Genomic DNA, 57671 nt, shown 5'->3' on the forward strand with positions numbered 1-57671 from the left:
TGGTGGTCGACACCTTCCACGTGTGGTGGGACCCGCGGCTGTTCGAGGAGATCGCCAGGGCCGGCCGGCGGATCGCGTCGTACCAGGTGTGCGACTTCCTGCAGCCGCTTCCGGCGGACGTGCTGCTGGGGCGGGGGATGATGGGCGACGGGGTGATCGACTTCGCGCCGATCACCCGTGCCGTGACCGAGGCCGGGTACACAGGGGACGTCGAAGTGGAGATCTTCAACGCCGACATCTGGGCCGCCGACCCGGACGAGGTGGTGGCCACCATGAAGCGCCGCTACGCCGAGGTGGTCACCGGAGATTAGGCGGAGCTGATGACCGGCTCGTCCTGGGCCGCGGCTTCGTTCTCGGTGATCGTCACCGTGCCCGCGGCTCCGTTCACCGTGATCTCCTGGCCGGTGACGATGCGGTGGGTGGCGTCCGGGACGCCGACCACCGCCGGGATGCCGTACTCGCGGGCCACCACCGCGCCGTGCGACATGGCGCCGCCCATCTCCATCACCAGCCCACCCGCCGTGAGGAACAGCGGTGTCCAGCCGGGGTCGGTCGACGGGCAGACCAGGATCTCGCCCGGCTCCAGGTGCGCCCCGACCGGGTCGAGGACCACCCTGGCGCGGCCGGTGACCGTGCCCGCGGACGCGGCGCTGCCGATCAGCGCGCCCTCCGCGGCCACGCTCGACAACGCCTCGGGCTCGGTGCCGTCCGACAGGACGATCCTGGGTACGTGCCGGCGGCGTGACTCCTGCTCGTAGGCCGCCCGCCGCTCGGTCACCAGCTCACGCAGGTCGCCTCCGCACAGTGCCGATCGCGCCTCCTCGATCCGCAGGAAGAACACGTCGTCCGCCCGCTCCAGCACGCCGGTGGCCACCAGGTGCTCGCCGACGACGAGCAGGCTCCGCCGTACCGCGGCCAAGGTCTTGACCAGGTAGAACTTCGGCATCTCGCGCACCCCCGCGAACAACCTGGTGCGCCGCAGCCCGAACCGGGCGACGGCGCCCCGGAGCGCGCCCCTGCGGCGGGCCGTCGCCACGATCCGCGCGACGGCCGCCTCGGCCTCGGCCGCTCCCCTCGCGAACAGCTTGTCGGGCGCGAGGTCACCGCCGTCCTCCATGCGCAGGTAGTTGGCCAGGACGCCGAGGATGTGCGTCGGGTCCTCGGACCAGCGGGGGACGCCCAGGTCGATCTCGGCGACGCCGCGATGCCCGTACTTATCCAGAAAAGCAGTGATTCCTCGCTGGGCCTTCGGGGGCAGCTCAGCGGCTCTGAAGCGGCGGACGAGCTCGCTCACCGGCTCGTTCCTGAACGGTTCCGGCTCGATCCGCGTCGCCAGCGTCCAGAGTTCGAGGTCCATCTCGGTGGTCGGGTTGTTGGGGACGCTGCGGAGTACGTCCTGCATGTCGCTCATGGACCGGCCGGAGAGCTTCGAGGCCAGCGCGAACAGGCCGTAGCCGGTGATCACGATCGGCATGAGCGAGACGGCCACCGGGAACGTGGTGCTGAGCATCCGCTCCGCGTGGTCGAGGCGCTGGACGGGCGTGGCGGAGCCGGGCACGCGCAGTCGCCGGTCCAGCTCCTCGCCGAGCCGCCTGGTGTAGGCGAGCGCCCGATCGGGCCTGACCAGCGCCTGGAGGACGCGCGTCGGGGCGTGCACGCGGCGGGCGAAGTGCGCCACCGCGCGGAAGAACGGGCGGCGGGAGGTGTGGATCACCGAGAACCGTGGCTCCTCGAACAGGTCCGTCAGCACCGCCGCGGCCCTGGCCTCGCCCATCGTCAGCGCGCGGGGCAGGATCGCCCGCCCCATACGGCTGCGCAGGGCCGTGGTCAGGTCGATCCAGGTGCGCTGACCCGCCTCGAACATGAACGCGGCCCCATCGCGCGCCTCGGCAGGACCGTAGCCGAACACCCCGGCGGCACCCGAACTGAGCAGCCGGAACGCGGACAGGCCCATCGGGGTGAGCGGGCCCATGACGCCCTGGGCGACATTGATGGAGAAGTACGCCCGCAGGCCCTCCCTGGTGGTCTCGGGCAGCGGGTAGAGCGTGGTGATCGGCCTGGCCTGCGTGAGCCAGAGCGTGCCGTCGGCGTCGATGGCCCACTCGGTGTCCTGTGGCGCGCCGTAGTGGTCCTCGACGCGGGTGCCGAGCGCCGCGAGGTCGCGTACCTGCTCGTCGGTCAGGCAGAGGCCGTCGTGGGCCGATTCGACGCGTTCCGTGCCGCCGCCGGGCAGGGCGCGGATCACCAGCCGCTTGTCGCCCGCGTGCCGGTCGAGGATCTCGCCGCTCGCCGCGTCGACCACGAACCGGTCGGGGTTGACGGCGCCGGAGACCACGGCCTCGCCCAGGCCGGGGTTCGCGTCGATGACGGCCTCGTGCCTGCGTCCGGTGAGCGGGTTCGCGGTGAACATCACCCCCGCCGTACGCGCGTCGACCATGGCCTGGACGACCACCGCCAGCCGTACGGAGGCGTGGTCGATGCCGTTGGAGTCGCGGTAGGCGACGGCGCGGTCGGTCCAGAGCGAGGCCCAGCAGCGACGTACGGCGTCGAGCACGTCGTCGGCGCCGACGACGTTGAGGTAGGTGTCCTGCTGCCCGGCGAAACTGGCGAACGGCAGATCCTCCGCCGTGGCCGACGACCGCACCGCGACCGGCACCGCTTCGGCCTTGCCCAGCGTGGTGTACGCCGCGCGGATCGACGCCGCGATGGCCTCGGGGATCGGGGCCTCCAGCAGCCGGGTCCTGGCGGCCTCCGCGAGACCCGGGCCGCCGGTCGCGATGACGTCGTCCAGGCCCGCCGCCTGGGCCACCTCGTGGTAGGCCTCGGTGGTGAGCACCCAGCCGGGCGGGACCGGGAGCCCGGCCCGGGTCAGCTCACCGAGGTTGGCCGCCTTGCCACCGACTTCGGCCAGCATGCCGCCGTCGATGTCGGAAAAGTCCAGTGCCGTCTTCATTGGGAATACCCCCACCGTTCAGCGTCTCGTAACGAGTCTCACGCTTCGCGGCAAAGAATTCAACACTTGATGAACAGTGGCGTCGGTCACACCTCCAGGGGCACGCCGTCGAGGCCCCAGGCGGGGTCGAGCTCGATGCCGAGCCGGGCCAGCGCGGTCGGGCCGACGTCCACCAGCCGCGGGCCGCCGAGGTCGGCGCCGCCCAGGTCCTCGCCGAGAGCGCCGGCGATGACGAAGACCGTGCGCTCCTCGGTGGAGGTGCCGCCGTGGCCGCCTTCGTCGATGTGACCGTGGTCGGTGGTGACCAGCACGGTCCAGCGCTCGTCGGCGGACGTCCGCCTGCCCCGGATCGCGTCGAGGAGGCGGCCCAGGTAGGCGTCCTGGGTTCGGAGCGCCTCGGTGTATTCGGGGCAGTGCGGGCCGAGGTCGTGGGCCACCTCGTCGGTCTCGCCCAGGTAGACGAACGTGAGGTCGGCGCCCGCGCTCGCGAGGTGCCGCTCGGCGGCCTCGGCGACCTGCTTGTCGGCGACCGGCCAGTCGATCGTGTAGCCGTCGAGCACGAAACGGGTGTCGATGGCCGGGCCGAACGCGCCGTGCTCCGCCAGCGACGCCCAGGAGAAGAACGCCGCGGTGTCCAGGCCGGGGCGGGCCGCCTTGGCGCGAGTCAAGAAGTCCGGATATTTCGCGAACTGCTGGTGGGTGAATGCGTTGTCGACGACGCCGTGTTTGTCGGGCCACACGCCAGTCGCGATCGACGACCACCCGGGCCCGGAGTCGGTCCGGGACCTGATGGCACGGACGGTACTCCGCGGGTCGGGCTCGGCGGGGGCCTCGGGGACGATCTCGCCTGGGGACTCGGTGCGCGGGGCGGCGGCCTCGCCGTACGGGAGGAGGCTCGTTCCGTACGCGCCCCTGGACATCAGTCCGGTCAACTCCGGCGGCCCCACCGCGAGCAGGCGGTCGAAGCGAAGACCGTCCATGCCGACGACCAGCACCTTGTCCCTCACTGGCTACTCCCTTCGGAAACACCGCACCCATTCGGCGGCCCCAGGCAGTATCTCCTCCACCGGGGCGACCTGGGGATACCAGGTGCGCTCCCACTCCAGCGACACCCAGCCGGAGTAGCCCCACGCGCGCAGCAGTTCGCCGGACTCGTCCAGCGGCACCGTGCCGGTCCACATCGGCACCGGCGTGGTGTCCTGGGCGGAGACCGCGTCCTTGACCTGAACGTAGGCGAGGTACGGGCCGAGAAGGGCCAGGGTGTCGGCCGGGGACTCGCCGTGACGCCAAGGGTGGAGCAGGTCCCAGAGGGCTCCGGTCGTCTCGGGGCAGGCCGCCTCGTCGAGCAGCCGGGCGACGGCCGCGCCGGTGGCCATGTTGTCGTGGGTCTCGACGAGGACCCGCAGGCCGAGGTCGGCGGCCGTACCGGAGACGGCTTTGAGCCTGCGTGCTCCGACCGCAGGGTCGTCGCCGCGCGGGAACACCCGGACGCCCGGAGCGCCGAGGTCGGCGGCGAGCGTCAGGTCCGCGACGAGCGCCTCGACGAGCGGCTCGTCGGGGCCTGGCTCGCATACGCCGACATATCCGGCGAGCGCGGATATTTCCAGACCGGCCGCCTCGACCCGTTCCCGCACCGACGACCGCTCGGCCGCCGACAGGCCCCGGTGTACGCCGGTGTCGGGGTGCAAGCGCAGCTCCAGGCCCTGGCAACCCTGCCCGGTCGCCACCTCGATCGCCCTGTCGAGCCCGTCGCCCGGCATCCCGAGCGTGCTGACCGCCAGTTTCATCGCGCCCTCCCGAGCGACCGTACCGCCTGTGCGACGCCTCCCCTTCGGAGGCACCCTTGTCCCTGGAACCCCTCGAAGGGTCCCTCGCGCGAAGGCGTCAGTCTCCGCCAGCCGGGAAGCGCGAACTCATCGCACCGCCCGTACGCTCTCCCGCAGCACCACCTCGCCCGCCACGTGCTCCACCGCCGGCTCCTCCCCCGACGCCAGCGCCAGCTCAAGGGCGCGGGCGCCCATGTCCTGCAGCGGCAGCCGTACCGTGGTCAGCGCGGGCACCTGGTCCCGCAGCGTCGCGATGTCGTCGAAGCCGGCCACCGACACGTCGTCCGGCACCCGGATCCCCCGCTCCCGGTACGCGGCCAGCGCCCCCACGGCCATCACGTCGTTGACGGCGAACACGCACGTCGCGTCGCCCGTCTCCTGAGCCGCCCGATAGCCGCCGTCGCGGTCGAAGGGGCCTTGGACGACGCGCGGCTCCGGCAGGCCGAGCTCGGCCAGTGCCGAGGCGAATCCGGCGCACCGGTCGCGGGCGGTCATCAGGTGCGGCGGTCCGGCCAGGATGGCGAAGCGGGTGTGGCCGAGCTCGGCCAGCGAACGGGCCAGCGCGGCGGCGCCCTCGTAGTTGGCGGGCGCGACCGTGTCGACGCCGAGCAGGTCCTGGCCCACGCAGGCGACCCGCCCGCCGCTGGCCCGGTAGCGGTCCAGTTCGCCACGGAGCCGTTCGGTCACGCCGGGATCGGCGACCCGGGAGCCGACCAGCAGCACGGCGCGCACGCGCTGGGCGTTCAGCGTCGCGACGTAGGCGATCTCCTGGTCGGGGTCGCGGTGCGTGGTGCCCACCATGACCAGCAGGTTCTCGCCGGCCGCGGCCCGCATCGCGCCGTCGGCCAGCGCGGCGAAGTAGGGGTCGGTCAGGTCGTGCACCACGATGCCGATGACATTGCTCGCCCCGCGGGCCAGCGTCTGCGCCGCGATGTTGGCGCGGTAGCCGAGCTCGTACGCGGCCCGCTCGACTCGGGCTCGCAGGTCGGCGCCCACCTGGCGGGTGCTGCCGTTGAGCACCCGCGAGGCGGTCGCGAGCGAGACGCCCGCCTGCTTGGCGACGTCTTCCAGCGTGACCACGAGACCTCCAGGAAAGCGGTTTCCAGTGTGCCAGACCGACACCTGGGTCCGCATCCTTACACGTCTCAGGGCCGGCGCGACAGGAAGCCGCCGCCGAAAGGCATCAGGACCAGGGGAACAGGATGTCGAACAGGCCCTTACTGGTCTGCGTCGGGGCCGGCGCCGGGGCCTGCGTCTGGACCGCCTGCGTCGGCTGGCTGGTCGGCTGCTTGGCGGTCGGCTGGTCGGTCTGGGTCGCGGTGTCGGTGTCCGTGTCCTTGATGGTCTCCTGCGGCGCCCTGGTGGCCCGGCTGCTCGGCTTGGCGGTCGGCTGGCCGATGCGCGTGCGGGTGGCCCGGGGCGTGGGGGTACGGGTGGCGCGTACCTTGGCGGTCGGCGACGGGTCGGCGGTCCGCGACGTGGTCGGCTCCGCCGAGTCGGTGTCCGTGGGATCGGCGACCGGCTCCTCGGTGTCCTCAGCCTCCTCCGACTCCGTGGGAGAGGTGGCGGGCTTCTTCACCTGCTCGGCGCTGGCGCACTTCGCGCCCGCGCACGGGTCGTCGGACGACGTGCCGGTCAGCATCCAGCCGGCCCCCGCGCCGAGCACGACGACCGCGACAGCCGCCATGAGCAGCACCTTGGTACGGCGGCGCACCTCCTTGTCGCCCTCGGCCTGGTGGCCGCCACCACCGTGGGAGCTGTCGGTCCAGCCGGAGCCGAGGAAGCCACGCTTGGGCGCCTCGGGCTCGTCATCGTCGTACGGGGACTCGTAGCTCTTGTCGAGCGGGAGGTAGGCGTCGCTCGGCCGGTCACCGGTGTAAAGCGGGGCGCCTTCCGCGTCGTCGCCGGTGTAGAGCGGGCCACTGGGCGCGTCGCCGGTGTAAAGGGGACCGCTGGGCGCGTCGCCGGAATAGTGCGACCCGCTGGCGGCGTCGCCGGTGTACAGCGGGCCACTGGGCGCGTCGCCGGCGTAGAGCTGGTCACCGCCCGAGTAGAGCGAGTCTCCATAGAGGGCGCCACTGGGCGAGTCGCCGGTGTACAGCGGGCTGTCACCCTCGAAGCTCTCAACACGGTGCTGTCCCTCGGCATGCGGGGTGTACAGCTCGGGCGCGCCCCTGTCCGGCGGGAGGATGTAGGTCTCGTTGCCTGAGACCACGATGGCCGGCTGCTCGTCGGTGTCGTCCGTGCTCCACCGCGGGGACAGAACGTCGCCGGTCAAATCCGGGTTCAGCGACCTTCCCTGCCCATCCTCATATGGCCTGTCGTTCTCGTCGCGCGCCACGATGGAACCTCTCTAATACGAATCTGGACCGCGACCTTCCTAACAGACTCCACCACCACTTGTCCGGAAATTTCACACGATGCTCACAAATAAGCTGGTGTCACAACTCCGATCTTCCGTTTCAGAAACCCCCCGAGGGGCATGCTCATTGGTTGCCTGCACCTGGCCACTCACCTGGTCCACTCCCATACGCACCGTAATGACACACGGCCGACCCAAAGCCTACAAATGCCGCACATGACGCCGCTGATCTCGGTCAGGGCGGGAATTACGGTCTCATCTAGGGCTCCAGCCAAAAGACCGGAATCCAGGGCGTAGTTACGCGCCGTGACGACATCATGACCAGCATGACCGAGGTTTCACCCCCTCCCGGCGCCCTGGAGATGACCGGTTTACGCGCTCGGGCCCGTGCCGCGCGCCGGACCGCGATCGTCACGCTCTCGTGCTCGCTCGCGCTGATCGCCTTCTCCCAATCGCTCGCCGAACGGGCCCCGGCGGGCAAGGAGACCCTGCCGCTGGCCGTACTCGCACTCACGCTCTTCCTCGTCGCCCTGCCCGCGCTGGCGGCCACCCAGGCCGTCTGGGGCGCGCGGACGCGGGCCGTGCGCAGACGCGAGCACGAGTTGTACGCGAGCCCGCCCGGCGCGCCGCTGCGAGCGCTCAGCAGACTCGGCGTCGGCTGCGGATGGGCGGTGACGCTGCTGCTCGGCTGCACGGTGCCGCGCCCGTTCCGCGAGTCGGGCCTGTACGACCTCGCCCACGCCCTGGGCCAGGCCACCGAGGGGCTGACGCTGGTGGGTTCGGCGGCGGGCGTGTGCTTCGCGGCCTGGTGGGCACGTGAGGCATGGGGGCAGCCGGCGCGCGCCGGCCGACCGGGTGGATCACCTGGCGATCCGTGGGACCCCGACCGGCCCGCGCGCCGGCGAAAAGGCACGACCCTCCGCGCGAGCGCAGAGCCCCGCACAGGCGCGACACCCCGCACGGGCGCCGCGCTTCGCGCAGGGGCGGCACTCCGCGTAGAGGCGGCACTCCGTGCGGCGGGGGCGCTCCGGGCGGGGTCCGGGCTTCAGGTGGGTGCGGTGGTGGGGGTCGTGGGTCTGGTCGGGGCGCGGGCTCATCTGTGGGAGCCGGCGACCCTGACGCTCTACGCGCTGCTGGCGACCGTGCTCGTCTGCGGCGTGGTTACTGGCGAGTAGCATAGGCGCGGTAACTGCCGAGCAACGAGGAGCGAATCCGTGCCTTCCTCTCGTGACGTCGTGTTCGTCGACGGCGTACGCACACCTTTCGGCCGGTCCGGGCCCAAGGGCATGTACGCGGAGACCCGCGCAGACGATCTGGTCGTGCGTGTCATCCGCGAGCTGATCCGGCGCAACCCGGGACTGCCGCCGGAGCGCGTGGACGAGGTCGCGATCGCCGCGACCACCCAGATCGGCGACCAGGGCCTGACCATCGGCCGCTCGGCGGCGGTGCTGGCCGGGCTGCCCAAGACCGTGCCGGGCTACGCGATCGACCGCATGTGCGCGGGCGCGATGACCGCGGTGACCACGGTCGCGGGCGGCATCGCGTTCGGCGCGTACGACGTGGCGATCGCGGGCGGCGTCGAGCACATGGGCCGCCACCCGATGGGCGAGGGCGTCGACCCCAACCCGAGGTTCCTGTCGGAGCGGCTGGTCGACCCGAGCGCCCTGGTCATGGGCATGACGGCCGAGAACCTGCACGACCGCTTCCCGACGATCACCAAGGACCGCGCCGACGCCTACGCGGTGCTGTCGCAGGAGAAGGTGGCCAAGGCGTACGCCGACGGCAGGATCCAGCCGGATCTGGTGCCCACGGCGATCAGGACGGCCGAGAAGGGCTGGGGGCTGGCGGTCGAGGACGAGGCGCCGCGCCCCGGCACCACGCTGGACGGGCTGAGCGCGCTCAAGACGCCGTTCCGCTCCCACGGCAACGTCACGGCGGGCAACTCCTCGGGCATCAACGACGGCGCCACCGGCTGCGTCGTGGCCGCCGCCGAGACGGCCGCCGAGCTCGGCCTTACGCCGAAGATGCGGCTGGTCTCCTATGCCTTCGCCGGGGTGGACCCCGAGGTGATGGGCGTGGGCCCGATCCCGTCCACTGAGCGGGCGCTCCGCCTGGCAAATCTTGATATTTCCGATATCGGGCTGTTTGAGATCAACGAGGCGTTCGCCGTTCAGGTGCTGGCCTTCCTGGAGCACTTCGGCATCGCCGACGACGACCCCCGGGTGAACCCCTACGGCGGCGCGATCGCCTTCGGCCACCCGCTGGCCTCCTCGGGCGTGCGGCTGATGACGCAGCTCGCGCGGCAGTTCGGCGAGCGCCCCGACGTGCGCTACGGCATCACCACCATGTGCGTCGGCATGGGCATGGGCGGCACCGTGATCTGGGAGAACCTGGCATGAGCAACCTCGACACCTGGCGCTCGCTGCTGGCCGAGCGCAACGCCGCAGAAGTCGTCACCAAGGCCCTGGTCCGCGACGTCGAGCTGCCCGGCGGGGCCGGCACGATGGCGCTCATCACCCTCGACAACGGCTTCGACCACACCAAGCCCAACACGTTCGGCCCGCACGGGCTGTTCGCGCTGAACGGCGCGCTGTCCGAGATCGCCGCCCGCACCGACCTGGCCGCCGTGGGCGTGACGGGCAAGCCGTTCATCTTCGCGGTGGGCGCCGACCTCAAGGGCGCGGCGAGCGTGGCCGCGCGCGAGGAGGCGCAGGCCATCGGCGCGCTGGGGCATCACGTGTTCCGCCGCCTGGGCGAGCTGCCCATCCCGTCGTTCGCGTTCGTCAACGGGGCGGCGATGGGCGGCGGGCTGGAGGTGGCCCTCCACTGCACCTACCGGACGATCTCCTCGGGCGTCCCGGCGATCGCGCTGCCCGAGTGCTTCCTCGGGCTGGTGCCGGGCTGGGGCGGCACCCAGCTGCTGCCGCGCCTGATCGGCCCGGCCCGCGCGATCAAGCTGATCGTCGAGAACCCGCTGTCGCAGAACCGCATGCTCAAGGGGGCCCAGGCGTTCGAGCTGGGCGTCGCCGACGCGATGTTCGAGCCGGCCGACTTCCTGGAGGAGTCGCTGCGCTGGGCCGCCCGGGTGCTCACCGGCGACACCGTCGTGGAGCGCGACTCGCATGAGGCCGACCATTGGGACGCAGACGACTGGGACAGGGCGGTCACCGACGCGCGGTTCCTGGTCGACATGAAGCTGCGCGGCGCCTCCCCCGCGCCCTACCGGGCGCTCGACCTGATCTCCCTGGCCCGTACGGCCTCGCGTGACGAGGGCTTCGCCGCCGAGGACGAGGCGCTGGCCGACCTGCTGATGGGCGACGAGCTGCGGGCCGGGCTCTACTCCTTCGACCTGGTGCAGCGGCGGGCCAAGCGCCCGGCGGGCGCCCCCGACGCCGCGCTGGCCCGCAAGGTGACCAAGGTCGGCGTGGTGGGCGCGGGGCTGATGGCCTCGCAGATGGCGCTGCTGTTCGCCCGCCGCCTGGAGGTGCCGGTCGTGCTGACCGACCTCGACGAGGCCCGGCTCGGCAAGGGCGTGGGCCACGTGCACGCGGAGGTCGACAAGCTGCTCGCCAAGGGCCGCGTCTCGGCCGACCAGGCGAACCGGCTCAAGGGGCTGGTGACCGGCTCGCTGACCAAGGACGCCTTCGCCGACGCCGACTTCGTCATCGAGGCGGTCTTCGAGGAGCTGTCGGTCAAGCGGCAGGTGTTCGCGGAGGTGGAGGCGGTGGTCTCGCCCGGCTGCGTGCTCGCGACCAACACCTCCTCACTCTCGCTGGCCGAGATGGGCGCCGCGCTGGAGCATCCGGAGCGGCTGGTCGGCTTCCACTTCTTCAACCCGGTCGCGGTGATGCCGCTGCTGGAGATCGTCAAGGCGCCGTCGACCGACGACGCGACGCTGGCCACCGCCTTCGCCGTGGGCCGGTCGCTGAAGAAGTCGTCGGTGCTGGTGAAGGACGCGCCGGCGTTCGTGGTGAACCGGCTGCTCACCCGCTTCATGGGCGAGGTGATCGCCGCGGTCGACGAGGGCACGCCGCTGGAGACGGCCGAGCACTCGCTCGACGACCTCGGGCTGCCGATGACGCCGTTCGCGCTGCTGCAGCTCGTGGGCCCGGCCGTCGGCCTGCACGTGGCCGAGACGCTGCACGCGGCCTTCCCCGAGCGCTTCGGCGTCTCGGCGAACATGGCCAAGCTGGTCGCCTCCGGCAAGCCGGGCGTGTACCTGCCCGACTTCTCGCTCGATCCCGAGGCGGTGGCGCTGTTCGCGGGTGGCGCCACGCCGTCCACCGCCGCCGAGGTACGGCTGCGCGTGCTGCGGGCGCTGGCCGAGGAGATCCAGATCATGCTGGACGAGGGCGTGGTCGCAGCGGCGCAGGACATCGACCTGTGCATGATCCTCGGCGCCGGCTGGCCGTTCCACCTGGGCGGGATCACTCCATACCTGGACAGGTCGGGTCTGGCCCGGCCGCGCTTCCTCGCGCCCGGAGTGGCCTCCGTACCCGCTTGACCCAAGCTTGGGGAGGCCCGCGCGGCGGGTCTCCCCGGACTTGGCGCTCCGCCACGTAGCGTGATCGCCGCGCTACGAACGGAGAAGATCGAATGATGAGAGCAGCCGGCACGATCGTGTTGTGCGGCGCCGTCCTCGCGACGGCGTCCCCCGCACTCGCCGAACCAGGCCCCCAGGCGACACTGAGGATCGTCATCATGGTGAACGACCGGCCGCTGAAGGGGGCCACCCTCACCTGTGACCCCGACGGCGGTAGCCACCCCACTCCTTCCGCGGCCTGCGAACTGCTGCGGAAGATCGACGGCGACTCGACCAAGCTGAACGTGGTGCCCAATCCCGTGTGCACCGACGAGTACGAGCGCCACACCGTCCTGGTGCGGGGCAAGTGGCACGACCGGACGGTCAAGTGGGCCCACTCCTACCCCAACTCCTGCCAGATGAAGGCAGCAGGCGGAGCGGTCTTCACTCTCTGACGGCCGGCGAGGGGGTGGGCGTCCGGGCGTCTACCCCTTCGGGCTGGGCACCTCGACCCGGCTGTGGCGGTAGCCGTACACGAAGTAGAGCGCCGCGCCGATGATCATCCAGATCACGAACCGCAGCCACGTCTCGACCGGCAGGTTGAGCATCAGGTAGATACAGGCCAGCACCGACAGGATCGGCAGCACCGGCACGAACGGCGTACGGAAGGCCCGGTGCAGGTCGGGCCGCGTGCGACGCAGGATGATCACACCGGCCGAGACCACGACGAACGCGAAGAGCGTGCCGATGTTCACCAGTTCGGCCAGCGCCCCGAGCGAGATGAACCCGGACAGCGCCGCGGACACCAGCCCGATGATGACCGTCAGCCGGGCCGGCGTACCGAACCTGGGGTGGACCTTCGCCAGCCCGCGCGGCAGCAGCCCGTCGCGGCACATGGCGAACAGCACCCGGCTCTGCCCCAGCATGAGGATCATCACCACGGTGGTCAGGCCGGCGATCGCGCCGATGCTGATCAGCACGGCCGCCCAGGACTGCCCGACGGCGGTGAAGGCGTCGGCGAGCGGCGCCTTCTCGCTGAGCTGGTCGTAGCGCTGCATGCCGACCACGACCACCGACACCGCGACGTACAGCACGGTGCAGATGACCAGGGAGCCGATGATGCCGCGCGGCAGGTCGCGCTGCGGCTCGATGGTCTCCTCCGCGGCGGTGGCCACGACGTCGAAGCCGATGAAGGCGAAGAACACGATCGCGGCGGCCGAGAAGATGCCGATCACGCCGAAGGCGACGGGCGTGATGCCGAACAGCACCTGGATCAGCGGCGCCTTCAGCCCCTCGACCCCCGGTGTGGACACGGGCGGGGGGATGAACGGCGAGTAGTTCGCCGCCTTGACGAAGAACAGCCCGGCCACGATGACCAGCAGGATCACCGCCACCTTGATGGCCACGATGACCAGGTTGACGCGCGCTGACAGCTTGATCCCGGCAGCCAGGATGCCGGTGAGGATCAGCACGACGATCATCGCCGGCAGGTTGATCACCGGTTCGTCCCCGGCCATCCACGCGGGCAGCTCGAGGCCGATCGAGGACATCAGCGACGCGAAGTAGCCCGACCAGCCGACCGCCACCACGGCCGCGGCGAGCGCCATCTCCAGCATCAGGTCCCAGCCGATGACCCAGGCCGGGAACTCGCCCAGCGTGGCCAGCGAGAAGGTGTAGGCGGACCCGGCCACGGGGATCGTCGAGGCGAACTCCGCGTAGCACAGCGCGGCCAGGCCGCAGACGATGCCCGCCGCGATGAAGGAGAACGCCACGGCGGGGCCGGCCGTCTCCTTGGCCACGCGTCCGGTCAGCACGAAGATGCCGGTGCCGACGATGACGCCGATGCCGAAGACCGTGAGGTCGACGGCGGTCAGTCGCTTTCGCAGCCGGTGCTCGGGGGCTTCGGTGTCGCGGACCGACTGCTCGACGCTCTTGGTGCGAAAGATGTCCACATCCAGCGTCTTCCCTCACCCCAGGTGATCATTCCTGTCCTGGAGGTGAGGGCGCGCTCAGCGTGGTGCGGACTGCCTCTCGACCTGGCTGCTCCGCTTGGCGATCGCCTCGGTGATCTCACGGGCCAGGTCCTGGGCGGTCAGCCCGATCTGGCCGAGGATCGCGGCCCGCTTGGCATGGTCGAGGAAGCGCTGCGGGATGCCGTAGCCGCGTACGGGCACGTCGACGTCGGCGTCACGCAGCAGGCGGGACACCGCGTCGCCGACGCCGCCCACGCGGCCGTTGTCCTCGACGACCGCGACCAGCTTGTGGGCGCTCGCGGCGAGCACGAGCGCCTCGTCGAGCGGCTTGACCCAGCGCGGGTCGACCACGGTCGCCGAGATGCCCTGCGCGTCGAGCAGGACGGCGGCGTCCATGCAGACCCGCGCCATCGGGCCGACGCCCACCAGCAGCACGTCGGGGTCGCCCGCGCGCAGCACGTCCATCTCGCCCAGCTTGCCGACGGCCTCGATCGGCTCGGCGACCGGGCCCTTGGGGAAGCGCAGCACGGTCGGCCCGTCGGAGATCTCCACGGCCTCGCCGAGCAGCTCGGTCAGCCGCTCGCCGTCGCGCGGCACGGCGATCTTCAGGCCGGGTACGACCTGCAGGATCGACAGGTCCCACATGCCGTTGTGGCTGGCTCCGTCGTCGCCGGTGACACCCGCCCGGTCGAGCACCACGGTGACGGGCAGCCGGTGCAGCGCCACGTCCATGAGCAGCTGGTCGAAGGCCCGGTTGAGGAAGGTCGCGTAGACGGCCACGACCGGGTGCATGCCGCCGAGCGCCAGCCCGGCGGCGCTGGTCAGGGCGTGCTGCTCGGCGATGCCGACGTCGTAGATGCGGTCGGGGTAGGCCTCGGCGAAGGCGGCCAGGCCGGTCGGGTGGAGCATCGCGGCGGTGATGGCGACCAGGTCCTCGCGGTCCTTGCCGAGCCTGACCAGCTCCTCGCTGAACACGTTGGTCCAGATGCGGCCCTTGGGCTTCTCGGCGCCGGTGGCCCGGTCGAAGGCGCCGGGCGAGTGGAACTGGTCCTCGTCGTGGTTCTCGGCCGGTGAGTAGCCGCGGCCCTTCTGGGTGAGCGCGTGCACGATGACCGGGCCGCGGAAGTCGCGGGCCTTGCGCAGCGCCGCCTCCATGGCCTGCTCGTCGTGGCCGTCGATCGGGCCGACGTACTTCAGGCCGAGGTCCTCGAACATCACCTGCGGGGCCAGGACGTCCTTGACGCCCTTCTTGATGCCGTGCAGGGCGTCGTAGAGCACGGGAACGTTCCCGAGCTTCTCCTTGACGAACTCGAGCATGTCCTCATAGCGGCGGTTGACCCGCAGCGACGACAGGTGGGAGGCCAGCCCGCCGATCGTCGGCGAGTAGGAGCGGCCGTTGTCGTTGACCACGATGACGAGCCGCAGGTCCTTGCCCGCCGCGATGTTGTTGAGCGCCTCCCAGGCCATGCCGCCGGTCAGCGCGCCGTCGCCGATCACCGCGATGGCCGTGCGGTCGTGCTCGCCGCGCAGCTTGAACGCCTTGGCCAGGCCGTCGGCGTAGGACAGCGCGGTGGAGGCGTGGGAGTTCTCGACGAAATCGTGCTCGGACTCGGCCTGGCTCGGGTAGCCGGACAGGCCGCCCTCCTGCTTCAGCGCGCCGAAGCCGGCGGCCCGGCCGGTGAGCAGTTTATGAACGTACGACTGATGGCCCGTGTCCCAGACGATCGGGTCGCGCGGCGAGTCGAAGACGCGGTGCAGTGCGATGGTGAGCTCCACCACACCGAGGTTGGGGCCGAGATGGCCGCCGAACCGGGCGCACGAGTCGACGAGCAGGTCTCGGATCTCCCCCGCCAGCAGCGGCAGATCCTCCGCATCCAGGCGTTTGACGTCGTGAGGTCCCTTTACCGAGCCCAGCAACCCGCTCACGGATGCGATCCCCTCTGCTCCTGTGCGCTAACGGGACCGAGTCTAGTTCGTGCGCGCCTCACTGACTCCATCGAGTCAAATCCACCCACATTTGTCCGATCTTGACCTAGTCTTTCCTTCACTATGAACACTCTCCCCATGAAGAAACTGTCGTCCCTCGTGGTCGCCGGCGCGGTCATCGCGCTGGCCGGCGCGGGTACGGCGACAGCCGCCACAACGCCCGTCAGCGCGGGTCAGCAGGTCGTCAAGCAGGCCGCCCAGCAGGCGGCACCGCCCCGCGGCAAGGCCGCCGCGACGGCGAACCCGCTGTACAAGACGGGACGGCTCGCCAGCTCCAACTGTTCGCCCGGCGCCCTGCCCAAGGGCAGCACGACGGCCTACAAGCGCTTCCTCACCACCGTGACCAACTGCCTGAACCGCTCCTGGGCCTCCCAGTTCCGCAAGGCCGGGCTCTCGTTCAGCAAGCCGCGGCTGCGCATCATCACCAGGAAGGTCCGTACGCCTTGCGGACCGTGGAGCACGGGCGCCGACGGCGTCTACTGCTCGACCGACCGCACGATGTACATGTTGATCACCAAGACCCAGCTGCGCCAGCCGTTCTCGCTCGGCATCACCCGGCTGATGGCGCACGAGTACGGCCACCACGTCCAGAGCGTGTCGGGCATCTGGAACTACTACTGGGCCGCCAGGAACGCCAGCGGCAAGTCCGGCCAGCTCGCGCTGTCGCGCCGCTCGGAGCTGCAGGCCGAGTGCTTCTCCTCGGTCTTCATGCGCACGGTCACGAACACGCTGCCCGTCGACTCGCGCGAGTGGGACTACACCGTTGACTGGTTCCGCAAGAACGGCGCCAAGGGCTGGCCGCAGAACGACCACGGCCGGGGCCCGACGCAGGCTTACTGGATGAACCGCGGCTACGGCTCGGCCTCGCCCGGCTCCTGCAACACGTGGTCCGCGTCCACGCGTACCGTCACCTGATTTCTGCCCTGATGCGGCCGTGCCTTACCGGCGCGGCCGCATTGCGCTTTCTGGACAAAGCACAAGACTCCCGAACGTAGCCCCATCTAGTGGTCTAGTATCCGCGATCGTGCGTATACCCCTTATCGCCGCATGTGTCGGCATGGTCGTGGGTTTGGCCCTCTCTGGGACGGCCAACGCGGAGACCAAGGCACCGCAGGCCGCGCCGCCCGCCGTACTGGCCAAGAACAAGATCTACGGGTCTGGCACCCCGTCGGCGCAGTCGTGCGCGATCCCCGGGATCCGCCAGGGCAGCGCCGCCTCGCTCAAGACCTTCCACCTGGCCATGGCCAGGTGCGCCAACACCTTCTGGGCCACCAGGTTCAGGGCCGCCGGGCTGCGTTACAGCCCGCCGAAGATCGCCATCACGACCGGCACCGGGTCGGTCTGCGGCAAGATCACCAGCAACGGCGCCCAGTACTGCCCCGCGCAGCGCACGATCGCCATCCGGATCATGAAGCGGGACCTGCGGGACCCGTTCCGGATGAACCTCGCGCACTCCATCGCCCACGAGATCGGCCACCACGTCCAGCAGCTCACCGGCATGCTGGACGAGCAGAACAGGCTCTACTGGCGAGCCGGAGGGAGCGCGCGCACGATACTCAGCCACCGCCTGGAGATGCAGGCCGAGTGCTTCGCCGGCGTCTTCTACAGCGCCACGCTCGACTCCATCGACCCGGGCATCACCTGGGACCAGTGGACCGACGCCGTGAGCAGGGCCGGGGAGAGCAAGGTCCACGGCAAGCCGCGCAACCTCGCCTACTGGCAGGAACGCGGCTACAGCGGCGCATCGGCCCGTTCCTGCAACACCTGGACCGCGCCGCCGAGCCGGGTCTCCTAACCGTTCGCCCTGGCCAGCACTTCCAGAGGATCCGCGAGCACGTGGGCGAAGGCCAGCTCGGCCGCGCCCACGAGCGTCGCGTCATCGGCCAATGACGACGTGCGCAGCCGCAGCTTCTCCCGCTGCGGCGCCATGGCGTGCAGCGTCAACCTGGTCCGCACCTGAGCGGCCGAGCCGAGGTAGATCTCCCGCAGCATCCCGCCGAAGATGACCATCTCCGGGTTGAAGATGTTGACCAGGTTGGCGACGCCCAGGCCGAGCCAGTCGCCGACCTTCTTGAGCGCCTCCTGGGCCACGATGTCGCCCCGGTCGGCGGCGTCGACCACCGCCCGCACCGCGTCCCTGCCGTGCTGCTCGCCGGCCAGCCGGCCCGCGGTCTCCAGCAGGGTCCGCTCCCCTACCTCGGCCTCCAGGCAGCCGTGCGAACCGCAGCCGCAGGCCCGCCCGCCGGGGTTGACGACCATGTGGCCGACCTCGCCGCCGTAGCCGTCGTGACCGCCCAGCAGGTGACCGCCCGCGATGATGCCGCCGCCGATGCCGACGTCTCCGTGCAGGTAGATGAGGTCTCTGACGGCGGCTCCGACGCCGCGGCTGTGCTCGGCCAGCGCGGCCAGGTTGGCGTCGTTGCCCACGCTGACGGGCAGGCCAAGGCCCAGCCTGCGGCCCAGCGCCTCGCCGAACGGCACCTCGTCGGCGCCGAGGTTGGGACCGAACCTGATCACGCCGTCGCCCTTGCGCACCCCGCCGGAGACCGCCGCCGCCGCACCCACGCAGACCGTGTCGTCCCTGGTCTTGCGCCGCATCTGCCGGGCGAAGCCGGCCAGGATCCCGGTCAGCTCCTCCAGCTCGAACGGGCCGCGCAGGCGTACGGCCTCCCTGCGGTCGAGGATCACCCCGCCCAGCCCGACGCGCGCGACGGCCAGCCGGTCGGGGCCGACGTCGAAGGCGAACACGTAGACCCGCGCCGACTCGGGACGCACCACGAGCGAGGGACGGCCGGCGCGGCCCGTCTCTCGCGGCAGCTCCTCGCGTACCAGCCCGGCGGCGGTGAGGTCGGAGGTGAGCGCCATGATCGTGCTGCGGTTGAGACCCATCTTCGACGTCAGCTCGGCGCGGGAGATCGGCCCGCCCAGATGAACGTGGCGCAGGAGGGCACCCAGGTTGTGACGCCTGATGTCCTCCTGTGAGGGGCCGGCACGCATCGTCTGAGCTTCCTTAAAGGGGTGGGAGTCGCTGATCACCTTAGACCAGCGGCAGCCGCCCGCTTGCGCGCCAGTGCGTCGACACCCGCGGCCAGGAGCAGGACGAACCCGGTGACCAGGTATTTCACGCTCGCACCGTACCCCATCAGCCCCATGCCGTTCTCGATGACCGCGACCACGGCGCCGCCGAGTATCGCGTCGAGCACCCGCCCCTTCCCGCCGAACAGGCTGGTGCCGCCGATGACCGCGGCGCCGACCGCGTACAGCAGCACGGAGCTGCCGCCGGTGTTCGGGTCGACCGAGCTGGCCCGGGAGGCGGCGATGATGCCGCCGACGGCGGCCATCGAGGAGCAGATCACGAACGCGCTGATCCTGATCCGGTCGACGCCGATACCGGCCCGGCGCGCGGCCTCCGCGTTCCCGCCGACCGCGTAGATGTGCCTGCCGAACGCGGTACGGCGGAGCACGAACGTCCACGCGACCAGCAGCACGAGGATCACGGGCACCACGATCGGCACACCCATGAGGGAGCTGATGGCCGGGTTGCGGGACCGCTCCAGGTTGAGCACGTAGACGACGACGCCGCCGATGACCGCCAGCGCCCCCACCCGGGCGCCGATCAGCGAGAGCGGGTCGGCGATCAGCCCGCGCTTGGCCCGCCTCCGCGACCTGACGAGCTGGAGGGCGGCATAGACGGCCACGCAGGCGGCGAAGAGCGCCCAGCCGAGCCAGACCGGCAGGTTCTTGTTGGCGATGGCGACGATGACGGAGTCCCGGATCGAGATGTTCGTCCCCTCGTCGACCAGCACCAGGACCAGACCCTGGAAGGCGAGGAAGGCCGCCAGCGTCACCACGAACGACGGTATGCCCACCTTGGCCACCAGCGTGCCGAGCACGGTGCCGATGACCACGCCGGTGAGGATGGCGGCCGCCACGCAGACGTACCAGGGCAGGCCCATGTTGGTGAGCGTCACCGCGAGCACCGCCGCACACACGCCGCTGGCGAAACCGGCCGACAGGTCGATCTCGCCGAGCAGCAGGACGAAGACCAGGCCCATCGCGATCACCGTGACGGCGGCGCCCTGGGTGAACAGGTTCGCGATGTTGATCGCCGTCATGAACGCGGGACGTGCGATGGCGAAGACGGTGCAGAGCACGAGCAGCCCGAGCACGGCCGGCAACGCGCCCATGTCGCCGCCGCGTACCCGCTCGATGTAGGCGGTGACGCTGTGCCCGATCGACGGCGACTGCGTCGCGGTGACGATCGCCTCGCCGGGGAGTTCCTTGACCTTGTTCATTGCGCGATCCCCAGGTCTCCGCTGCGGCCGGATGTGATCAGTTCGACGACCTGCGCGTGCGTCACGTCGGCGGTTCTGACCTGTGCGGCCATCCTGCCGAGGTAGAGCGCCGCGATCTGGTCGGAGACGGCGAAGACGTCGTTCAGGTTGTGCGAGATGAGCACGACCGCCAGGCCGGTGTCGGCGAGCCGGCGCACCAGCTCCAGCACCTGCGCGGTCTGGGCGACGCCCAGGGCGGCCGTCGGCTCGTCGAGGATGACGACCTTGCTGTTCCACAGGACGGCCTTGGCGATCGCCACCGTCTGGCGCTGACCACCCGACAGGCTGGACACCTGCTGCCTGATGGACTTCACCGTACGCACGGACAGGCCGTCGAGGGTCTGCGCGGCCAGTTCCTCCATCGACGCCTCGTCGAGGACGAGGCCGCTGCGGCGTTCCCTGCCGAGGAACATGTTCTGGACGATGTCGAGGTTGTCGCAGAGCGCGAGGTCCTGGTAGACGATCTCGATGCCGAGCTCGCCGGCGTCACGCGGGCCGTGCACCTGGACGGGACGGCCGTCGAAGACGATGTCGCCCCCGTCGATCGGGTAGATGCCGCCGATGCACTTGACCAGCGTCGACTTGCCCGCGCCGTTGTCGCCGACCAGGGCCGTCACCTCGCCGGCGTGGGCGGCGAACGTGACGTCGTGCAGGACCTGTACCGGGCCGAAGCTCTTGTCGATCCCGCGCACTTCGAGCAGGGGGGTCATGAGGCTCCCTTGGGGAGGGGCCCGGCCGCCTTTCACGGCGACCGGACCCGATTCCGCTTTCTTACTGAATTCCGGCTTCGGTGCACTTGGCGGCGAAGTCGCCGGTGCACAGCTCCGCCTTGGTCACATAGCCGTCCGCCACGACGTCCTTGACGTTGTCGAGGTAGATCGCCTGCGGTTCCATCAGCTCGGACGGTACGTCCTGGCCGCTCTGCGGGTCCTTGACGCTGCCGCTCGCCGTGGGCTTCTCACCCTTGGCCAGCGCGACCGCGAGCTTGGAGGCCGCGTCGGCCTCCTTCTTGACGGCCTTGTAGACGGTCATGCACTGGTCGCCGACCAGGATGTTCTGCAGGCCCTGAACGGTGGCGTCCTGGCCGGTCACCGGGACCTTGCCGTTGAGGTTGTTCTTCTTCAGGACCGTGATGGCGGCGTTGCCGAGGCCGTCGTTGGCGGCCAGGACACCGGCGATCTTCGGCGCGCTGGTCAGCATCTGCTCGAAGATGGTGCCGGCCTGGGTGTTGTCCCAGTCGGGCACGGACTGGTCAGGGCCCTTGACGAAGTCGCCCGAGTCGTACTTGGGCTTGAGCACGCCGTCGTATCCGGCCTTGAACAGGGTGGCGTTGTTGTCGGTCGGCGAGCCGTTGAGCTCGGCGATGATCGGCTTGCTGGCCTTCTTGTCGGTCAGGCACTTGACCAGGCCCTCGCCCTGCAGGGTGCCGACCTTGGTGTTGTCGAAGCTCACGTAGTAGGCGGCGCCGCCGCCCAGCGTCAGCCGGTCGTAGTCGATGGTGGCCACGCCCTGGGACTTGGCCTTGTCGATGACGGTCTTACCGGTGCCGCTGTCCAGGTTGACGATCATCAGCACGGTGGCGCCGTTGGTGATCATCTGGTCGGCGATGGTCTGGAAGGCCGTCTTGTCGTTCTGTGCGTTCTGGATGTCGTAGGCCACGCCGGCGGCCTTGAACGCCTCTTCCAGGTACTTGCGGTCCGCCGTCTCCCAGCGGGCCGAGGACTTGCTGTCGGGCAGGATGACGCCGATCTTGCCGGCCTTCTGCGAGCTCGACGCGGAAGACGTGGACGAGGTCGGACCGCTGTTGCCCCCGCAGGCGGTGAGACCGAGGGCTAGAACGGCGGCCGCGGCGGTCAGGCTGAGGATCCCCTTGCGCATAGTGCAGGGTCCTTTCTTCCGGAGGGCCCGGATGAATGTTGTTTGCGGCAACGTATTCCGGGACGGCCTGCTTTGGAAGACCTTCCAAGGGGGGAGTTTGTTGTTCCGGATAACAATCCAGAAACGCGCCTGACACCGTAGGTTCACCTACCGTGCGAGGCCGAGAGGGCCGTCGACGAACGTGTCGCCGGCCCGCACCAGCAGAGCTACCCTGATCGGAGCATCGGCAACATACCGTCGCCATCTTGGTACATTGGGGCGTTCTCGCAGGTCAGAGCTTTAGAAAGGGCAAGGCGCGGGGTCCAGCGCCTGCCTCAGGCCGGCCCGGTTGCCGACGCCGAGCTTGCGGTACACGCTGGTCAGGTGCACCTCCACGGTTTTGGGGGTGACGAAGAGGCGCTGGGCGCTGTCCCGGTTGGAAACGGCGGCATCCGGGCGGCTCAGGCGGCCAGGCTCTGGCCGATGAGGGCGACGGCCGAGACCGCCGCCACCACCAGGACGGCCACCCGCACCTTGCCGCCGTCGAGATACCGCCGCAGCGGCCCTGACACCAGGAACCCGAGCACCATCGGCACGATCAGCACCGCCCCCGTGGCCGCCGCCCGCCCGGAGAACTCCCCCACCAGAGCCAGGAGAGCGATCGACTGGGCGGCACTGAGGAAGAAGAACATCGCCAGCGTCGCCCTGATCTGCGGCCCCTTGGCGTTCTGGTAGACCAACGCGATCGGCGGCCCGCCGACGCCGGTCGCGGTACCGGTGACGCCCGAGACGAACCCGGCCGCCGCGACCGTCACCGCGTTGCGCGGCACACTGATCGCCCACGCCGTGAGCGCCACCGCCAGGAGCACCATGACGCCCACGAAGACCCCTCGCGTGTATACGGATATGTAGACCACAATGACGGCACCCACGAGTCCCCCAGGCACCCGCCCCAGCACTCCGAAAGCCACCCCGCGCCAGTCCACCTTCCGCCACTCCACGGCCAGCGTGAACAGTGGCAACGTCATGTTGACCACCTGGATGGCGGCGGGCATCAGGGAGTGGTCGAGCATGGTGAGCACGGGCGCGGCCACCAACCCCAGCCCAAACCCCACACTCCCCTGAACGATCGCCCCAACGAAGACCGCCAAACCGCCAACAATCAGGACTAATGCCGTCTGAGTCATGGAGGAGAGTCAATCATCATCACTTTTAGTTATCGTTCCAGCCCTTTACGTGACCGTGAACATGTAGATTCCTCTTAGACGCCGACGTAGCCTTCGGAGTGTGCGCATGAAGCAGAAAGCAACGACGATGCGCGTCAGCGTCGCAACAAGAGATCGCATCGCCCGAATTGCCCGACAGGAGGGCCGGAGCATGACCGAAGTCCTTGTCGACGCCATCCACGACTACGAGCAGAAAGCGTTCTGGGAGAGGGTCAACGAGCAGATCGAGCGTACCCAGAAGAAGGATCCCGAGGCATGGGCCGACTACCTCGCCGAACGAGAGCTCGTCCTGGGCCCGCCATCACGCTCGCGCCGGATCGCGCCGGAGTGGGAGGGGCTGATCACGTTCCCCGAGGAGACAGATGAAGATAACCCAGGGTGAGATCTGGTTCGCCGACTTCGGCGAGCAGCCAGCTGGTCGCGAGCAGGGCTATCCCCGCCCCGCTCTGATTATCAGCAATGACAATCTCAACCACTCGCGACTGGGACTGGTCTTCGCGGTCCCGCTGACGACGCGAGAACGCGGCTATCTCACGCACGTCCGAATCGCCGCGAAAGGCACCGGTCTGGCCAGGACCAGCTGGGCGATGGTGGAGCAGCTTCGCGCCATCTCCCCGGAACGGTTCGACTTCTATGTCGGCACCGTGCCGGACGAGGTGCTCGCCGACGCTGTCAACGTGCTCACGCGGATGATATGACCGGCGCCGCCCGGCGAAGTGAAAGTTCGCCGGGCGGTCGCCATCCACATCGTGTCAGATCCCGCGGTCGACAGTCGCCGACCCGCCTCAATTGGCGGCGTGCCCGTTCGACAGCCTCACCCGCATGCCGTCCAGGATGAGTGCCAGCCCCGCCTCGAACGACTGCTCGCCCTGCGGGTCGCCGGTCTCCATCAGCGCCGCTGTCAGCCGCGGATACCGTGCCTGAAAGTCCGTCATATCGGGCATCGACTCGTCCACTCCCCTCCGCGTCCGGTCGGCCTGCTCCTCCAGGACGAACCCGGCCACGTACCCGCTCACCGTGATCAGCCCCCGCGCCGCGTCCACCGCCGTGAACCCCGCCCGCTCCAGCACCTCCACCGTCCGCTCCACCATGGCGAACATCTCCGGCGACGGCCGCGTCCCCGCCGCCAGCCTGGCCCCGTCGCGGCGGGAGTTGAGCATCGCGCGGTCCCTGCGCGCGTTGTCGGCCACCCACTCGCGCCACAGCGCCGGGTCCGTCAGCACGGGCCGTTCCTCGTGCTCCGCCGCCATGGCCGCGGCCATCGCGTCGAGCAACTGCTGCTTGTTCTTGAAGTGCCAGTACAGCGCGGGGGCCTGTACGCCGAGCTCCGCCGCCAGCCGCCGCAGTGTGAGGCCGTCGAGCCCCACCTCGTCGAGCAGCCGGAGTGCCGTCGCGACGATCGTGCCTTTTTCGAGTGCCACGGTTGACAGCTTAACAACGTTCAATGCATCCTTAACGCTGTTAGATTTAACGCCGTTAAGGAGGCTCATCGTGATCCACACGGAAGGACTGCGGAAGCGGTACGGGGACAAGGACGCGCTCGCGGGCATCGACTTATCCGTCCCGGCGGGCACGGTCTGCGGGCTGCTCGGGCCCAACGGGGCAGGCAAGACCACCGCCGTACGCATCCTCACCACCCTCCTCCGCCCCGACGCCGGCCACGCCGAGGTGGCCGGGCTGGACGTGGTACGGGACGCGGACCGGCTGCGCTTCATGGTCGGGCTCGCCGGGCAGCACGCGGCCGTCGACGAGCTGCTCACCGGGCGGCGCAACCTGGAGATGTTCGGCCGCCTGTACCACCTGCCCAAGGCGACGGCCCGGCGCCGGGCCGAAGAGCTGCTGGAGCGGTTCGACCTGGCCGACGCCGCGAACCGGCGGGTCAAGACATACTCGGGCGGCATGCGGCGGCGGCTCGACGTGGCCGCCAGCCTGATCGTCTCGCCGCCCGTCCTGTTCATGGACGAGCCCACGACCGGCCTCGACCCGCGCAGCCGCCTCGGGCTGTGGGAACTGCTGCGCGACCTGGTCAGCGAGGGGACCACACTGCTGCTGACCACCCAGTACCTGGACGAGGCCGACCGGCTCGCCGACCAGATCGTGGTGCTCGATCAGGGTCGGGTCGCCGCCGCCGGCTCACCCGCCGAGCTGAAGCGGCGGATCGGCGGCGACCGGGTGCAGATCGTCTTCCGCGAGTCCGCCGACGTCCCCAAGGGCCTGGACCTGGTACGACGTGCGGTCGACGACCACACGGGGGACGTGGTGGTCGCCGATGGGCGGCAGGTGACCGTGGCGGTCGCGTATGGGGCGCAGTCGCTCATCCACATCGCCGGCGCGCTGGACGCGGCCATGATCCCGGTCGAGGACCTGTCCCTCCGCCGGCCCACCCTCGACGAGGTGTTCCTCCACCTGACCGGCCCGACAGACATGTCCCGACCGAATCTTCCGAGGTGACTCCCCATGACCGTGCTCCACGTACCCGCTCCACCGAAGACGCTCGGCGAGCGCCTGCGCTGGACGATCTCCGACTCCCTCACCATCGCTCGCCGTACCTACTCCAGGATCAGGGCCCAACCAGCGGAAATGGCCGGCTTCCTGGTGTTCCCCGTGATCATGACCGTGCTGTTCGGCTACGTCTTCGGCAGCGCGATCACCCTGCCCGGCGGGGGCGACTACCGCAGCTACCTGATGCCCGGCATCTTCATGCAGGTCATGGCGATGACCGCGACCGCGGCAGCCACGGCGGTCGGCGAGGACATGGAACGCGGCATCATCGACAGGTTCCGCGCCCAGCCGATCGCCCGCAGCGCCGTGCTCATCGGGCGCAGCGTCGCCGACCTGTCCCTGCACCTGCTGTCGCTGGCCTCGATGGTGGCGGCGGCCGTGCTGCTGGCGGGGTGGCGGGCGCACGGCACGTTCGGGCAGACGGCGGCGGCGTTCGGCCTGCTGGCCCTGTTTGGCTTCGCCATGATCTGGGTCGGTACGTACATCGGGCTGTTCGTCAAGAGCGGCACCCAGGCGGACGCGGCGACGTTCGGGTGGCTGTTCCCGATGACGTTTCTGGCCAACACGTTCGTGCCGACGGAGGGGCTTCCCGCGTGGCTCAAGCCGATCGCCGACTGGAACCCGATGAGCGCCATGGTCGCCGCCGCCCGTCAGCTGTTCGGCAACCCGACGTCACACTCCTCCGCCTGGCCGATCCAGCACCCGATCACGGCCGGGGTGCTCTGGTCGGTGGCGATTCTGGTGGTCTTCGCGCCCCTCGCCGTCCACCGCTACCGCTCCGCCTCCCGCTGACAGCGAAGAGCCGCCCGGCACGGGTGGTGCTGGGCGGCTCTTCAGGGTCGGGTGGTTCACCCCCGATATGGGCGCGTGAGGTCGCGCCCGCCCGGCCGCGGGAAGGGCGGCACGGGATCCCCGCGGCCTCCGCCCGGCTGGTGGCCGAGGCGGAAGCGCGGGAAGACCCGGAACTACTTCGCGAGGAGCGAGCGCAGGACGTACTGCATGATGCCCCCGTGCCGGTAGTAGTCGGCCTCGCCAGGCGTGTCGATGCGGACCACCGCGTCGAACTCCACCGTGCCCGCCTTGACGTGCACGGTCGCCGGGATGCCGCCCTTGTTGAGCTCCTCCACCCCGGTGATCTCGAACGTCTCCTCGCCGGTCAGCCCCAGCGCGTCGGCCGAGGCGCCCTCCGGGTACTGCAGCGGCAGCACGCCCATGCCGATCAGGTTGGAGCGGTGGATGCGCTCGTACGACTCCGCGATGACGGCGCGGACGCCGAGCAGCGCGGTGCCCTTGGCCGCCCAGTCACGCGAGGAGCCCGAGCCGTACTCCTTGCCCGCCAGCACCACCAGCGGGGTCCCGGCCGAGGCGTAGTTGACCGAGGCGTCGTAGATGAACGACACCGGCCCGTCGGCCTGGGTGAAGTCGCGGGTGTAGCCGCCCTCGGTGCCGGGTGCGATCTGGTTGCGCAGCCGGATGTTGGCGAACGTACCCCGGATCATGACCTCGTGGTTGCCGCGCCGCGAGCCGTAGGAGTTGAAGTCCTTGACCGCGACCTCGTGCGACTGCAGGTATTGGGCGGCGGGCGTGCCGGCCTTGATGGAGCCTGCGGGCGAGATGTGGTCGGTGGTGACCGAGTCGCCGACCTTCACCAGCACGCGGGCACCGGAAATGTCGGTAACGGGGTCAGGAGTCGAGGGCATGCCCTCGAAGTAGGGAGCCTTGCGCACGTACGTGGAGGAAGGGTCCCACTCGAAGGTGTTGCCCGTGGGGATCGGCAGCGACGTCCAGTGGTCGTCGCCCTTGAACACGTCGGCGTAGTCCCGCTCGAACATGTCGCGCCCGATCGAGGAGTTGACCACGGCCGCGATCTCCTCGGGCGACGGCCAGATGTCGCGCAGGTAGACCGGCGAACCGTCGGCGCCGAGGCCCAGCGGCTCGGTGTCGAGGTCGAGGTCCATGGTCCCGGCCAGCGCGTACGCCACGACGAGCGGCGGCGAGGCCAGGTAGTTCATCTTGACGTCGGGGTTGATCCGGCCCTCGAAGTTACGGTTGCCGGACAGGACGGCCGTAACGGCCAGGTCGTTGGCCTGGATCGCGTCGGAGATCTCCGGCTGGAGCGGCCCGGAGTTGCCGATGCAGGTGGTGCAGCCGTAGCCGACGAGGTTGAAGCCGATCTTGTCGAGGTACGGCTGGAGCCCCGAACGCTCGAAGTAGCCGGTGACGACCTGCGAGCCGGGCGCCAGGGAGGTCTTGACCCACGGCTTGCGGGTCAGCCCCTTCTCGACGGCGTTGCGGGCCAGCAGGGCCGCGCCGAGCATGACGTACGGGTTGGAGGTGTTGGTGCACGAGGTGATCGCGGCGATGGAGACGATGCCGTGGTCGATCTCGAACGTGGTGCCGTCGTCCAGCGTCACCGCGACCGGCTTGTGCGGGCGGGAGCCGTTGGCGCGGGAGTTGGAGGCGGGCGCGTCGGAGGCGGGGAAGCTCTCCTCCACGGCCTCGTCGACGCCGTCGCCGTCGAAGTCGGTGACATAGTTGCGCACGTCGCGGCGCCAGGTGTCCTTGGCGGCCGACAGGGCGATGCGGTCCTGCGGGCGCTTCGGGCCGGCGATGGACGGGACGACGGTGCCGAGGTCGAGCTCGATGTACTCGGAGAAGACCGGCTCGGGCGCCGACGGGTCGAGCCAGAGGCCCTGGGCCTTGGCGTACGCCTCGACGAGCGCGATCTGCTCCTCGGAGCGGCCCGTCAGGCGCAGGTAGTCGACCGTCTGCCCGTCGATCGGGAAGATCGCGCAGGTGGAGCCGAACTCGGGGCTCATGTTGCCGATCGTGGCCCGGTCGGCCAGCGGCACGGAGGAGACGCCGTCGCCGTAGAACTCGACGAACTTGCCGACCACACCGTGCTTGCGCAGGATCTCGGTGACCGTCAGCACCAGGTCGGTGGCCGTGGCGCCGGCGGGCAGCTTGCCGTTGAGCTTGAAGCCGACCACGCGCGGGATCAGCATGGAGATCGGCTGGCCGAGCATCGCGGCCTCCGCCTCGATGCCGCCGACGCCCCAGCCGAGGACGCCGATGCCGTTCTCCATCGTGGTGTGCGAGTCGGTGCCGACGCAGGTGTCGGGGTAGGCCTTGCCGTCACGGATCATGACGACGCGGGCCAGGTGCTCGATGTTGACCTGGTGGACGATGCCGGTGCCGGGCGGGACGACCTTGAACTCGTCGAACGCGGTCTGGCCCCAGCGCAGGAACTGGTAGCGCTCGTGGTTGCGCTCGTACTCGCGCTCGACATTGCGCTGGAAGGCGTCGGGGTGACCGAAGTAGTCGACGATGACCGAGTGGTCGATCACCATCTCGGCGGGGGCCAGCGGGTTGATGCGGGCCGGGTCGCCGCCCAGGTCGCGTACGGCCTCGCGCATGGTGGCCAGGTCGACCACACAGGGCACGCCGGTGAAGTCCTGCATGATGACGCGCGCCGGGGTGAACTGGATCTCCACGCTCGGCGCCGCCTTGGGGTCCCAGCCGCCCAGCGCCCGGATGTGGTCGGCCGTGATGTTCGCGCCGTCCTCGGTGCGGAGGAGGTTCTCCAGCAGGATTTTCAGGCTGAACGGGAGGCGGGCAGCGCCCTCGACGGCGTCCAGCCGGAAGATCTCGTATGACGCCTCGCCGACGCGTAGCGTGTCACGGCTGCCGAAGCTGTTCGCGGACACGGTGATTCGCCTCCTCCATAGACATTTGCTCAGTTGAATCCTGCCGCACCCCGGGAGCAGTAAGAACGTTAGGTAAACCTAACCCGCAGGGTCACGCGGCGGATGTCTTGACGTCAAGATATCCCGGAAAGTATCTCGACATCAAGTTAAACTGGCGCCAGCCGCCAGAACAGCAGGCCGATGATGGCGACGGACAACACAGGGGCCAGGATCTTCTGCTCGAACGTCTGGCCGGTCTTGATCCCGATCTTCCACGGCAGCACGAACCTGACCGACAGCGGCCACAGCACCGGACAGCCCCGCTCGGTCATGCAGTCGCCCACGACGTGGATGAGGCAGCCGATGGCCACGGCCAGGCCCAGCCAGGCGTAGCCGACCCCTTGCGACAGGAAGACGGCGTAGAGCCCGGCGGTCAGGCCGACGTTGATCATCGCCGAGCCGAGCCTGTTGCCCGGGATGCCGATGCCGATCGCGCGTAGGGCCAGCCCGATGAGCAGCACGACCATGATGTCGCGGCCGATCGGATAGGTGTTGGCCAGGAAGTGCGCCCCAAACCCGAGCGCCACCGCGAACGCCAGCGAATGCGTCGCCCCTCGGTGCCCACCGCTGGCCCAGTTGACGGCCTTGCTCAGCACCCAGGTGACCGGCCCGAACGTCTGCGCGATCGTCGCGCTCGGATGGTCCAGGTCGGGCAGCATGGCCGCGCCCGCGCAGACGATGGCTCCGGCGATGAACTCGGCCGGGGTGAGGGCGTTGGCCATGACCCCGGTCTCGATGAACCTGGTCGATTCGGTCAACATCGGTAGCGCGGCGAGCCCGGGCGCGAGCCCAAGCCAGGCGATGGCTCCGGTCATCGCATGCGAATGCCCCATCATGATCGAAACTGTACGGCAAAGCCGTTCTTTACGCGCGGGGACCCGCCTGCACGCGCCTTCGGCCGATCGCCGCCTCGCGACTTTGCCAACCCCATACCGGGGCAACTTTCCCGGAAATGCAGACGAGGTCGTCTCCTGCGGCGACAGCACCCCCCAGCCCTGCCGACGCGGAACGACCTCGTCTGCTCTGAACAACGGCGCTCTCCCGTCTCGTGTTCCCGGATTCCGCAACTTTTTCGTGATGTGTCTCACTCTGGGACACCGCTTGCGAACGACATATTGGCGATATATCTTTGAAGCATCGAGAACATACGTTAGAAGGAGATTCACATGACTTCCGCACAAGCAGCAGGCAGATCGTGGCCCGAGCCGCGCGAGTTCAGGCGTGCCGCCCGCGAGGCGCTCAAGGCCGTGGCCGAGGCGTGGGAACAGGGCGGACACCATCACCACCACCGCGGCGGCCCGCACGAAGAGCGGCAGCGCGGCCGGGGGCGCGGCTTCCCGCCCGAGTTCGGGCGCGGCCCCTGGGGTCCGTGGGGCCCCGGCGGACCTGGAATGTTCGGGCACCGCGGCGGCTGGGGCGGCCGGGGGGGCAGGAAGGCCAAGCGGGGCGACGTACGCGCCGCGATCCTGGCACTCCTGTCCGAGGAGCCGCGTAACGGCTACCAGATCATCCAGGAGATCGCCGAGCGCAGCGAAGGCGGCTGGAAGCCCAGCCCCGGCGCCGTCTACCCGGCGCTCCAGCAGCTCACCGACGAGGGACTGGTCGTCGCCGAGGAGAACGAGGGCCGCAAGACCTTCCGCCTCACCGACACCGGCCTCGCCTACATCGAGGCGCACGCCGACGAGATCCGCGCGCCGTGGGACGAGATGCGTCCCGACATCGACGACAACACGGCGGACCTCTGGGACATCTCCCGCCAGTCGGCATTCGCGATGATGCAGGTTTTGCAGACCGGGAGCGACGCACAAATCCGCGAAGCGCGTAAGACTCTGGTAGAGACCCGGCGCAAGCTCTACCAGATTCTGGCCGACGGCGACCCGGGCGAGGAGTAACGCATGACCGGCGCCACACTGGAAGGCCGGTTCGGGGAGAGCGAGGAACCAGTCATGGACCCCAACGATCTCCGCATCGGCGACGCCGAGCGCGAACAGACGATGGCCGACCTGCGCGAGCACTTCGCGCAGGGACGCCTTGACCGCGAGGAGCTGGACCAGCGCCTCGACCGGACACTGGGCGCGCGCACCGCCCGCGACCTCGCACAGATCACCGCCGACCTCCCCGGCCAGCGGCGGGAGTACGACTACCGCGAGCCGCAGGGCGGCTTCCCGCCCGAGGCGTTCGACAAGGACGCCTGGCGGGCGGCGATGAAGGCGCACCGGCACCAGATGCACGCGATGCGTCACGCGCAGCGCGACATGCGCCGGGGGTGGGGACGGCCGCACCGCGGGCCGGGGCCGTTCCTGCCGATTCTGTTCGGGTTGCTGTTCGTGGGGCTCCTGTTCGGCGGGTTCGGCATCGTGAAGGTGCTGTTCTTCGTGTGGATCGGGGCGATGGTCTTCGGCATGATCCACCGGCACTCGCACCGCCGCTGACCCCCTAAGCCCGATTTATGGGCATATATAGGTCCGATCGCCGCCGTCGGTCGGGGGCCGACGGTCGGCAGAATTCGGGCCATGTTTCAGCACCCGAACGGCCGTCATCACGAGATCCGCGGCCACCGCCTCTGGGTGGAGCAGGACGGTGCGGGTCACCCGGTCGTGCTGCTGGCCGGGCTCGGCCCGGCCGGCTCGCACGTGGTCTTCCATCCGCACTTCGACGCGCTGGCCGCGGACCATCGGGTGATCTACGTCGACCTGCACGGTCGTGGCCGTTCCGACCGCCCGGCCGACCTGGGCGAGGTCACCTTCGCGGGCGACGTGGCCGACATGGCCGCCCTGCTCGCCGAGCTCGGTCCCGCGCACCTGTACGGCTTCTCCTACGGCGGCCTGATCGCCCAGGCCATCGCCCTGGACCACCCGCACCTGGTCACGACCCTCACCCTGGCCAACTCCCTGCACAGCCCGGAGATGTGGCAGCTCAACCACGCCAACATCAACCGCGAGCTGGCCACCCAGCTGCCCGAGACGTGGGAACGCATCCAGGCGCTGCGGCGCTCCGGCCTGCCTTCCACGTCCGAGCCCATGCGGGCGGAGTTCGCCACGGCGGCGCCGCTGATCAGGTTCTACGATCCCGCCAACGCCGCCCTCCTGGCCACGGAGCCGGGCGCGCGTAACGAGGAGCTTTATCCGCTTTTCTGTGGTTCTGACATCGATTTCGTGATCGGTGGTCAGGTGCCGGTCATTCCGGACTTCCGGCCGCGGCTGAAGGAGATCGCCGTCCCGCTGATGGTGCTGGCCGGGCGGTACGACCGGGCCCTGTATCCGGCGCTGCAGCTCGACTTCCAGCGGTTCGCTCCGCAGGCGCGCTTCGAGATGCTGGAGCGCAGCGGCTCCTTCGGCCACGTCGAGGAGCCTGGGACCGTGCTGGATCTGCTGCGCGACTTCTGGCGGTCGGCATGAGCGTCGTGACCCCCGGCGCCACGACTTCGCCGCCGCCGCCTCCGGAGCGGTCGGCCGGGCGGGACTTCGGGCTGCTGTGGGCGGGGCAGTCGCTGTCGCTGTTCGGCGACCAGTTCATGACCCTGGCGTTGCCGCTGCTGGCGGTGACCGTCCTGGGCGCTTCCCCGGCGCAGGCCGCGTTGCTGCCGTTCGCGCTGTTCGTACCGTTCCTGCCCCTGGGCCTGCCCGCCGGGGCCATCGTCGATCGGCTGCCCCGTCGTACCGTCATGCTGGTCTGTGACGGGGTGCAGGTGCTGGCGTTCGGCGCGATCTGGGTGCTGGCCGCCGCCGGTGGGCTGACATTCCCGCTGTTGTTCGCGCTGATCCTGGTGAGCGGGTGCGCGGTGGTGTTCTTCCAGGTCGCGTACACCTCCTACCTGCCCAGCCTGTACGACGAGGCGGACGCGCTGCATCGCGGCAACACGCGGCTGGCCTTGTCGGAGTCGGCCGCCAAGGCGCTGGGTCCGATGGCGGCCGGGCCGGTCATCGCGGCGCTCGGGCTGGTCGGCGCGATCGCGGCCAACATGGCCACCTTCGCCGCGTCACTCGCTTCTCTGGCGTTGATCCGCCACCGAGAGCCCGGCTCGGCTGCTTCGGGCGTCGCCCGTGAGCCCGGCTGGATGCGGCGCGACATCGCCGAGGGTCTGCGGTTCGCGCTCCGGCATCCGATGCTCCGTCCCGTCCTGGTGTGCGGCACGACGTACGTCCTGTTCCTGTCCATGGTCGAGACGAGCCTGGTGCTCTACTGCCGCAACGTCCTCGGCCTGTCCCCCGGCTGGATCGGCGTGGTGATCGGCGCCGCCGCGGCGGGCTACCCGATCGGCAACCTACTGTCGGCCCGGCTGATCCGCCGCCTCGGCTCGCCGCGCACGCTCGTCCTGGCCGCCTCAGTGTCCGTCCTGGGCATCGTCGCCATGCCCGCGCTCGGCTCCCTCGGCGGCCCGACCGGCGCGATCGGGCTGGTCGCGGGCAGCATCATCCACTGCGTCGGCGAGGGCGCCTTCAGCCCCACCTCCCTCACGATGCGCCAGGTCCTCACCCCGGCGGCCCTGCTGGGCCGGGTCGGGTCGGTGCAACGGTTCCTGCTGTGGGGCGCCATCGCGCTCGGCAGCCTGCTGGCCGCCGGGGCGACCGCTCTGGGCGGGCTCGCCATGGCGGTGTGGATCGGCGCGCTGGGCACCGTACTGTGCCTGCCCGCCCTGCTCCAGCGCGGCATCCGGGCGGAGATGACGTCTCGAGCGTGACCGCGTCACGGGGTCGCGTCGCGGACCAGCAGGGCCGCCTGCACCCGATTCGCGCACTGGAGTTTGGTGAACATGCGGCTCACGTACGTCTTGACGGTCGCCTCGCTCATGTGGACCCGCCTGCCGACCTCGGCGTTGGACAACCCTTCGGCCACCAGGGCGAGAATGTCCGACTCGCGGGCCGACAGGACGGCCAGTCGCCGGACGGCTTCGCGCCGGCGCTCGTCCTCGCCGGGCGGGACCATACCGATCACCTGGCGGGTCACCGCCGGTGACAGGTACGCCTCCCCGGCGTGGACAGCGCGCACCGCGCCGATCAACTCCTCCGGCGTGCAGTTCTTCAGGAGGAAGCCGGAAACACCCCGTTGAAGCGCAGTTCGTACGTTGTCGTCGTCGCCGAAGGCCGTGAGCATCACCACACACGGCCCGTCCAGTTGCGCGGCGGCGGCCAGGCCGTCCAGCACCGGCATGGTGATGTCGAGGAGGGCCACGTCGATGCGGTGGCGGCGGGCGAGTTCCACGGCCTCGCGCCCGTTGCGCGCGCTGGCCACGACCTCGATGTCGGCGGCCGACTCCAGTACGGTCCTGATGCCCGTGGTGATGAGCGGCTCGTCATCGGCGATCAGCACCCTGATCACGCGACGACCTCCAGAGCGAGAGGCAGCATCGCGACCAGCCGGAACGTGTTCGGCTCGTCGTGGACCCGCAGCAGCCCACCGGCCAGGCGCACGCGTTCCGCCAGCCCGGTGAGCCCGGTGCCGCCCGTGGGACCGGTGCCGCCCGTGGGACCGGTGCCGCCCGTGGGACCGGTGCCGCCCGTGGGACCGGTGCCGCCCGTGGGACCGGTGCTGTCTGTGGGGCCGGTGCTGTCTGTGGGGCCGGTGCTGTCTGTGAAGGCTGTTTCGGCGGGACCGCGCGCCGCGCTGGCGACGCCGAGCAGGAGGGCGTCGAGCTGCCAGTCGAGCGAGACGGTGACCGGCGAGCCGGGGGCGTGCTTGGTGGCGTTGGTCAGTCCCTCCTGGACGACCCGGTAGGCAGCGTGGCCGGCATCCGCGCCCCCGAGCGGGGCGGCCCGGCCGGAGCGTTCGAGCCGCACGGCCACACCGGCCCGCCGGAACTCCGTGACCAGCGCGTCGATCCCCTCCAGCCCGGGCAAGTCATCGCGACTCAGCCCGGATGAGTCGTCGCGACGCAGGCGGCCCACCGCCACATGCAGCTCGTCCATGGCCGCCCGCGCGGCGCCCGCGAGGTCGCGTACCACCTGCCGTTGGTCCGGTGGCAGCGAGGCGACCTCCAGCGCCGCCGCCTGTACCGACACCAGGCTGAGCGCCTGGCCCAGGGAGTCGTGCATGTCCCGCGCGATGCGCAGCCGCTCGCGCAGGCGCTCCCGTTCGGCGACGAGCTCGCGCTCGCGGCGCAGGTACTCGTCCTGCCGGGTCAGGTAGCGGCCGGCCACCACGGGCAGGACCACCAGCACCACGGCCCGGGCCAGGACGAGCCACGGCTCGGGCGGCATCGCGGCACGGTTCGGGATCATGATCAGCAGTCCGACGTAGGCGACGGTCGCACCGATCGGCAGGACCATGTCCCGGCGCGACAGCATGCGGCGCCCGGCCTGGTAGCTCGTACAGACCAGCAAGGCCAGTGACGCGCCGGACACCACCGCCATCGAGACCGCCACCACGAACACCACGAACGGCATCCGGACACTCAGCACCAGGACGAGCGCCGTCAGCACCGCGTACGCGGCGAGCCCCCAGCCGGTCGTCCCGTCCAGCCACAGCAGCGTCGCATCGGCGATCACCACAACGGTCCCGACAGCAAATCTGGACATACGCGTCACTTTACTGACGCCTCAACTCGCCAACCTTCGTGTACACGATCGACGACTTTCGCCGACAGACCGTGTGAGGGGCGCGATCCTAGCGTGGAGGCATGATCCAAACTCTCCTGGCGCTGGCCGTCGTGGCTCCGTCCCTTCCGGCCCAGGCGCCGCAGACCCTCCAGTGGCAGCCGTGTCCGGGGGCGGGGACGTCCGAGATGGTGTGCGCGGACCTTCCTGTCGCCCTATCGAAGCAGAGCAATAGGAAGATCACCCTGAAAGTGGCCCGCCTCCCGGCCACCGGCACCAAGCGTGGGTCAGTACTGATCAACTTCGGCGGTCCGCAGGGTGACCAGATCGCGATCATGCGCTCCCGACCGGAGATCTTCACCAAGCTCCGCGAGTCGATGGACATCGTCACCTGGGACCCGCGCGGCTACCCCGGGCTCAGCACCCCGGTGCTCCAGTGTGACTGGAGCGTGCTGCGTACCCCGCCGTTCCCTGATGACCAGACCGGGTTCGAGCGTCTGATGGCGGAGAACCGCGCCAGGGCCACCAAGTGCCGGGACACCGCCCCCGAGCTGTTCGACCACATGGACTCCGCCAGTGACGCCCGCGACGCCGAAGCCATCCGAGTGGCGCTCGGCGAGGACCGGATGAACTTCATCGGCACCTCCTACGGAGGCACGATCGCGCAGGCGTACGCCAGGCTGTTCCCGAGCAAGGTACGCACGCTGTACGTCGACGGCACCGGCGATCACAGCGCCCGTGACTGGGATCGGGAGCTCGACGCCATCGCCCGCGACAACGAGCGCCTCATGAAGCGGTTCCTCGACTGGGCGGAGCCCGGCATGGAGGGCCGCTGGCAGGCGCTGGTCGCCAAGGCGGACAAGGAGCCGATCCCCGCTCCCCAGGTGAACGCCCTCTATGACGGGACACAGTTGCAGGCCCTCATGTTCCAGAAGGTCAAGAGGGGCCCCGACCAGTGGGACGCGGTCGCGGCGGCCATCAAGGCCGCCGAGGGCGGTGACGCCTCCGCGTTCGCCGCTTCGAGCCGCTACCCGTACCCCGGATTGCAGGGCGGCGGTGTCAAGGAATGTCTCGACTTCCCGAGACCCGCCACCCAGGCGCAGCTGGCGAGCACGGTCAAGCGGCTGCGCAAGATCGCCCCCAACACCGGCGCCGCGTTCCCGCTGGCGTGGCACGCGCCGATCACCTGCGCCGGCTGGCCGGCCGCGGTCGCCAACCCGCCGAAGCCGATGCCCAAGAAGCTGCCGCCGGTGCTGGGAGCGGGCACCTGGCTGGACTTCGCGGCCACGAAACGGGTGGTGGACCAGGTCCCCGGCAGCCGGATGATCACCTTCGACGGCCCCGGGCACAACCTCTTCGCGGCGATGGCCAACCCGTGCGTCATCGACCATGTCAGCCGGTACGTCATCACCCGCGAGCTGCCACCGCGCGGGGTGAAGTGCCCCTGACAACAGTCTGTAAAGTTCCGCCACATCCCTTTATGGTGTCGATCATCACTGATCCTCCGGAAAGGTAACGCATGCGGGTCGCCCACATCCTGTTCGCGGCGCTGACGGCGTCGGTCCTGCTCGCCCTCCCAGCCCACGCGGCCGACCGGCCCTCACGACTACCGACGGAGGTGTACGGCGGAGCCTGGCCGGCCGGCCACGTCCAGGGGATCGCGATCGACCAGAGGAAGGGGTACATGTACTTCTCCTTCACCAACCTCCTGGTCAAGACCGACCTCGCCGGCAAGCCGATCGGCTCCGTCACCGGCTTCACCGGCCACCTGGGCGACCTGGACTTCAACAGCCGCGACGGTCGCGTCTACGGCTCGCTGGAGTACAAGGCCGCCAAGTCGTTCTACATCGCCATCTTCGACGTGGACCGCATCACCAGCCTCGACATGAACGCCGAGACCTCCGACGTCGTGACCGCTGTTTACCTCAAGGACGTGGTGGACGACTACAGCGCTGACATGAACGGCGACGGCGTCTTCGACGGCGACACCGCTGCTACTCAGGATCATCGTTATGGGTGTAGCGGCATCGACGGCGTGGCCTTCGGGCCCGCGTTCGGCAAGCGGGGCGGCGTTGACAAGCTGACGGTCGCGTACGGCATCTATGCCAATGCTGACCGGCAGGACAACGACTATCAGGTCATCTTGCAGTACGACATCAGGCAGTGGCGCAAGTACGAGCGTCCGCTCACTCAGACCGCTCCGCACACGTCGGGGCCTGACAAGTCCGACGGCAAGTACTTTGTGCGGACCGGGAACACCACGTATGGGGTGCAGAACCTGGAGTATGACGGGTTCACTGGGAATTGGTTTATGGCTGCTTATAAGGGCATCAAGCCGACCTTCCCGAACTATTCGTTCTTCATGATCGACGGCTCCAAGCGTCCTGTTCAGGGGGCGATTGAGGGCCAGCCGCAGCCGGAGCAGGGGGCGACGCTGTCTCTTGTTCGGCGCGGTCTGCATGATGCCGCTACGGATGTGTGGGGGTGGGAGTTCGGGGGCCAGTACGGTCTGGTGTCGCTTGATGATGGGCGCTACTACGTCTCCCAGCAGGGGACGGTCGTGGAGGACGGGGTGACCAAGCAGACAGCCCGCGCCCAGCTCCACCGTTGGACGGGGCAGACTCCGGCGCCGTTCGAGCGGGTCCAGTAGTCGCGGGTCGGCCCTGTCGCCCTCCGACGTACAACCAGTCGTCTTTCGGCCACAGGGCCGCCTCGCCTCCTCAGCGGAGAAGGCCGAGCAGTAAGGCGTTCCACTGCGCGTTCGCCTGCCGGGCATTCCATCGGTCGCTTTCGTCGACGATCCGCTTGTCCGGCTCGTTTCGGGTGCGTCTGATAAATCGCTGGCCGCCCGCCTGGCACAGTTCGTAGAAGGGGCTGCTGCACTCGCAGGTCCACGCGACGACGCGCACGTCTCGGCCGTGGTCACGCGGCGCGTTCCACGTCAGTCGCTCGGCATGCGACTGCGCGGGAGACGGGTGCGGGCTGATGCAGTGGGGCGGAAACCACGCTTGATCAATAGTCCAGGACACTCCGGTGCACCTCATTTCACGCCCTCACGTTCTCGCCGCACCGGCGGACGTGCCGCTCTTGGTGGACATCTCCACCCACACCACCTGCCGTCGGTAGCCCCCATCGCGCACGCCCCAACCGACCGCGACCGCCTCTACCAGCCACAACCCCCGCCCGCCACACTCGCCGGCGTCGGCGTTACGTATCTCGGGAACGGTCACCGCCGCCCCTTCGTCGATCACCTCGATGTAGGCCGTCGCGGCATCCAGGGAGGTGACCTCCACAGTGACGAACCCGCCAGGCTCGCCGGATGCGGTGTGCGCCACGGCGTTGGTGACCAGCTCACTGACCACCAACTGGACATCGTTCACGTCCTCATGCCCGACGACCGCCAGCACCTCACCCACACACCGGCGAGCCACCGATACCGAACGCGTCACCCCTGGCAACACGATCTCGGCCAGGAACAGCCCACTCATGGGGCAACCTCCACGATTCGATCGGGCGCGTTCACGTCCCATAGGAAACTCCCGACCAACCTGCTGCGGAAGACCGCTCAGCGTGTGCACCCGGCCGTGTCAAGCCCCCTCCGGTCCCCTGCTACTCCCCGCAGGTCGCCGCCACGGTGACTATCTGCTGACCGCTGCACAACCGAGCGTTATCATGGCGCCAGGGCCCGGCCAGGTCTTCCAGGAGGCGCTGTGGACGTCGCACATCACCGCCTGACGCAGGCTCGGCAGCTGCGCGGCTGGTCACAAAGGGACCTCGCCGAGCAGGTGCTCGTCGCAGGCGGTCGCGAGCACGTGAATGTGGCGACCAGCAAGAAGACGGTCTCGCGCTGGGAGCACGGCCAAGTCCCCGACGTCGTCACACAGGAGCTCCTCGTCAAGGTGTTCAATCTCCCCGAAGGCGAACACCTGCTGGCTCCGTGGCCGCTGTGGCTACCTGCTCCCGACATTCCCGAGCTGTACTATCCCTGGACTCCCAGGGGTACGGTGGAAGTTCTAGCTGATTCGCTGAGGAGCGGACGTATGGACCGTCGCGGCTTCGTCATCTTGTCCGGCGTCACCTTGACCACGCTTCTCCACGACTGGCTGATCACCGAACCCGAGATCGTCCACGCCGCCACCGGGTCCGGCCGCCGCGTCGGCACCGCGATGATCAGCCGCATTGATGAACGCATCGCCGACCTGCAACGCGCCGATGACACTCTGGGCGGCGGCGACCTGATCGGTGAAGCTGAGGCCCACCTGTCGCTGGTCACCCGTTTGCTGAGCGAGAGCTCCTACACCCAGGCCCAAGGCATCCGCCTCTACGCCCAAGCAGCCGACTTGGCACGCATGGCCGGCTGGATGCGCTTCGACGCCGGCCAGCACGCCGCCGCGCAACGCTACTTCCACGCCGCCCTGCGCTCGGCACACACCAGCGGTGACCGTCTGCTGGGCGCGAACATCCTCGCCTTCGCCGCCATCCAGCAGTACTCCGTGGGCAACCCCCACGAGGCCGACAGCATGGTCCGCACAGCTCAAGCCGCGGTACGTGGACGCAGCACCCCAACCGTCGACGCGATGCTGCACGCCCGCCAAGCCAGAGCGCTGGCCAAGACGGGCGATGCCCGCCGCTGTCACCACGCTCTGAACCAGGCCGTTGACTGCCTGAACGAAGGCACCAGCGACGACGACCCACCCTGGGCATACTGGGTCAATCGGGCTGAAGTGGACATGCTGACGGGGTCCTGCATGCTCGACCTGGGCGACCCTGCCAGAGCACAGCAGAAATTCGCCGAAGCCGCCGCCGGATACGGCCCAGGCTACGTACGCGACCACTCTCTCTACCTCACCCGAATGGCCACGGCCCAACTGCAGCAGAAAGACCTCGACCGGGCCTGCGACTCCGCCGGACAGGCCCTGAGCTTGACGGAGCACATCAGCTCCACGCGCAGCACCGACCACATCCGCGACTTCGTTGAATTGCTGGCCCCTTACAGGACTGAGGCGGCAGCTCGCAACTTCTTGGACCGCGCCCACACCTTGCTCAGCGTTTGACCGCCCCCTGCGATTGAACAGTTACTAAAGGCAAGAAACTGTCCGACTGCGCAGCCGGACCCGTAGGAGAGATGCGCGCTCAGGGGAGCACGGTGATTAATATTGCCTACCTGGCCCCACGCGACTGCGGCTACGGCCGCGACCCGGACCTACACGCCTTCTGTCACGACCACGAGATCGGCTACATGCTGGCCGTCCCGGTCGACCTGCCCCTGCTCACCGTACAGGGCGGCAGCGAACCGGTCGGCCACCTGCTGGACCGGCTCCTGGCCCACGGCAACCCGGCCATGTGGGAACGCCGCTCCTGCGGCTCGGGCACGAAGGGCATTCGCCTGTATGACTGGGCCGCCGTCACCGCACACCTAGCCGACCAAGCCCCCGCGCCCGGCTTCGCCCACACCGTACTGATCCGCCGCAGCGTGACCAACCCCACCGACATCGAGTTCTTCTTCGCCCACCTGCACGAGGCTCTGCTGCGTCACCTCGTGCTGGTCATGGCCACCCTGGCGATCTGCGCATCGGCTGCGGCGCACGCCCGGCGCCGCACCGACACCCAGGCGCCACCAGCCCGCCGACCCGATCAGCCGCCACCCGCCGACCCGGGCATGATCCCTCTCACCATCCCCGAGATCAAGCACCTGTTCAACGCCGCGACACCGACGACACCCTCACTGCCACACACCGCCCACTGGTCAGCCTGGCGACGCCGCCACCAAGCCCGAGCCCGCTGGTTCCACAAACGCGCCCGCCTGGCGACCACATAAACCCAGCTCAGCTAATGAATGGGGAGGGTCGGGGACTGGCGCGGTTCCGCAGATGCGGTCCGTTTCCAATCCCCGCCCGTCAAACCGTGCATGCGGTTCTCCCGCACACGGCTTACCGACGTTCTTCACCGTCGGCGTTCGGCTTTGCCGCGCCAGTCCCGGAAGGGTCTGGGCGGGATGACGGTTCCGTCGAGGCCGATCAAGCCCAGGTGACTCGATGAGAGCAGCACCTGATTAATGCCCCATCGCCAGGCTCGGCGCCGGTTGCCTTTCTTCGACAACCAGAGCGCGAGCCGCATGAAGGCATAATTCCTGATCTGGCCGAGGACCCGGGCGGAGTTTCCGTAACGGAAATATCCGGCCCATCCTCGCAGGAACAGGTTGATGTCCCTAACGATGTCCTCGACCGGCGCCCAGAGCCATTTCCGGCCGGTGATCTCCCGGATCCGGTCGCGGGCTCGTTGGGTGGCCTTGCGTGAGGGCCAGCGAGCGAGAAAGGTCAGGTGCTTCGACTTCGGGGTCCGCCCGCGCACCAGCCGATGGTGGAAGCCGAGGAAGTCGAATCCCTCGCCGCCTTCGGCCAGATGGACGATACGGGTCTTGGCCGCTTTGGGCTCCAGCCCGAGACCAGCCAGCAGGGCAGTCAGCCGCGCGAGCGCGGCCTGCGCCTGTTCCCTCGTCGTGCACATCACCAACGCGTCGTCTGCGTAGCGCACCAGCGTGCCGTGCTCTGCTGCCGACCATGCCCGGTCCAGCCGGCGCAGGTAGACATTGCAAAGCAGCGGGGAGATCACCCCGCCCTGTGGCGCGCCACGTGTGCTGGGTCGCAGCGACCCGCCTTCCATCACCCCGGCGCGCAGCATCGCGCGCAGGAGGCTGAGAATGGCCCGGTCGCAGACGCGTTCCTCGATCGCTTGCATCAATCCGGCGTGTGGAATCGCCTCGAAACAGCTGGCGATATCGGTTTCCACCACCCAGCGGTGTCCCCGCCAGGACTCGTCGATGAGTACCTGCAAGGCATCGTGCGCGGACCGTTTGGGCCGGAACCCAAACGAGCAGTCCAGCATGCCGGCCTCAAAGATCGGCTCGAGCACGATCTTCACCGCCGCCTGCACGATCCGGTCACGGACCGAAGGAATCGATAACGGCCTCAGCTCACCGGAACCCGGTTTGGGAATGAACACCCTGCGAGTCGCCAGTGGCCGATACCGCCCCTCCTCCAACTCCCTGGCCAGCTCATCGAGAAGCCGAGCCACGCCGTACTCCTCGACATCCACCAAAGTGACGCGGTCGATGCCGGCTGCGCCGCGGTTGCGGCGCACCTCCTGCCACGCCTGTTCCAACACGTCCCTGCGGCAGACCTTGTCGAACAACGCATGGAACCGTCGATTCGGGTCAGCCTTGGCCGCCCGGTAAAGCGCGTGCTGCAAGGCACGGACTCTGTCCCCACAGACAGCCGCCAGGGTGGACCTAGCCGATACGGCACTCACCAGTCGCATCTCGCAATCTCGCGCGTGAACGAAGCAGCGGCCCTTCCCTCACCGCAGGTTGTGTTGTCCTGCGACTCGATCAGTACTACGACCGCCTCCGACTCCCTCCCGGCCGCCGTCCACTTCCCGGCTCCTCACCGGTTATAGAACGACGCTGTCCACGCCTATCCGCAGCACGCTTCGGCCGGGGAGGGCCTCCCCAGTTCCCGCCGCCACCTTCTGAACGTTCCGCGCCCTCTTACGCCGGAGAGTTCCTCGCGGCTGCTTCCAGGATCTTGACCGCTTCCATGGCCTTCGCCGTGAACCGCCCGGCTCGGCTCTCTCTTGGTGTCTAACGACGCGGCAGGCTTCGCTTCCGCTACGGACCGCTCAGTTGCTTCCCCTGATGGGCTTTCGACGCTGGGCTTCGACCGGGCCCGTTTCCAGACCAAGCCGCCAGCCTGCTACCGGGCTCCCTGGCGATTACCCGGACCGGACTCACACCGGCAGGCGACGACGAGCTTGTGATCAGGTCATGGCCGCTGGACGACCACCTCCTTGATCTCTGGGCGCACCGACTGCCGTACTAGTTAGCAATCTTCTGATTAGCCGATGGCCCGTGTTTCAACAATGCGTATCGTGCGAACTGCGGGAATGTCCAGCATCTCCAACAGCCGGGGTTTGGGATAGCCGTTCGTGAGTAAGCCATAGGCGCGCCCTTCCCGTGCAGCATCGCGCAATCGGTTGATATCTAGATCCAATTGCGCCAGGCCGATCCCATCCAGCCAAGAGAGTCGGGACACCCATCGGCGATACAGCTCGAGACTGGATTTCTGCTCACATTCGGCGCTACGATAAATCGCGCAAGGTCGCCAGAAGATGGGCTTCCTCATTCCCTCTTGCAGGCCAGACAGGAACAGAAATGAAGTATCGGTCTTTGTGTCTATGGAGCCTGCGAACGTCGTGCTCAGTTTCCACTCATCCAAAGGATTGGCTAACTCGATTATCGCGGTCGAGAAACTATTGTCCGGCAGATTTGTGAGCTCGCGGCGCGCTTGCATCTTCACGCTCTCATCCGCACCTCGCCCACCTCTAAACGACTGGAGCATACCCGTCATTTTCGTGTTCGGAGGCAGTGACTTGCCAAGGAATCTAAGAGCGTTCATGCTTACCGAGCCATGAAGGAATTCAGTCTTCGATCCGCCATATTCGTCACCCCAAAATTCAAGGCGCGTTGAGATTGGATCGATTGACGCGTCTGAGGCGAGTAGCCATTGCTCTGGATGTGCCACTTGAACAGCGCCGCCATACACCTCGCGAAAACGCTCGGGATCATCGGCGAGAAAATGAATGATCTCGACTAGGGAGATGACACTCGCCGCCATCAGGGCTATGAGGCGCACCATCCGCCGCGATGTCATGGCCAGCCTTTCCGTAAGGTTGGAAATTTGCAACAGGGATGGCTGGGGAGTATGGTCAGCCCACATTCCCCAGCCATCCCGCATCATCTGGTCAAGCGCGATACACCGTCCCGAACTTATCCCCTAGCTCCGTCGTCGTAGTTATAGGGCCACCCGGTACGAGCCCACCAGAATTTCCCGCTGAGCTCGTTGATCGAAATCACCTTGGGTCGACTGGTGCAGTCTGACGGTTTGGTGGCGCCAGTCTTGCACAGGGCGAGAACATTGAGCGTTCCTTTCACTGTGTGCTTGACACCGGTAAACCCGCCGCAGAACAAATTTCCGCAGGTGAGGGAGAACGGCTTAACAGGCTCTGGGAGGATCCGCCTGACGCTGGTTGGTGCGTCGTATGAGAGGGTGCCGGTTGTGTCGCTTTGGGCGATGCCCAACCCCGGAGGCCACGAGATCGAAGGAGGGTAGAGAGGTGACCTGAATGTCAAGCTCGTCTCGACCTTGAGCTGAAGATTGTCGAGGATCAGCTTGTCGACCTTGCTCTTGCCGAACGATCCTGATGGTTTGACCTCTGTGTATACGCTCCATTCCTTGACGACAAGAGGAACCCCGGGGTTCATATCTTCGTATTGCCATCTGAGGACTCCGCCGGCCTCAAACGAGAGTCCCTTCGTGAGGTAGTTCCAGCCGAAAATATCGGACCTGCAGGTCGTAGCGACGCAGACCCTGAGGGCACTCCATCCCTCCGGTCCGGTCGGTCCGGCACCTCCGGCGTTTGCACCTCCCGAGCCTTCACACACCTCATGTTCGCTGCCGTCCGGGTCAACGAACCCAGCACAGCGGTCATAGCCGTCCGTGGAATCCTGATACTTCGGCATCGGAGCCTGAATTTCGGTCATGTTGCCGCACCGGTCGAACACGTGAATCGAGATGGTCGACTCGATCGGCTCGACAACACCCCGCGTACTGGCCCCCGACTGTCGTGAACCCCCCTCTGGCGAGGTGTGCTTCCAAGTTCGCCTGACGGTGGCGACAACGTGAACGGATCCCCCCGCACCGGGCCGGACGACGACGTCGTTGAGCGTGACGCTGGATTCGCTGCGCGTCTCTCCGGCTCGCTCCATGCTGGCGGCGTACTGCACCAGGGCCGCATTCAGCAGCGACAACTTCGCCGTATTCGGATCTTGAGGCGCACCCCCCGGCGCGTCCCAAATCGTGGCGACCCGCCCCTCCAGCACGGCATCCTGCGTCTGGTAGTAGGCTTTTACCCGGTCAATATACGCCTGCGCCCCTGACTCTTCGACGGCGGCCTTCGGCTTCGGCTGCTCACCATCGAGGAATGGGATGCACGGGTTGGTCGCGTCCTTGACCGGTGGGGGCGGCACAGCCTTCGGCGTGACCGTCGCCGCCTCCCAATCGCTCTTCCCGAACGCGGTCTTTGCACGCACCTTCACTGTGTAAGCTCCGCCGTTCGTCAGCCCGGCGATCGTCGCGTATGGGTCTTTGACGTCGAGTGTCTTGACGACAGTGCCAGCGCTGTTGGTGACTTCGACGTCGTAGCCATCCAGCATCGCGACACTGCCATTGGATTCCGGCAGTCCCCAGCTGGCGACAGCGCTGGAGTCCCCAGCCTGCGTGCGGAGGTTGAGCACCTTGCTGGGTGGTCTCGCCGGTAGATAGGTGAGCGCCAGCGACGGCTGTTCAGCCGCTGCCGCCTCGCCGAGAGTGATGATCTCATTCTTGTTGGTGGTAAGTAGCAGCCACCGGAATGCGTCGTCAGCGATGTTTGCTTTCGGATCGCCGATCGGCAGCGAGAAGTTGCCGCTGGTGTCAGCGTCGCCCGGCAGATCCGAGCCCTTGCTGTCGCCAGTGACTGGGCTCTTCAATGGCGTCGCTGTAATGACGGTATCCGTCGGGCAGGCGCCTCCCGTGCAGGTGGCTGTGCCGAGCTTGAGGATACCTTCGGAGATGGCCGCCCCATCGGGCAGCTCGTCGAGCTTGAACCCGAGGACTGCCGCTGTTTTGTCGACGCCTGTGCCACCGATCCGCATGGCGATGTCGTCGGTCACCTTGCAGGGCGCTCCATTGCAAGCGGTCGGGTCAGTCTTGGCCGTCTTGATGACAAAGCTGTCTTTACCCACAGTGAGGTGCCGGACGTCCTCGACCGGATCGGGAGCAGGTGTGCCCGGGGTGGTGAAGCTGACCGGAGCGGTCTTGGAAGTGCAGACCTCGAGGGCCGGGCTGTCCGCTACGGCAGACGCAGCGGATCGGGAGGCTGCCGAGGGAGTAGCTCCGACGATCGGGGTATTCATGTCGGCCTGGAGTTCCGCGACGGTTTGTGCGCGGTTGTAGACGCGTACTTCGTCGATCACGCCCTTGAAGTACTCGCCGAACTCGGTGTTGCCGCCGATGTGGAAGGCGCCGCCGTCGTCGAGCAGAGAGCCTGTGGCGGGGCTTTGGCCTACCTGGCTACCGTTGAGGTACAGCCGGGCCATGCTGCCGTCGTAGGTGACGGCGAGGTGGCTCCAGGTGTTGACCGGCAGCGACCCACTTCCTGGGACCGATTCGAAATCGTCGTCTGTGGCCAGCAGACCCATGGGCGTGGAGCCGTTGGAGCCGTACAGGCCGTAGCCGAGATCGCCGATCGTCGCGTTGTCCTTGCCCATGATGGTGCGATAGCCATCGACGGCGCTGGGCTTGACCCAGGCCGACAGGGTCAGGGCATTGGTCATCTTCAGCGAGGGTGAGTGATTGATGGTGACCCAGCTGGAGGTGCCGTTGAAGGACAAGGCCTGGCCATACTTGCCGGCCACCCACGAAGTGCTGGTGGAGGTGCCGTTGTTGGTGCCGGTCTTGTCAGCGACGGCGGTTCCGGTGCCTGCGTCCATGCCGTAGGCCGCAACCAGGCCGCTCGGATTCGGATTCGGAGTCGGCGTGGGTGTTGGGGTCGGTGTCGGCGTTGGGTTGGGTGTTGGGCCAGGGCCGGGGTTGGACGAGCCAGGCCCCGTTGCGCAGGCGACCATCTGCCACTTGTACGTACGCCCCGGCTGCACGGTGTTCGCGGGCACCTGGAACGAGGCGCGTTCTCCGCCGTTGACCGTGCGAGTGCCGAGCGGTGCCGAACCGACCGGTGCCCCCGTGTTGTCATACAGGTAGTACTTGGCCAACACCGCGCCACCGGACGGCCGGTTGACCATCCCGGAAAGGATCGGCTGGGTCGGGTCGGCCATGCCGGTCTCGGTGTCGCTCGGCAGCATCGGCGCGTCCGAGGTGATCCGGTAGGCCGGGCTCTCGTTACACGAGGGCGGGACGACGCCGCTGCGGCACGCCTTGACCACGAACTTGAAGCTGGCCGGGTTGTCCAAGGTGAAGACCTTGTCCAGCACCTGGCCCGAAGGGATGTCGTTGTGCGTGGTGGTACCGGGCACACCTACCAGCGTCCGGACTTCATCCGCCGTCAGCACCCGCTGATAGACGTGGACGTCGTCCACCGATCCGTCGAGATTCTCGGCGAGGATCCGGCCACGGCCGATCTCGAACGGGCCGCGTGCGTTCCAGTCCAGGGAATAGGGCCGTTCGCCGGACAGTACCCCGTCCACGTACAGCCGGATCTTGTGCGCGGCCTGGTCGTACTGCGCCGCGACATGTGTCCACTCGCCGATTTTCGCCAGCCCGCTGGAGGGGACTCCTCGCTCATTGATCGTGGTCGGGTCATCCTTTGCGGTGGTCGTGAACCACCAGTGCTGGTCGACATCTGATAGCCCCGAAGTCACATAGTTCAATGCGAAAGCGGCTTGGTTGACTCCCATCTGCGAAAACACGGTCTGGTCGGTCGCGCTGCTGTTGAGCCGCACCCAGGCTGCCACGGTGAAGCTTTGGTCGGTGTTGAGGACCGGCTGGCTGGTGGCGGCCTTTCCGCCGTTGATGAGCTTCACGGCCTGGCCGAGCTGCCCAGTGACGCGGCTGTAGCTACCGCTCAGAGTTGCGTTCCGGCCGTTGCCGGAGGAGTCGGTGGCGGAGGCGCCGGAGGCCTCATCGAACTTCCAGTAGGCCGCCTCCTGGCCCGGCAGTTGAGCGGCCGGAGGCGTCATGGTGGAGTCGTTGACCGTGACGGTGTAGTTCAGGTTGGTGGCTTCGGGGACCTTGGAGCTGTAGGACACCTTGACGTTGGTGCTGCGTGCGATGGCGTCGTTGCCGCTCATGGAGTCGATTGATTCGGCGGCGACGGTGGGGATCTCCGGCGGGAGCACCCAGTCCACGCTTAGCTTGGGCACGTTCTGGTTGAACATCAACGGCCAGAACAGGAAGTCCTCGATGAAGTTCTTGGGGACAGGACTTTCCGAGGTCAGGCTCAGCATCAGGCCGTTGTTGGCGGCGCCCGAGGCCCACTGCTGGGTCATGCTGGTCAGGTCCCAGCTCCACACCGAGCCGGTCGTGCGCGGCAGAGCACAGGGGTCGATGGTGGACCGGCCTTCCGGCGTGGTGGTGGGCTGGTTACCCCAGAAGGTTTTGTCCGCCACCCACGGCGTGGTGATGCGTTGTGCGACGATCCCTTGAAAGGCGCTGCAGGTGGTGGCGTCCGAGCGCAGCATCAGCTGCATGGTGGATTTGACCACCTGGCGCCCGGTGATCGAGGCGGTGTCGAAGGCCATCAGTGCGCGGGTGATCCGATCGCTTCCGTCCACTTGCATTCGGCGGACGAACCCCGGTCCCGACTGGAGGCTGGGGGAACTGATCCCGACCTCCTGGCTCACCCCGAGCGTGGTCGTGGGGTCCACGGTGACGGGATACTGAGTGTCCGGGTCGGCCAGCCACGCGGTGTCCGGCTTGAGCACCAGTACGGTCGATTCGTCCTTACCCTCAACCGTCGTGTCGATCTTGGTCTGGCGACCGGGGTGCTCAGCGCTCGGCTTGTCGGTCGCCGCGTCCCACATGAGCGGCGTCGGCGCGGACGCCACCTGCTTGCCCTTGGCGGCAGTCAGCGAGAGGCCACCCGACTTGGTCGTCTTGAGGTCGAGTCCCCGGGCCTGCACCGGAATGCGGAACTCCACCGCTCCGGCCGGCCGTTCGCGTAACACGATGTCGTGCCGGAATCCGGTCGGCAGGGCGGTCACCACCAGGTCCGCCGACGGTCCGGCCGCTCCTACGTACGTGGCCACGTTGCCCTTGATCTGAGGGTGTGGCAACGCCGTCGGCCAGGACAGCCCGAACGAACGGTCCCTGCCCAGCTTCATGGTCGCGAAAGGTTGCGTGCCGCCGGTCGACAGGCGCACGCCGCCCTTCGCGCGCTTGGGACGCAGCACCCCGTTCTGCTCGACCAGAGATGTGTCGATCCACTGCCACGAGCCGTCACCCTGCTTGAGCTGGGCCGGGCCGGAGTACGACTCCGTCGCCAGATGGCGGTCCGGGTAGGCCCACGTACGCGACGTCTCCGTGAACGCCGCCTCCACAGGCACCGCCTCGTTGCGCCTTACGGCCTCCTCCACGGCCGCGCGTAGGGCCGCGTCCGGGTCCTCAGGGCGGGGGAACACGGTCTTCGTCGAGGCGGGAGCGCTCCCAGATGTTCCGTTCGGGCCCGGGTCGGCCATGGCCGAGGTCACTGTTCCCGCTACCAGCAGCGATGCTGCCACCGTGAGCACCGTCGCCAGAGCGATTTGCCGGGACGGTTTCCCGCCCAACCTCGTTGTACGTCGTAATTCGTTCACTAACACCCTCAATCAGGCGTGAGTTGACATGACACAAGATCAATATCCTCACCTGATCAAGCGGACAAGAGTGAGATAGATCACTCAAAATTCGAACACACTATCTGTAACATCTGGAGCCCACGAACGATTGGGGCGTCCGATAAGAGCAAGATCCAGCCCTGACGAGCGACAACGCCATCGGCCCCGACGCCTCTGGCACGCCAACAGGATGGTTTCGGCCTCGCACATAGAGCGTCTCCCGCAGGGCCTGATCTTTATATTCGCCTTACAGCATCATCGCCCAACCGCCGTCGCCGCCGCCGCCAGCTGACGACACCTCAGACTTACAGCACGAGATACCTGGCCCGAACCGATCAACAGAGTGCTGCACCCACCTGCCTACGCCTTTTTACGCGACAGCTAAGATCCGCGCATGTCCCGTTTCGAGGTGGCCACCTTGGTCCTCGCGCCACCCGCGGTCGTCTTTGATGCTTCCTTGTCGGTCGAGTTGCACGCCTCCTCCATGCGCGACTCACGCGAGCAAGCAGTCGCGGGGGTCACTTCCGGGCAGCTCTCCCTGGGCGATCAAGTCACCTGGCGAGCACGGCACTTCGGCTTCACCTGGCACCTGACCTCGACGATCAGCGCATATAACAGCCCCTCGTACTTCGTCGACGAACAAGTGAACGGCCCATTCCGGTATTGGCGCCACGCGCACACCTTCGAATCGACACACGACGGCGACAGCGGCATCGAGGCGACTCTGATGAAGGACATCGTCGACTTTGCCGCGCCCGCCGGCCCATTGGGCACCATCACGGACGCACTTGTCCTGCGCCGTTACATGACCAAGCTGATCCTGCTGCGCAACGCGCACATCAGGGAGGTGACCGAAACCGCCAGGCAGTGACAACCCCATTGTTGTCAGCGCCGGATCCGGGGTCGGGGAACCCAGGGACAGCCGTTGGCGCCGAGAATGATCTTGGGTGAAGTGCGACGTCCAGCTCCGCCGACGGATGGAGCCGGGCGGGTTCGGGCAGTTGGGGTTGCTTGTCCTTGAGCTTGCCGTTCTTCTTCGCCAGGGCCATGCCCTCGCGGGTACGCATGTGCCGGAGGTTGGCCTCGAACTCGGCGACCATGGCGAGGGTCTGCAGGAACAGCCGGCCGAACGGGTCGTTCCAGTCGTAGATGGCGGCGAGGCCGGCGCGGTTGCGGCGGGTGGTGCCGGAGAAGCCGCGGTCGATGTGGATGCGATCCTCGGGGACGCCGAGGGCCAGGAGCCGCTCGGTCTGGATGATGACGTCTTGTTCGTCGGTGGGGCAGCGGGCGTAGCCGACGCGGGTTCTGTTGACGTGCCCAAGTGTTCCGTAGAGCACCCCGTCCCCCTCACCGGAACAAACGCCTTGTCTCGGCTGGCGGGTGTTCCGGTGGGGGATCCCCTTACGGAACGGGCCCCATCCCCAAGGACAGCGCAAAGGTTTGCGAATCCTCCGTCCGGGCTGGGCTGGTCAGAGGTGTGCGCGGGCTGGGGCGGACCAGTGGGGGGCGTTCCAGCGGTCGGCGATGGCGGCGGCCCGGGCGAAGTGGGCGGCGGCCTCGTCGTCGCGGCCGAGCAGCAGCGCCAGCTCGCCGAGCGTGTGGGCGGCCGGGCGCACGGCCAGCGACAGGCTGGTGGCGCCGGCCGGAGGGCCGTCGCGATGAGGGAGCAGGGCCGCGTAGCACTCCTCAGCGGCGCCGGTGTCGTTCAGTGCGATGACGGCCATGGCGCGCAGGGTGGTCAGGAAGGTGAAGAAGAAGTCGGGCCGGATCGGGCTCGGTGACGTGCGGGCCCGGCGTGCCTCGTCGCTGCGGCCGGCGGCGTGGAGGGCGAGCGCGAGCAGGTCGGCGACCATCGGGCCGAGCGCCTCGTGGAGAGCGCGCACGTCGTCCAGGTGGTCGCCGAGCGTGCCGTCGTTCAGCCAGATCGTCGCCAGCGCGAGGCCGACGAAGCCGGCGTGCACCGTTCCGGCGCGCTCCATGCGTTCGGTGGCCTCGACGTAGAGGCGCTCGGCGTCGGCGAACCGGCCCTCGATGAGCACCAGGGTCGCCAGCGTGATCTCGACGGTGCCGATCGCCTCCGGCATCCGGTAGGCGCGGGCGAGGTCGAGCGCCTCCCCAGTCACGCGGCGCATCGTCTCCGGGTCGTTGGCCGCAGCGGCGTTCGCGGCCTGGCTGATCAGCCCGGTCACGCGGTAGACGGGCAGGTCGTGCTCGACGCCGATCTCCACCAGCTCGCGGGAGTAATCCTCCCGCTCGGGGTCGTTGGCGAGGACCAGGAGCGCCGCGGCCCGGAGGCGGGGATCGGTGGCGAGGTCGAGGGCTTCCCGCGCCGCTGTCATGACCGTCGGATCGTCCTCGCCCACCAGCTCGTTGGCGTACGTGATGAGGAGGCGGGAGCGCACGTCGGGGGCGAGATCGGTCCGCTTGAGCAGGCGGCTGAGGCGGCCGACGATGGGGCGGTCGACCGTGCCGTACGTACGGGTCTGCCAGGGGGTGGGCTCGGTCCAGGCGGTGAACGCGGCGATCATCAGGTCGTCGCGGCCGATCGACTCGGCGTACTCCACGGCCCGCTCGCGCGTGTCCCTGGCCGCGGCGACGGCCCCGGCCCTGATCTGCGCCCGGAGCAGCCTGCCGAGCAGGCCGACGCGCTCGTCCGGTTCGCTGGAGTTGGCGACCGCGTCGGTGAGGAGGGCAGCCGCCACGTCGTGGGCGTAGCGCGCCTCGGCCAGCTCGGCGGCACGCACGCAATAGCCGACGGCCTTCGGCGATCCCGCTCGCGCATAGTGATGGGCGAGCGCCGCGACGTCGCCCGTGCCCTCCAGGGCGGCGGCGATCCGGGCGTGCATCCTCGCGGCCCGCAACCGGCTGACGTCGGCGACCAGCGTGTCCCTGACCAGCGCGTGAACGAACCGGACGCGCCCCGGCCCCGGCTCGTCGAGCAACCCGGCGATGACGCCCGCGTCCAGCGCGTCCAGCACGCCGTCCCCGTCGGAGTCGGCGGCCCGCACGAGCACGTCCACCGAACTTTCCCGGCCGGCTACCGCCGCCAGCCGCAGGACGGACACGCCGCTCTCGGGGAGCCTTGCCAGCCGGCGCCGCAGCACGTCCCGTACGCCCTCGGGGACCTCGGACAGCGCGACCAGCGCACCCTCGCCGTTCAGCAGCCGCGCGCTCTCCCGCACGTAGAACGGGTTGCCGCCGGTGCGCTCGGCGATCCCCGCCACCGTCGCGTCGTCGGCCTCGCTTTCGGACCGTACGAGCTCGGCCACCGCCGCGCCGTCGAGCCCGGGCAGCGCGATCCGGAGCGGCGCGGTGCGGGCGAGCGCACCCAGCGTCTCGGTGAGGTGCTCGCTCTCGTCCGGGCGGTACGCCGCGACGACCAGGATCGGGGCCCGCACGCCGACGCCGCCGCCGAGCAGCCCCAGCGTGGTCGTGTCCGCCCAGTGCAGGTCGTCCAGCACGACGGCGACCGGCCGTTCCGTGGCGGCCGCCGCGAGCCAGCCCCACACGGCCCGGCGCAGCCGGAACCGCCCGGCGGCGGCGTCGCTGTCCACCGGCGTGGAGTCGGAGAGCAGCGGCGCCAGGTCTTCCGCGAACTCCCCCGGAGGAACGGTCGCGGCGACGGCCCGCAGCGCCTCGACCCACGCCCACGCGGGCGGCGCGCCGTCGATCTCCGGACAACGGCCGGCGGCGATGAGCCAGCCGTCGCGCTCCAACTGCGCGCCGAGGTGCTCCAAGAGCGTCGACTTGCCCAGCCCCGCTTCCCCAGTGACAAGAGCGACGCGCGCCCCATCGGCGGCAGCCTCGCCGGCGGCCGAGACCAGCGCGGCAAGCTCGCCCTCCCGCCCCACGAAAGAGGCAGCGCGATGCAGGGTCGCGTCGCGCGAGGCCGCGCGATGCAGGGTCGCGTCGCGCGAGGCCACGCGGTACGGAGACGCGTCGCGCGAGGCCACGCGGTACGGAGACGCGTCGCGCGAGGCCGCGCGGTACGGAGACGCGTCGTGCGAGGCCACGCGGTGCGGGGACGCGTCGTGCGGGCGCGCATCGTGCGAGGGCGTGGCGTGTGAGGGTTTGGTGGCCGGGGGTGGGGGGATGGCCGTGCGGAGGATGTCGATGCGCTGGGCGAGGATCGCCTCTTCCAGGGCGACCAGGTCGGGGCCGGGGTCGAGACCGAGTTCGTCGGCGAAGATGGCGCGGGCGCGGCGGAGCGTCGCCAGGGCCTCGGCCTGGCGGGCGCTGCTCCACAGCGCCAGGGCGTGAAGGCGCCAGCCCTCTTCGCGCAGGGGTTCGTCGCGGGTGAGGCGCTCGGCCTCGGGGACCACCGAGGCGGGGTCGCCCGTCCGCAGGGCCGCCGCGACATGGAGCTCGCGGGCGACCAGGCGCAGCTCGCTCAGGCGGGCGGTCTCGGCGGCGGCCCACGGCTCGTCGGCGACCTCGGCGAACGCGGGTCCCTGCCATAGGCCCAGTGCCTCGCCCAGCCGGGCGCGGGCGGCCTGAGGCTCGGTGAACGTGCGGGCCTCGTCGAGCAGGTCCTCGAAACGCCACGCGTCCACCGACTCAGGTGGCAGCCGCAGCGCGTAGCCGGGGGAGGCGCTCATCAGGAGGCGGGCCGGGGTTCGGGGCGGGCGGCCGGGCTCCAGCAGCCGGCGCAGGTTGGAGACGTACGCCTGCAGGGAGGCCAGCGCACGGGATGGCGGCTCGCCGCGCCAGAGGTCCTCAATCATCCGGTCGACCGACACGACCTGTCCGCGCGCCGCGACCAGGAGGGCCAGGACGCCGCGCTGCCGCGGCCCGCCCAGGGGGACGGACTCACCGTTGACCTCGGCGCCGAAAGAGCCCAAAACCCGGATCAAGACCATGACGCGGAACATCCTACGGGCGCGGGTGTTCCAAATCGGTTCCAAGTGCCTTCCAAACGCCCGGGAGCAGCCTAAACACGTCGAACCGATGAAGGGCAGGAACGAAATGAGCGTCAACACCCAGGACATGGAGATCGTCCACCGCGCCTTCCGTCGCGAGTCGCGGCTGCTGATAGAGCTCGTCGCGGCGGTCGCCCCGGGTGACACCGCTCGCGCCAAGGTGATCGCCGACCACTTCCGCGACTACCGGCTGGGACTGAAGAACCACCACGAGGGCGAGGACGAGCTGCTGTGGCCGCCGCTGCTGTCCCGGGTCGATCTGGAGGCCGACATCGTGCTGCGCATGGAGGCCCAGCACGAGCGCGTCGCGGCCACGCTGACCAGGCTGGACGCGGCGGTCCCCGCGTGGGAGGCCGCCGCCGGGGCGGACGAGCGCGACACGCTCGTGGCCGCCCTGGCCGACCACCGGGCCGTGCTTCTCGAGCACCTCGACGACGAGGAGGCCACTCTCCTTCCGCTCGCGGCCGAGCACATCACCGAAAAGGAATGGGCCTCCCTGGGCGACCACCTGGTGGCCAACACGCCCAAGTTCACCCTGCTCACCCTCTTCGGCCTCGTCCTGGAGGATGCGAACCCGGCCGAGCGCGCCACGCTCCTGTCCGCCCTTCCCGCCCCGGTACGCGGCATCTGGCACATCATCGGCCGCCCCAGCTACGCCCGCCACATCAGCCGCGTCCGCGCCGCCTGACCAGCCCCACACGACTCCCAAGCCCACCAAGCTCACCAAGACTCGCAAGGAGAAGAACCATGTCGCTGAAGAAGATCAACACCGTCCTGGCCGCCGCCGTCGTCCTGTTCACCCTCTACCTCGGGTTGTCCTTCGTCCTGCCCCTCGAGACGACCTTCCCGGGCCTGCCGAACTGGCCCTCTGACGACAGCGGCTTCTCTGTCGTGAAGGGCAGCCGCGAGATCGCGATGGGCCTGGCCATGGGCGCCCTGCTGGTGACGGGCCACCGCCGCCCATTGGGCTGGGTCCTGCTGATGGTGGCCGTCGCCCCGTTCGGCGACATGGTCAACGTCCTGGCCCACCACGGCTCCACTGCCGCCGCGTTCGGCATCCACGGCCTGACCTCGGCGCTGATCGCGGTCACGGGGTTGCTGATCCTCCGCGAGACCAGCAAGGCCCGCAAGGCCACTGCCCCAGCACCCACCGCGCAGCCCGCCTGACGTCTGCACGCCCCGGTATTCCTTCGCATTCTCTGAGAACTCGAAAAAGGAGACGACGATGACGATCAACGATTTGCGCGGTGTCCTCAAAGGGCGCGTGCTCCTGCCCGATGACGACGGCTTCGAACAGGCGGCCACCGCGTGGAATCTGACCGTCAGGCAGCCGGTGGCGGCCGTGGCGGAGGCAGCGGATGCCGATGACGTGGCGGCGCTCGTGCGTTACGCGCGGCGCACGGGTATGACGGTGACCGCGCAGCCGAGCGGGCATGGCGCCTCGGGTGATGTGGAAGGCCTGATCCTGTTGCGTACCGGCCTGCTGAACGAGGTGGAGGTACGCGCGGAGGAGCGCGTGGTCCGGGTGGGCGCGGGCGTGAAGTGGGGTCAGGTGCTGGCGGCGGCCGGGCCGCTGGGTCTGACCGGCCTGGCCGGCAGCGCGCCGGGGGTCAGCGTGACCGGCTACACCCTGGGCGGTGGGGTCGGCTGGTTCAGCCGCAAGTACGGCTTCGCCTCCGACAGCGTGCGGGCTGTCGAGATCGTGGACGCCGACGGCGAGCCGGGCCGGGTGACCGCCGAGTCCGATCCCGAGCTGTTCTGGGCGCTGCGCGGCGGTGGCGGGGACTTCGCGGTGGTGACCGCCCTCGAACTCGAGCTGTATCCCGCGCCGGTCCTGTACGGCGGGCGCGTGATCTGGCCGGAGCACCGGACCAGGGAGGTGTACGACGCGTTCCTGGAGATCACCGCCGAGGCGCCGCGTGAACTCAGTGTCTGGATCAACCGGCTCCAGCCACCCGGCGCGCCGCCGATGGTGACGCTGGATCTGGCCTACCTGGGTGAGGCGGCTCAGGGGGAGGACCTGCTGGTGCGCCTCGACAAGATCGAGGGCGCGATCTTCGACAGCCGCGGTGTCGTCCCGGTTGCCGACCTGGGTGGCATCGCCGCCGAGCCCACCGATCCGGTCCCGTCCATCGCTCGTGCGGAACTGCTCACCGGCCTGGACGCGGACGCGGTGGAGCTCCTGCTGGCCAAGCCGGTCGAACCGCTCATCAACCTGCAGATCAGGCACCTGGGCGGGGCGCTCGCCGAGCCGGGCGGCGGGGCCGGTGCGAGCGGCGCGGTGGCTGAGCCGTACCTGCTCGGCCTGGTGGGGCTCGGCCTGCCGCACGCGGCCGATGCGACGCGCGCCAAGCAGGCCGAGGTCGTGGCCGATCTGGAGGCCTACATCAGCGGACGCAAGCCGTACACCGTGCTGTCCCCCGGTGACACGGCGGCGCAGTCCTTCTCCGGCAGCGCGCTCGCGCGGCTGCGGGAGATCAAGCGGGCCCGTGACCCGCACAACGTGT

The 57671-nt window shown here is 68.9% G+C and carries 47 protein-coding genes and 1 pseudogene (2 of these 48 cut by a window edge); 23 read left to right on the forward strand and 25 right to left on the reverse strand.

Features of this window, described 5'->3' with window-relative positions; translation table 11 throughout:
• Positions 1-311 carry the final stretch of a sugar phosphate isomerase/epimerase family protein gene (locus KME78_RS21820; protein WP_219530976.1) on the forward strand. The gene continues 541 nt to the left of window position 1, outside the view, so only the last 311 of its 852 coding nucleotides appear in the window; the start codon falls outside the window, past its left edge; its stop codon occupies positions 309-311.
• Here the strand turns inward: KME78_RS21820 and KME78_RS21825 are convergent.
• The 5 genes from KME78_RS21825 to KME78_RS21845 form a co-directional block, all read right to left on the reverse strand.
• Positions 308-2953 carry a PEP/pyruvate-binding domain-containing protein gene (locus KME78_RS21825; protein WP_219530977.1) on the reverse strand — a complete coding sequence of 882 codons (2646 nt, stop codon included), beginning with the start codon at positions 2951-2953 and terminating at the stop codon, positions 308-310. The two genes, KME78_RS21820 and KME78_RS21825, sit on opposite strands and share 4 nt — an antisense overlap.
• 86 nt (positions 2954-3039) lie before the next feature.
• Entirely contained in the window at positions 3040-3960 is a 921-nt protein-coding gene (locus tag KME78_RS21830) for an alkaline phosphatase family protein (protein ID WP_219530978.1), read from the reverse strand.
• A 3-nt stretch (positions 3961-3963) separates the two neighbouring features.
• Positions 3964-4740, reverse strand: coding sequence for a sugar phosphate isomerase/epimerase family protein (locus tag KME78_RS21835; RefSeq protein ID WP_219530979.1), 777 nt, complete (start codon positions 4738-4740; stop codon positions 3964-3966).
• 126 nt (positions 4741-4866) lie between these two features.
• Positions 4867-5859 carry a LacI family DNA-binding transcriptional regulator gene (locus KME78_RS21840; RefSeq protein WP_308127065.1) on the reverse strand — a complete coding sequence of 331 codons (993 nt, stop codon included), beginning with the start codon at positions 5857-5859 and terminating at the stop codon, positions 4867-4869.
• 103 nt (positions 5860-5962) lie between these two features.
• Positions 5963-7120, reverse strand: a complete 1158-nt coding sequence (locus KME78_RS21845) for a hypothetical protein (protein ID WP_219530981.1) — start codon at positions 7118-7120, stop codon at positions 5963-5965.
• Between the two features lie 347 nt (positions 7121-7467).
• Here KME78_RS21845 and KME78_RS21850 point away from each other — a divergent pair, with 347 nt between their 5' ends.
• The 4 genes from KME78_RS21850 to KME78_RS21865 all read left to right on the forward strand — a co-directional run bounded on the left by KME78_RS21850 (position 7468) and on the right by KME78_RS21865 (position 12118).
• On the forward strand, positions 7468-8316 hold the full coding sequence (locus KME78_RS21850; RefSeq protein ID WP_219530982.1) for a hypothetical protein: 849 nt from the start codon (positions 7468-7470) through the stop codon (positions 8314-8316).
• Positions 8317-8376: 60 nt separating this feature from the next.
• Complete coding sequence (locus KME78_RS21855; RefSeq protein ID WP_219531220.1) at positions 8377-9540, forward strand: thiolase family protein; 1164 nt, start codon at positions 8377-8379, stop codon at positions 9538-9540.
• Positions 9537-11645 (forward strand): 3-hydroxyacyl-CoA dehydrogenase NAD-binding domain-containing protein, encoded by a 2109-nt coding sequence (locus KME78_RS21860; RefSeq protein WP_219530983.1) that lies wholly within the window; start codon positions 9537-9539, stop codon positions 11643-11645. Before KME78_RS21855 ends, KME78_RS21860 begins: the two co-directional genes overlap by 4 nt.
• Positions 11646-11737: 92 nt before the next feature.
• Complete coding sequence (locus KME78_RS21865; protein ID WP_219530984.1) at positions 11738-12118, forward strand: SSI family serine proteinase inhibitor; 381 nt, start codon at positions 11738-11740, stop codon at positions 12116-12118.
• Positions 12119-12148: 30 nt separating this feature from the next.
• Here KME78_RS21865 and KME78_RS21870 read toward each other — a convergent pair whose 3' ends face one another.
• Positions 12149-13615, reverse strand: coding sequence for an amino acid permease (locus tag KME78_RS21870; protein WP_308127067.1), 1467 nt, complete (start codon positions 13613-13615; stop codon positions 12149-12151).
• 57 nt (positions 13616-13672) lie between these two features.
• The gene (gene dxs / locus KME78_RS21875; RefSeq protein ID WP_219531222.1) at positions 13673-15553 is read right to left on the reverse strand and encodes a 1-deoxy-D-xylulose-5-phosphate synthase; all 1881 of its coding nucleotides are present in this window, start codon (positions 15551-15553) and stop codon (positions 13673-13675) included.
• Between the two features lie 147 nt (positions 15554-15700).
• Between dxs and KME78_RS21880 the strand changes: the two genes are divergently transcribed.
• Together KME78_RS21880 and KME78_RS21885 are read left to right on the forward strand one after the other, a co-directional pair.
• The gene (locus tag KME78_RS21880; protein WP_246651566.1) at positions 15701-16537 is read left to right on the forward strand and encodes a neutral zinc metallopeptidase; all 837 of its coding nucleotides are present in this window, start codon (positions 15701-15703) and stop codon (positions 16535-16537) included.
• A gap of 109 nt (positions 16538-16646) precedes the next feature.
• Positions 16647-17417 carry a neutral zinc metallopeptidase gene (locus tag KME78_RS21885; protein WP_219530986.1) on the forward strand — a complete coding sequence of 257 codons (771 nt, stop codon included), beginning with the start codon at positions 16647-16649 and terminating at the stop codon, positions 17415-17417.
• Here KME78_RS21885 and KME78_RS21890 read toward each other — a convergent pair.
• The 6 genes from KME78_RS21890 to KME78_RS21915 all read right to left on the reverse strand — a co-directional run bounded on the left by KME78_RS21890 (position 17414) and on the right by KME78_RS21915 (position 23000).
• Positions 17414-18619 carry an ROK family transcriptional regulator gene (locus KME78_RS21890; RefSeq protein WP_219530987.1) on the reverse strand — a complete coding sequence of 402 codons (1206 nt, stop codon included), beginning with the start codon at positions 18617-18619 and terminating at the stop codon, positions 17414-17416. The genes KME78_RS21885 and KME78_RS21890 overlap by 4 nt on opposite strands.
• A 35-nt stretch (positions 18620-18654) precedes the next feature.
• Positions 18655-19917, reverse strand: a complete 1263-nt coding sequence (locus KME78_RS21895) for a sugar ABC transporter permease (RefSeq protein ID WP_219530988.1) — start codon at positions 19915-19917, stop codon at positions 18655-18657.
• Positions 19914-20666 (reverse strand): ATP-binding cassette domain-containing protein, encoded by a 753-nt coding sequence (locus KME78_RS21900; protein ID WP_219530989.1) that lies wholly within the window; start codon positions 20664-20666, stop codon positions 19914-19916. The genes KME78_RS21895 and KME78_RS21900 overlap by 4 nt, the downstream gene beginning before the upstream one ends.
• 61 nt (positions 20667-20727) lie before the next feature.
• Positions 20728-21834, reverse strand: a complete 1107-nt coding sequence (locus KME78_RS21905; RefSeq protein WP_219530990.1) for a sugar ABC transporter substrate-binding protein — start codon at positions 21832-21834, stop codon at positions 20728-20730.
• Positions 21835-22113: 279 nt separating this feature from the next.
• Positions 22114-22278, reverse strand: coding sequence for a helix-turn-helix domain-containing protein (locus tag KME78_RS68030; protein WP_219531223.1), 165 nt, complete (start codon positions 22276-22278; stop codon positions 22114-22116).
• Positions 22275-23000, reverse strand: coding sequence for a sulfite exporter TauE/SafE family protein (locus KME78_RS21915; protein ID WP_219530991.1), 726 nt, complete (start codon positions 22998-23000; stop codon positions 22275-22277). The genes KME78_RS68030 and KME78_RS21915 overlap by 4 nt, the downstream gene beginning before the upstream one ends.
• Before the next feature lie 100 nt (positions 23001-23100).
• Here KME78_RS21915 and KME78_RS21920 point away from each other — a divergent pair, with 100 nt between their 5' ends.
• Complete coding sequence (locus tag KME78_RS21920; RefSeq protein ID WP_219530992.1) at positions 23101-23421, forward strand: hypothetical protein; 321 nt, start codon at positions 23101-23103, stop codon at positions 23419-23421.
• On the forward strand, positions 23402-23737 hold the full coding sequence (locus KME78_RS21925) for a type II toxin-antitoxin system PemK/MazF family toxin (protein ID WP_219530993.1): 336 nt from the start codon (positions 23402-23404) through the stop codon (positions 23735-23737). Before KME78_RS21920 ends, KME78_RS21925 begins: the two co-directional genes overlap by 20 nt.
• A gap of 87 nt (positions 23738-23824) precedes the next feature.
• On the opposite strand, the gene KME78_RS21930 is transcribed toward KME78_RS21925, so the two are convergent.
• Complete coding sequence (locus tag KME78_RS21930) at positions 23825-24460, reverse strand: TetR/AcrR family transcriptional regulator C-terminal domain-containing protein (RefSeq protein ID WP_219530994.1); 636 nt, start codon at positions 24458-24460, stop codon at positions 23825-23827.
• 70 nt (positions 24461-24530) lie between these two features.
• On the opposite strand from KME78_RS21930, the gene KME78_RS21935 reads away from it, so the two are divergent.
• Both KME78_RS21935 and KME78_RS21940 read left to right on the forward strand, forming a co-directional pair.
• Entirely contained in the window at positions 24531-25490 is a 960-nt protein-coding gene (locus tag KME78_RS21935; RefSeq protein ID WP_308127068.1) for an ATP-binding cassette domain-containing protein, read from the forward strand.
• Between the two features lie 6 nt (positions 25491-25496).
• Entirely contained in the window at positions 25497-26333 is an 837-nt protein-coding gene (locus tag KME78_RS21940; protein WP_219530995.1) for an ABC transporter permease, read from the forward strand.
• Between the two features lie 173 nt (positions 26334-26506).
• Here the strand turns inward: KME78_RS21940 and acnA are convergent, their stop codons facing one another.
• A complete protein-coding gene (gene acnA, locus KME78_RS21945) occupies positions 26507-29248 on the reverse strand; it encodes an aconitate hydratase AcnA (protein WP_308127069.1) in 2742 nt (913 codons plus the stop codon).
• 146 nt (positions 29249-29394) lie between these two features.
• A complete protein-coding gene (locus KME78_RS21950) occupies positions 29395-30123 on the reverse strand; it encodes a metal-dependent hydrolase (RefSeq protein ID WP_219530996.1) in 729 nt (242 codons plus the stop codon).
• Between the two features lie 330 nt (positions 30124-30453).
• Between KME78_RS21950 and KME78_RS21955 the strand changes: the two genes are divergently transcribed.
• The 4 genes from KME78_RS21955 to KME78_RS21970 all read left to right on the forward strand — a co-directional run bounded on the left by KME78_RS21955 (position 30454) and on the right by KME78_RS21970 (position 33968).
• Positions 30454-31179, forward strand: coding sequence for a PadR family transcriptional regulator (locus KME78_RS21955; RefSeq protein WP_219530997.1), 726 nt, complete (start codon positions 30454-30456; stop codon positions 31177-31179).
• Between the two features lie 3 nt (positions 31180-31182).
• Entirely contained in the window at positions 31183-31719 is a 537-nt protein-coding gene (locus KME78_RS21960) for a DUF1707 SHOCT-like domain-containing protein (RefSeq protein ID WP_219530998.1), read from the forward strand.
• An 81-nt stretch (positions 31720-31800) separates the two neighbouring features.
• Positions 31801-32685: an alpha/beta fold hydrolase gene (locus KME78_RS21965; protein ID WP_219530999.1), complete on the forward strand. Its 885-nt coding sequence runs from the start codon at positions 31801-31803 to the stop codon at positions 32683-32685.
• Positions 32682-33968 (forward strand): MFS transporter, encoded by a 1287-nt coding sequence (locus KME78_RS21970; RefSeq protein ID WP_219531000.1) that lies wholly within the window; start codon positions 32682-32684, stop codon positions 33966-33968. The genes KME78_RS21965 and KME78_RS21970 overlap by 4 nt, the downstream gene beginning before the upstream one ends.
• Before the next feature lie 5 nt (positions 33969-33973).
• Here the strand turns inward: KME78_RS21970 and KME78_RS21975 are convergent, their stop codons facing one another.
• Both KME78_RS21975 and KME78_RS21980 read right to left on the reverse strand, forming a co-directional pair.
• Positions 33974-34606, reverse strand: a complete 633-nt coding sequence (locus KME78_RS21975; protein ID WP_219531001.1) for a response regulator — start codon at positions 34604-34606, stop codon at positions 33974-33976.
• Positions 34603-35802, reverse strand: coding sequence for a sensor histidine kinase (locus KME78_RS21980; protein ID WP_219531002.1), 1200 nt, complete (start codon positions 35800-35802; stop codon positions 34603-34605). Before KME78_RS21980 ends, KME78_RS21975 begins: the two co-directional genes overlap by 4 nt.
• A 101-nt stretch (positions 35803-35903) precedes the next feature.
• Here KME78_RS21980 and KME78_RS21985 point away from each other — a divergent pair, with 101 nt between their 5' ends.
• Both KME78_RS21985 and KME78_RS21990 read left to right on the forward strand, forming a co-directional pair.
• Entirely contained in the window at positions 35904-37268 is a 1365-nt protein-coding gene (locus tag KME78_RS21985) for an alpha/beta fold hydrolase (RefSeq protein WP_219531003.1), read from the forward strand.
• 71 nt (positions 37269-37339) lie between these two features.
• Positions 37340-38470: a hypothetical protein gene (locus KME78_RS21990; protein ID WP_219531004.1), complete on the forward strand. Its 1131-nt coding sequence runs from the start codon at positions 37340-37342 to the stop codon at positions 38468-38470.
• Positions 38471-38540: 70 nt separating this feature from the next.
• Here KME78_RS21990 and KME78_RS21995 read toward each other — a convergent pair whose 3' ends face one another.
• Together KME78_RS21995 and KME78_RS22000 are read right to left on the reverse strand one after the other, a co-directional pair.
• Positions 38541-38729, reverse strand: a complete 189-nt coding sequence (locus KME78_RS21995; protein ID WP_219531005.1) for a hypothetical protein — start codon at positions 38727-38729, stop codon at positions 38541-38543.
• 144 nt (positions 38730-38873) lie between these two features.
• Positions 38874-39308 (reverse strand): ATP-binding protein, encoded by a 435-nt coding sequence (locus tag KME78_RS22000; protein WP_219531006.1) that lies wholly within the window; start codon positions 39306-39308, stop codon positions 38874-38876.
• A 222-nt stretch (positions 39309-39530) separates the two neighbouring features.
• Here KME78_RS22000 and KME78_RS22005 point away from each other — a divergent pair, with 222 nt between their 5' ends.
• Positions 39531-40874: a helix-turn-helix domain-containing protein gene (locus KME78_RS22005; protein ID WP_219531007.1), complete on the forward strand. Its 1344-nt coding sequence runs from the start codon at positions 39531-39533 to the stop codon at positions 40872-40874.
• A 122-nt stretch (positions 40875-40996) separates the two neighbouring features.
• Positions 40997-41332: pseudogene (locus tag KME78_RS68440) on the forward strand (IS701 family transposase); the annotation flags it as partial.
• A 431-nt stretch (positions 41333-41763) separates the two neighbouring features.
• Here the strand turns inward: KME78_RS68440 and ltrA are convergent.
• From ltrA to KME78_RS22025, 3 genes are all read right to left on the reverse strand, one after another.
• On the reverse strand, positions 41764-43068 hold the full coding sequence (gene ltrA / locus KME78_RS22015) for a group II intron reverse transcriptase/maturase (RefSeq protein ID WP_219531009.1): 1305 nt from the start codon (positions 43066-43068) through the stop codon (positions 41764-41766).
• 644 nt (positions 43069-43712) lie between these two features.
• Positions 43713-44615, reverse strand: a complete 903-nt coding sequence (locus KME78_RS22020) for a hypothetical protein (protein WP_219531010.1) — start codon at positions 44613-44615, stop codon at positions 43713-43715.
• A 29-nt stretch (positions 44616-44644) separates the two neighbouring features.
• Positions 44645-50149, reverse strand: coding sequence for a LamG-like jellyroll fold domain-containing protein (locus KME78_RS22025; protein WP_219531011.1), 5505 nt, complete (start codon positions 50147-50149; stop codon positions 44645-44647).
• Positions 50150-50639: 490 nt separating this feature from the next.
• Between KME78_RS22025 and KME78_RS22030 the strand changes: the two genes are divergently transcribed.
• Positions 50640-51116 carry an SRPBCC family protein gene (locus tag KME78_RS22030; protein WP_219531012.1) on the forward strand — a complete coding sequence of 159 codons (477 nt, stop codon included), beginning with the start codon at positions 50640-50642 and terminating at the stop codon, positions 51114-51116.
• Here the strand turns inward: KME78_RS22030 and KME78_RS22035 are convergent.
• Entirely contained in the window at positions 51085-51582 is a 498-nt protein-coding gene (locus tag KME78_RS22035; protein WP_219531013.1) for a recombinase family protein, read from the reverse strand. The genes KME78_RS22030 and KME78_RS22035 overlap by 32 nt on opposite strands.
• Before the next feature lie 132 nt (positions 51583-51714).
• Positions 51715-55104, reverse strand: a complete 3390-nt coding sequence (locus tag KME78_RS22040) for an ATP-binding protein (RefSeq protein WP_246651569.1) — start codon at positions 55102-55104, stop codon at positions 51715-51717.
• 106 nt (positions 55105-55210) lie between these two features.
• Here KME78_RS22040 and KME78_RS22050 point away from each other — a divergent pair, with 106 nt between their 5' ends.
• The 3 genes in view from KME78_RS22050 to KME78_RS22060 are tightly spaced (at most 59 nt apart) and all read left to right on the forward strand, a layout consistent with a single transcriptional unit that may run on beyond the window.
• Positions 55211-55852, forward strand: coding sequence for a hemerythrin domain-containing protein (locus tag KME78_RS22050; protein WP_219531014.1), 642 nt, complete (start codon positions 55211-55213; stop codon positions 55850-55852).
• 59 nt (positions 55853-55911) lie between these two features.
• Entirely contained in the window at positions 55912-56331 is a 420-nt protein-coding gene (locus tag KME78_RS22055) for a DUF4267 domain-containing protein (RefSeq protein WP_219531015.1), read from the forward strand.
• A 58-nt stretch (positions 56332-56389) separates the two neighbouring features.
• Positions 56390-57671 carry the 5' portion of an FAD-binding oxidoreductase gene (locus KME78_RS22060; protein ID WP_219531016.1) on the forward strand. It continues 29 nt past the right edge of the window, so the window shows 1282 of its 1311 coding nt (coding positions 1-1282); the start codon lies at positions 56390-56392; its stop codon lies off the right edge, out of view.

This window comes from Nonomuraea guangzhouensis, from assembly GCF_019396345.1.
Classification (GTDB): domain Bacteria; phylum Actinomycetota; class Actinomycetes; order Streptosporangiales; family Streptosporangiaceae; genus Nonomuraea; species Nonomuraea guangzhouensis.

Coding starts and splice junctions, on each gene's coding strand:
- KME78_RS22000 (WP_219531006.1), bottom strand. CDS start 39,308: ATGAGTGGGCTGTTCCTGGCCGAGATCGTGTTGCCAGGGGTGACGCGT.
- KME78_RS21980 (WP_219531002.1), bottom strand. CDS start 35,802: ATGTCCAGATTTGCTGTCGGGACCGTTGTGGTGATCGCCGATGCGACG.
- KME78_RS21825 (WP_219530977.1), bottom strand. CDS start 2,953: ATGAAGACGGCACTGGACTTTTCCGACATCGACGGCGGCATGCTGGCC.
- KME78_RS21890 (WP_219530987.1), bottom strand. CDS start 18,619: ATGCGTGCCGGCCCCTCACAGGAGGACATCAGGCGTCACAACCTGGGT.
- KME78_RS22050 (WP_219531014.1), top strand. CDS start 55,211: ATGAGCGTCAACACCCAGGACATGGAGATCGTCCACCGCGCCTTCCGT.
- KME78_RS22020 (WP_219531010.1), bottom strand. CDS start 44,615: ATGATGCGGGATGGCTGGGGAATGTGGGCTGACCATACTCCCCAGCCA.
- KME78_RS21960 (WP_219530998.1), top strand. CDS start 31,183: ATGACCGGCGCCACACTGGAAGGCCGGTTCGGGGAGAGCGAGGAACCA.
- KME78_RS21990 (WP_219531004.1), top strand. CDS start 37,340: ATGCGGGTCGCCCACATCCTGTTCGCGGCGCTGACGGCGTCGGTCCTG.
- KME78_RS21985 (WP_219531003.1), top strand. CDS start 35,904: ATGATCCAAACTCTCCTGGCGCTGGCCGTCGTGGCTCCGTCCCTTCCG.
- KME78_RS21940 (WP_219530995.1), top strand. CDS start 25,497: ATGACCGTGCTCCACGTACCCGCTCCACCGAAGACGCTCGGCGAGCGC.
- KME78_RS21905 (WP_219530990.1), bottom strand. CDS start 21,834: ATGCGCAAGGGGATCCTCAGCCTGACCGCCGCGGCCGCCGTTCTAGCC.
- KME78_RS21865 (WP_219530984.1), top strand. CDS start 11,738: ATGATGAGAGCAGCCGGCACGATCGTGTTGTGCGGCGCCGTCCTCGCG.
- KME78_RS21965 (WP_219530999.1), top strand. CDS start 31,801: ATGTTTCAGCACCCGAACGGCCGTCATCACGAGATCCGCGGCCACCGC.
- KME78_RS21925 (WP_219530993.1), top strand. CDS start 23,402: ATGAAGATAACCCAGGGTGAGATCTGGTTCGCCGACTTCGGCGAGCAG.
- KME78_RS21880 (WP_246651566.1), top strand. CDS start 15,701: ATGAAGAAACTGTCGTCCCTCGTGGTCGCCGGCGCGGTCATCGCGCTG.
- KME78_RS22055 (WP_219531015.1), top strand. CDS start 55,912: ATGTCGCTGAAGAAGATCAACACCGTCCTGGCCGCCGCCGTCGTCCTG.
- KME78_RS21835 (WP_219530979.1), bottom strand. CDS start 4,740: ATGAAACTGGCGGTCAGCACGCTCGGGATGCCGGGCGACGGGCTCGAC.
- KME78_RS22040 (WP_246651569.1), bottom strand. CDS start 55,104: ATGGTCTTGATCCGGGTTTTGGGCTCTTTCGGCGCCGAGGTCAACGGT.
- KME78_RS21970 (WP_219531000.1), top strand. CDS start 32,682: ATGAGCGTCGTGACCCCCGGCGCCACGACTTCGCCGCCGCCGCCTCCG.
- KME78_RS21900 (WP_219530989.1), bottom strand. CDS start 20,666: ATGACCCCCCTGCTCGAAGTGCGCGGGATCGACAAGAGCTTCGGCCCG.
- KME78_RS21950 (WP_219530996.1), bottom strand. CDS start 30,123: ATGATGGGGCATTCGCATGCGATGACCGGAGCCATCGCCTGGCTTGGG.
- KME78_RS21915 (WP_219530991.1), bottom strand. CDS start 23,000: ATGACTCAGACGGCATTAGTCCTGATTGTTGGCGGTTTGGCGGTCTTC.
- KME78_RS21895 (WP_219530988.1), bottom strand. CDS start 19,917: ATGAACAAGGTCAAGGAACTCCCCGGCGAGGCGATCGTCACCGCGACG.
- KME78_RS21850 (WP_219530982.1), top strand. CDS start 7,468: ATGACCGAGGTTTCACCCCCTCCCGGCGCCCTGGAGATGACCGGTTTA.
- KME78_RS21860 (WP_219530983.1), top strand. CDS start 9,537: ATGAGCAACCTCGACACCTGGCGCTCGCTGCTGGCCGAGCGCAACGCC.
- KME78_RS21955 (WP_219530997.1), top strand. CDS start 30,454: ATGACTTCCGCACAAGCAGCAGGCAGATCGTGGCCCGAGCCGCGCGAG.
- KME78_RS22030 (WP_219531012.1), top strand. CDS start 50,640: ATGTCCCGTTTCGAGGTGGCCACCTTGGTCCTCGCGCCACCCGCGGTC.